The 55,786-nt window shown below is 71.8% G+C and carries 55 protein-coding genes and 1 riboswitch (1 of these 56 cut by a window edge); of the genes, 35 read left to right on the plus strand and 20 right to left on the minus strand.

The window, feature by feature from the left end; translation table 11 throughout:
• From ABD785_RS31135 to ABD785_RS31195, 13 genes are all read left to right on the plus strand, one after another.
• On the plus strand, positions 1-820 hold an 820-nt coding region (locus ABD785_RS31135), incomplete at its 5' end, for a glycosyltransferase (protein WP_344835478.1).
• A gap of 116 nt (positions 821-936) precedes the next feature.
• On the plus strand, positions 937-3,105 hold the full coding sequence (locus ABD785_RS31140) for an acyl-CoA dehydrogenase family protein (protein WP_344835480.1): 2,169 nt from the start codon (positions 937-939) through the stop codon (positions 3,103-3,105).
• A gap of 97 nt (positions 3,106-3,202) precedes the next feature.
• Positions 3,203-3,697, plus strand: coding sequence for a hypothetical protein (locus ABD785_RS31145; protein ID WP_344835481.1), 495 nt, complete (start codon positions 3,203-3,205; stop codon positions 3,695-3,697).
• A complete protein-coding gene (locus ABD785_RS31150; RefSeq protein WP_344835483.1) occupies positions 3,694-4,551 on the plus strand; it encodes an AAA family ATPase in 858 nt (285 codons plus the stop codon). Before ABD785_RS31145 ends, ABD785_RS31150 begins: the two co-directional genes overlap by 4 nt.
• Entirely contained in the window at positions 4,548-5,924 is a 1,377-nt protein-coding gene (locus tag ABD785_RS31155; protein WP_344835485.1) for a vWA domain-containing protein, read from the plus strand. The genes ABD785_RS31150 and ABD785_RS31155 overlap by 4 nt, the downstream gene beginning before the upstream one ends.
• 73 nt (positions 5,925-5,997) lie before the next feature.
• Positions 5,998-8,244, plus strand: coding sequence for a sensor histidine kinase (locus tag ABD785_RS31160; RefSeq protein ID WP_344835486.1), 2,247 nt, complete (start codon positions 5,998-6,000; stop codon positions 8,242-8,244).
• Positions 8,241-8,678 carry a roadblock/LC7 domain-containing protein gene (locus ABD785_RS31165; protein WP_344835487.1) on the plus strand — a complete coding sequence of 146 codons (438 nt, stop codon included), beginning with the start codon at positions 8,241-8,243 and terminating at the stop codon, positions 8,676-8,678. The genes ABD785_RS31160 and ABD785_RS31165 overlap by 4 nt, the downstream gene beginning before the upstream one ends.
• A complete protein-coding gene (locus tag ABD785_RS31170; RefSeq protein ID WP_344835488.1) occupies positions 8,675-9,148 on the plus strand; it encodes a DUF742 domain-containing protein in 474 nt (157 codons plus the stop codon). Before ABD785_RS31165 ends, ABD785_RS31170 begins: the two co-directional genes overlap by 4 nt.
• On the plus strand, positions 9,138-9,692 hold the full coding sequence (locus ABD785_RS31175; protein ID WP_344835490.1) for a GTP-binding protein: 555 nt from the start codon (positions 9,138-9,140) through the stop codon (positions 9,690-9,692). Before ABD785_RS31170 ends, ABD785_RS31175 begins: the two co-directional genes overlap by 11 nt.
• A 136-nt stretch (positions 9,693-9,828) precedes the next feature.
• Entirely contained in the window at positions 9,829-12,123 is a 2,295-nt protein-coding gene (locus ABD785_RS31180; protein WP_344835491.1) for a sensor histidine kinase, read from the plus strand.
• A gap of 6 nt (positions 12,124-12,129) precedes the next feature.
• A complete protein-coding gene (locus ABD785_RS31185) occupies positions 12,130-12,552 on the plus strand; it encodes a roadblock/LC7 domain-containing protein (RefSeq protein WP_344835492.1) in 423 nt (140 codons plus the stop codon).
• Positions 12,549-13,013: a DUF742 domain-containing protein gene (locus ABD785_RS31190; protein ID WP_344835494.1), complete on the plus strand. Its 465-nt coding sequence runs from the start codon at positions 12,549-12,551 to the stop codon at positions 13,011-13,013. Before ABD785_RS31185 ends, ABD785_RS31190 begins: the two co-directional genes overlap by 4 nt.
• Positions 12,937-13,566, plus strand: a complete 630-nt coding sequence (locus ABD785_RS31195; protein WP_425547840.1) for a GTP-binding protein — start codon at positions 12,937-12,939, stop codon at positions 13,564-13,566. The genes ABD785_RS31190 and ABD785_RS31195 overlap by 77 nt, the downstream gene beginning before the upstream one ends.
• Here ABD785_RS31195 and ABD785_RS31200 read toward each other — a convergent pair.
• Positions 13,563-14,099: a TetR/AcrR family transcriptional regulator gene (locus ABD785_RS31200; RefSeq protein WP_344835496.1), complete on the minus strand. Its 537-nt coding sequence runs from the start codon at positions 14,097-14,099 to the stop codon at positions 13,563-13,565. The genes ABD785_RS31195 and ABD785_RS31200 overlap by 4 nt on opposite strands.
• Before the next feature lie 69 nt (positions 14,100-14,168).
• Positions 14,169-14,498, minus strand: coding sequence for an SPW repeat protein (locus ABD785_RS31205; protein WP_344835497.1), 330 nt, complete (start codon positions 14,496-14,498; stop codon positions 14,169-14,171).
• A gap of 254 nt (positions 14,499-14,752) precedes the next feature.
• A riboswitch (guanidine-I (ykkC/yxkD leader) is annotated at positions 14,753-14,857 on the plus strand.
• Between the two features lie 51 nt (positions 14,858-14,908).
• On the opposite strand from ABD785_RS31205, the gene ABD785_RS31210 reads away from it, so the two are divergent.
• The 3 genes from ABD785_RS31210 to ABD785_RS31220 are packed head-to-tail and all read left to right on the plus strand — an operon-like array spanning position 14,909 to position 17,498.
• Positions 14,909-15,925, plus strand: coding sequence for an ABC transporter substrate-binding protein (locus ABD785_RS31210; RefSeq protein ID WP_344835498.1), 1,017 nt, complete (start codon positions 14,909-14,911; stop codon positions 15,923-15,925).
• On the plus strand, positions 15,922-16,764 hold the full coding sequence (locus ABD785_RS31215; RefSeq protein WP_344835499.1) for an ABC transporter permease: 843 nt from the start codon (positions 15,922-15,924) through the stop codon (positions 16,762-16,764). Before ABD785_RS31210 ends, ABD785_RS31215 begins: the two co-directional genes overlap by 4 nt.
• Positions 16,761-17,498, plus strand: a complete 738-nt coding sequence (locus tag ABD785_RS31220) for an ABC transporter ATP-binding protein (protein WP_344835500.1) — start codon at positions 16,761-16,763, stop codon at positions 17,496-17,498. The genes ABD785_RS31215 and ABD785_RS31220 overlap by 4 nt, the downstream gene beginning before the upstream one ends.
• Before the next feature lie 4 nt (positions 17,499-17,502).
• On the opposite strand, the gene ABD785_RS31225 is transcribed toward ABD785_RS31220, so the two are convergent.
• From ABD785_RS31225 to ABD785_RS31240, 4 genes are all read right to left on the minus strand, one after another.
• Positions 17,503-18,384 carry an alpha/beta hydrolase gene (locus tag ABD785_RS31225; protein ID WP_344835501.1) on the minus strand — a complete coding sequence of 294 codons (882 nt, stop codon included), beginning with the start codon at positions 18,382-18,384 and terminating at the stop codon, positions 17,503-17,505.
• A gap of 112 nt (positions 18,385-18,496) precedes the next feature.
• Positions 18,497-19,156 carry a response regulator gene (locus tag ABD785_RS31230; RefSeq protein WP_344835502.1) on the minus strand — a complete coding sequence of 220 codons (660 nt, stop codon included), beginning with the start codon at positions 19,154-19,156 and terminating at the stop codon, positions 18,497-18,499.
• A complete protein-coding gene (locus ABD785_RS31235) occupies positions 19,153-20,379 on the minus strand; it encodes a sensor histidine kinase (RefSeq protein WP_344835504.1) in 1,227 nt (408 codons plus the stop codon). Before ABD785_RS31235 ends, ABD785_RS31230 begins: the two co-directional genes overlap by 4 nt.
• A gap of 66 nt (positions 20,380-20,445) precedes the next feature.
• The gene (locus ABD785_RS31240; RefSeq protein WP_344835505.1) at positions 20,446-21,360 is read right to left on the minus strand and encodes a bifunctional helix-turn-helix transcriptional regulator/GNAT family N-acetyltransferase; all 915 of its coding nucleotides are present in this window, start codon (positions 21,358-21,360) and stop codon (positions 20,446-20,448) included.
• Between the two features lie 52 nt (positions 21,361-21,412).
• Between ABD785_RS31240 and ABD785_RS31245 the strand changes: the two genes are divergently transcribed.
• The 10 genes from ABD785_RS31245 to ABD785_RS31290 all read left to right on the plus strand — a co-directional run bounded on the left by ABD785_RS31245 (position 21,413) and on the right by ABD785_RS31290 (position 30,303).
• On the plus strand, positions 21,413-22,549 hold the full coding sequence (locus ABD785_RS31245) for a methyltransferase domain-containing protein (protein WP_344835506.1): 1,137 nt from the start codon (positions 21,413-21,415) through the stop codon (positions 22,547-22,549).
• 108 nt (positions 22,550-22,657) lie between these two features.
• A complete protein-coding gene (locus ABD785_RS31250) occupies positions 22,658-24,598 on the plus strand; it encodes an ATP-binding protein (protein ID WP_344835507.1) in 1,941 nt (646 codons plus the stop codon).
• On the plus strand, positions 24,595-25,254 hold the full coding sequence (locus ABD785_RS31255; protein ID WP_344835509.1) for a response regulator: 660 nt from the start codon (positions 24,595-24,597) through the stop codon (positions 25,252-25,254). The genes ABD785_RS31250 and ABD785_RS31255 overlap by 4 nt, the downstream gene beginning before the upstream one ends.
• Positions 25,255-25,392: 138 nt before the next feature.
• Positions 25,393-26,319: a TIGR03557 family F420-dependent LLM class oxidoreductase gene (locus tag ABD785_RS31260; protein ID WP_425547841.1), complete on the plus strand. Its 927-nt coding sequence runs from the start codon at positions 25,393-25,395 to the stop codon at positions 26,317-26,319.
• Between the two features lie 38 nt (positions 26,320-26,357).
• The gene (locus ABD785_RS31265; protein ID WP_344835510.1) at positions 26,358-26,519 is read left to right on the plus strand and encodes a hypothetical protein; all 162 of its coding nucleotides are present in this window, start codon (positions 26,358-26,360) and stop codon (positions 26,517-26,519) included.
• 44 nt (positions 26,520-26,563) lie between these two features.
• Positions 26,564-26,872 carry an HGxxPAAW family protein gene (locus ABD785_RS31270; protein ID WP_344835511.1) on the plus strand — a complete coding sequence of 103 codons (309 nt, stop codon included), beginning with the start codon at positions 26,564-26,566 and terminating at the stop codon, positions 26,870-26,872.
• Between the two features lie 3 nt (positions 26,873-26,875).
• Entirely contained in the window at positions 26,876-27,532 is a 657-nt protein-coding gene (locus tag ABD785_RS31275) for an HAD family hydrolase (protein ID WP_344835513.1), read from the plus strand.
• 81 nt (positions 27,533-27,613) lie between these two features.
• On the plus strand, positions 27,614-28,141 hold the full coding sequence (locus ABD785_RS31280) for a hypothetical protein (RefSeq protein WP_344835515.1): 528 nt from the start codon (positions 27,614-27,616) through the stop codon (positions 28,139-28,141).
• A 69-nt stretch (positions 28,142-28,210) separates the two neighbouring features.
• The gene (locus ABD785_RS31285) at positions 28,211-28,891 is read left to right on the plus strand and encodes a response regulator transcription factor (RefSeq protein ID WP_344835517.1); all 681 of its coding nucleotides are present in this window, start codon (positions 28,211-28,213) and stop codon (positions 28,889-28,891) included.
• Complete coding sequence (locus ABD785_RS31290; protein WP_344835519.1) at positions 28,888-30,303, plus strand: sensor histidine kinase; 1,416 nt, start codon at positions 28,888-28,890, stop codon at positions 30,301-30,303. The genes ABD785_RS31285 and ABD785_RS31290 overlap by 4 nt, the downstream gene beginning before the upstream one ends.
• Before the next feature lie 28 nt (positions 30,304-30,331).
• Here ABD785_RS31290 and ABD785_RS31295 read toward each other — a convergent pair whose 3' ends face one another.
• Together ABD785_RS31295 and ABD785_RS31300 are read right to left on the minus strand one after the other, a co-directional pair.
• Positions 30,332-30,928, minus strand: a complete 597-nt coding sequence (locus tag ABD785_RS31295) for a DedA family protein (protein ID WP_344835521.1) — start codon at positions 30,926-30,928, stop codon at positions 30,332-30,334.
• Between the two features lie 71 nt (positions 30,929-30,999).
• Positions 31,000-31,449, minus strand: a complete 450-nt coding sequence (locus ABD785_RS31300) for a hypothetical protein (RefSeq protein ID WP_344835523.1) — start codon at positions 31,447-31,449, stop codon at positions 31,000-31,002.
• A gap of 171 nt (positions 31,450-31,620) precedes the next feature.
• On the opposite strand from ABD785_RS31300, the gene ABD785_RS31305 reads away from it, so the two are divergent.
• Positions 31,621-32,634, plus strand: a complete 1,014-nt coding sequence (locus ABD785_RS31305; protein ID WP_344835525.1) for a S8 family serine peptidase — start codon at positions 31,621-31,623, stop codon at positions 32,632-32,634.
• 7 nt (positions 32,635-32,641) lie between these two features.
• Here ABD785_RS31305 and ABD785_RS31310 read toward each other — a convergent pair whose 3' ends face one another.
• The 6 genes from ABD785_RS31310 to ABD785_RS31335 form a co-directional block, all read right to left on the minus strand.
• On the minus strand, positions 32,642-33,739 hold the full coding sequence (locus ABD785_RS31310; RefSeq protein WP_344835526.1) for a glycoside hydrolase family 26 protein: 1,098 nt from the start codon (positions 33,737-33,739) through the stop codon (positions 32,642-32,644).
• A 109-nt stretch (positions 33,740-33,848) separates the two neighbouring features.
• Entirely contained in the window at positions 33,849-35,132 is a 1,284-nt protein-coding gene (locus tag ABD785_RS31315) for a flavin-dependent oxidoreductase (RefSeq protein ID WP_344835528.1), read from the minus strand.
• Between the two features lie 29 nt (positions 35,133-35,161).
• Entirely contained in the window at positions 35,162-35,932 is a 771-nt protein-coding gene (locus ABD785_RS31320) for an ABC transporter ATP-binding protein (RefSeq protein ID WP_344835530.1), read from the minus strand.
• A 9-nt stretch (positions 35,933-35,941) separates the two neighbouring features.
• Positions 35,942-36,736, minus strand: a complete 795-nt coding sequence (locus tag ABD785_RS31325; RefSeq protein WP_344835531.1) for an ABC transporter permease — start codon at positions 36,734-36,736, stop codon at positions 35,942-35,944.
• Positions 36,733-37,506: an ABC transporter permease gene (locus ABD785_RS31330; RefSeq protein WP_344835532.1), complete on the minus strand. Its 774-nt coding sequence runs from the start codon at positions 37,504-37,506 to the stop codon at positions 36,733-36,735. Before ABD785_RS31330 ends, ABD785_RS31325 begins: the two co-directional genes overlap by 4 nt.
• Positions 37,503-38,450, minus strand: a complete 948-nt coding sequence (locus ABD785_RS31335) for an ABC transporter substrate-binding protein (protein ID WP_344835533.1) — start codon at positions 38,448-38,450, stop codon at positions 37,503-37,505. The genes ABD785_RS31330 and ABD785_RS31335 overlap by 4 nt, the downstream gene beginning before the upstream one ends.
• 535 nt (positions 38,451-38,985) lie before the next feature.
• On the opposite strand from ABD785_RS31335, the gene ABD785_RS31340 reads away from it, so the two are divergent.
• From ABD785_RS31340 to ABD785_RS31355, 4 genes are read left to right on the plus strand one after another with little or no spacing between them, the layout of a single operon-like run.
• Positions 38,986-41,847 carry a nitrate- and nitrite sensing domain-containing protein gene (locus ABD785_RS31340; RefSeq protein ID WP_344835535.1) on the plus strand — a complete coding sequence of 954 codons (2,862 nt, stop codon included), beginning with the start codon at positions 38,986-38,988 and terminating at the stop codon, positions 41,845-41,847.
• Positions 41,844-42,275 carry a roadblock/LC7 domain-containing protein gene (locus tag ABD785_RS31345; protein ID WP_344835536.1) on the plus strand — a complete coding sequence of 144 codons (432 nt, stop codon included), beginning with the start codon at positions 41,844-41,846 and terminating at the stop codon, positions 42,273-42,275. The genes ABD785_RS31340 and ABD785_RS31345 overlap by 4 nt, the downstream gene beginning before the upstream one ends.
• 5 nt (positions 42,276-42,280) lie before the next feature.
• Entirely contained in the window at positions 42,281-42,649 is a 369-nt protein-coding gene (locus ABD785_RS31350) for a DUF742 domain-containing protein (RefSeq protein WP_344835537.1), read from the plus strand.
• Complete coding sequence (locus tag ABD785_RS31355; RefSeq protein WP_344835539.1) at positions 42,630-43,208, plus strand: GTP-binding protein; 579 nt, start codon at positions 42,630-42,632, stop codon at positions 43,206-43,208. The genes ABD785_RS31350 and ABD785_RS31355 overlap by 20 nt, the downstream gene beginning before the upstream one ends.
• Before the next feature lie 31 nt (positions 43,209-43,239).
• Here the strand turns inward: ABD785_RS31355 and ABD785_RS31360 are convergent, their stop codons facing one another.
• Together ABD785_RS31360 and ABD785_RS31365 are read right to left on the minus strand one after the other, a co-directional pair.
• The gene (locus ABD785_RS31360; protein ID WP_344835540.1) at positions 43,240-43,893 is read right to left on the minus strand and encodes an MBL fold metallo-hydrolase; all 654 of its coding nucleotides are present in this window, start codon (positions 43,891-43,893) and stop codon (positions 43,240-43,242) included.
• Entirely contained in the window at positions 43,890-44,618 is a 729-nt protein-coding gene (locus ABD785_RS31365; RefSeq protein WP_344835541.1) for a maleylpyruvate isomerase family mycothiol-dependent enzyme, read from the minus strand. Before ABD785_RS31365 ends, ABD785_RS31360 begins: the two co-directional genes overlap by 4 nt.
• A gap of 134 nt (positions 44,619-44,752) precedes the next feature.
• Here ABD785_RS31365 and ABD785_RS31370 point away from each other — a divergent pair, with 134 nt between their 5' ends.
• Positions 44,753-48,364: a tetratricopeptide repeat protein gene (locus tag ABD785_RS31370; RefSeq protein ID WP_344835542.1), complete on the plus strand. Its 3,612-nt coding sequence runs from the start codon at positions 44,753-44,755 to the stop codon at positions 48,362-48,364.
• Between the two features lie 69 nt (positions 48,365-48,433).
• The gene (locus ABD785_RS31375) at positions 48,434-48,949 is read left to right on the plus strand and encodes a methylated-DNA--[protein]-cysteine S-methyltransferase (RefSeq protein WP_344835543.1); all 516 of its coding nucleotides are present in this window, start codon (positions 48,434-48,436) and stop codon (positions 48,947-48,949) included.
• A gap of 13 nt (positions 48,950-48,962) precedes the next feature.
• Here ABD785_RS31375 and ABD785_RS31380 read toward each other — a convergent pair whose 3' ends face one another.
• Genes ABD785_RS31380 through ABD785_RS31390 form a run of 3 tightly spaced genes read right to left on the minus strand, consistent with a single transcriptional unit; the run spans position 48,963 to position 51,423 of the window.
• Entirely contained in the window at positions 48,963-49,787 is an 825-nt protein-coding gene (locus ABD785_RS31380; RefSeq protein WP_344835544.1) for an SMP-30/gluconolactonase/LRE family protein, read from the minus strand.
• Positions 49,788-49,819: 32 nt separating this feature from the next.
• Entirely contained in the window at positions 49,820-51,055 is a 1,236-nt protein-coding gene (locus tag ABD785_RS31385; protein WP_344835545.1) for an RNA polymerase sigma factor, read from the minus strand.
• Complete coding sequence (locus ABD785_RS31390; protein ID WP_344835547.1) at positions 51,052-51,423, minus strand: YciI family protein; 372 nt, start codon at positions 51,421-51,423, stop codon at positions 51,052-51,054. Before ABD785_RS31390 ends, ABD785_RS31385 begins: the two co-directional genes overlap by 4 nt.
• A gap of 60 nt (positions 51,424-51,483) precedes the next feature.
• Between ABD785_RS31390 and ABD785_RS31395 the strand changes: the two genes are divergently transcribed.
• Positions 51,484-52,428, plus strand: coding sequence for a ribose-phosphate diphosphokinase (locus ABD785_RS31395; RefSeq protein WP_344835548.1), 945 nt, complete (start codon positions 51,484-51,486; stop codon positions 52,426-52,428).
• Between the two features lie 62 nt (positions 52,429-52,490).
• Here the strand turns inward: ABD785_RS31395 and uvrA are convergent, their stop codons facing one another.
• Entirely contained in the window at positions 52,491-55,328 is a 2,838-nt protein-coding gene (uvrA, locus tag ABD785_RS31400) for an excinuclease ABC subunit UvrA (protein ID WP_344835550.1), read from the minus strand.
• Between the two features lie 202 nt (positions 55,329-55,530).
• Here uvrA and ABD785_RS31405 point away from each other — a divergent pair, with 202 nt between their 5' ends.
• Positions 55,531-55,786, plus strand: the start of a protein-coding gene (locus ABD785_RS31405) for a cation:proton antiporter (RefSeq protein ID WP_344835552.1). Its footprint extends 1,316 nt past the window's final position; 256 of the gene's 1,572 nt are visible here — the first part of the coding sequence; its start codon is at positions 55,531-55,533; the stop codon falls past the right edge of the window.

The following is a 55,786-nucleotide window of genomic DNA, read 5'->3' on the forward strand; positions in this document are numbered from 1 at the left end:
CCGCGGCCCGCCGCCGGGCCGCGGCGGGCTGAGGTTCGCTGCGGCGGGCCCTCCGGTCGTCGTGACGCTGCACAACGCGCTGATCACCGGCGGGGCGGTCGGGGCGGTCTACGGCGCCCTGGAGCGCGTCGTGGCCAGGGGGGCGACGGCGGTGCTGGGCGTCTCGCCCGATCTCGAGGAGCGGATGCGGGAGCTCGGAGCGGATGACGTCGGCCGGGCGCTGGTCCCGGCGCCGCCGCACCGGGGGGCGCCGGCCGCCAGGGACGGGGTGCGGGAGGAACTCGCGGCGGGGGACCGGATGGTCGTCCTCACCGTGGCCAGGCTCGCAGAGCAGAAGGGGCTGCCCGATCTGCTGAAGGCCGCGGCCCTGCTCAGGGAGCGGCCGATGCTCTTCGTCGTGGCGGGGGACGGTCCGCTGGACGGCCTCCTCCGCGAGACCATCAGCTCGGACGATCTTCCTGTGCGGCTGCTGGGCCGCCGCAGCGACGTCCCGGAGCTGCTGGCGGCGGCCGACATCGTGGCCGTTCCGAGCGTCTGGGAGGGGCAGCCGCTGTTCGTCCAGGAGGCCCTTGAGGCGGGGCGGCCGATCGTCGCCACCGCGGTGGGTGGTATCCCGGAGATGGTGGGGGACGCGGCGCTGCTCGTCCCGGCCGGGGACGGGGCGGCCCTCGCGGGGGCGCTGGGCCGCTTCGTCGACGAGCCGGGCCTGACGGTGCGGATGGGGGCCGCGGCGGCCCAGCGGGCGCTTTCGCTGCCCGACGAGGACGCCGCGACGGACCAGCTTTCCGAGCTTTATGCCCGGATTCGCCCAGGAAAGTAGTTGTGAGTAGAGTCACCTCTGCCAACAGACTGAATCCAGTTCTAGAATGAAGCTCGACAACCGGGACCGCACCTCTGGACGGTGCCCGGACCGAGCTTTCATGGAGAGGTGCGCGCATGGCCATCGGGCTGACCGAGGAGCACGAGGACCTGGCCGAGTCGGTCCGCGGGTTCGCCGAGCGGTACATCACTCAGGCGGTCGTGCGGGACCTGCTCGACGCCGAGGAGGAGAACCGCCCGGCGTTCTGGGCCGGGCTGGCCGAACAGGGCCTGCTGGGACTGCACATCGCGGAGGAGCACGGCGGCCAGGGCTTCGGCCTGCTGGAACTCGCGGTGGTCCTGGAGGAGCTGGGCCGGGCCGTCGCGCCGGGGCCCTTCCTGCCGACCGTGTTCGCCAGCGCCGTCATCCAGGCGAGCTCCAACCCCAAGGCGCACGCGCTGCTCGAGGCGCTCGCCACCGGCGAGAAGACCGCCGCCGTGGCGATCTCCGGCGGTTTCGGCGGCTCCCATGACGCCCTGAGCGGCACCGTCGAGCCCGTCCTCGGCGCGGCCCTCGCCGACCTGATCGTCGCCAGGGCCGGGAACGAGTGGGTCGTCCTGGACGCCTCCCAGGTGAGCGTCACCCCGCTGCCCAGCCTCGACAAGGTACGCCGGGTGGCCCGGGTCGAGGCCGACGGCGCGTCCGTCCCCGCCGACCGGGTCCTCGACGGCGTCACCGACGAGAAGGTCCGTGACCTCGCCTCGGTGCTGCTGGGGGCCGAGGCCGCCGGCGCGGCGTCCTGGTGCGTCACCACCGCGTCGGAGTACGCGAAGGTCCGTGAGCAGTTCGGCCGCCCGATCGGCCAGTTCCAGGGAGTCAAGCACAAGGCCGCCCGGATGCTGATCGGCCTCGAGCAGGCCCGCGCCGCCGTCTGGGACGCCGCCCGCGCCGTCCAGGAGGGTGAGGACAAGGCGCACTTCGCCGCGGCCGTCGCCGCGGTGATCGCCCCCGAGGCCGCCGCCCAGATCGCCCGCGACGCCATCCAGATCCTCGGCGGCATCGGCTTCACTTGGGAGCACGACGCCCACGTCTACCTGCGCCGCACCCTGGCGATCAAGGCACTGCTCGGCTCCGGCAAGGACTGGGCGGCCGACGTCGCCGACCTGGGCCTGGCTGGCGGGCGCCGCGAGGTCGAGCTGGAGCTCGACGACGACACCGCCCCGATCCGCGAGCGGATCCGCACCGAGATCGAGCCGCTCAAGGCCATCGAGGGCAAGAACGAGCTCAACGCCGCGATGGGCGACCAGGGCTGGACCGTCCCGCACTTCCCGACCCCCTGGGGCCGGGGCGCGAACCCGATCGAGCAGATCCTCATCCAGCAGGAGCTGCGCGCCGCCAAGATCAAGTCTCCGAACCTGGTGATCGGCGCCTGGCTGGTGCCCTCGCTGGTGGCCTACGGAACCGAGGAGCAGAAGGAGCGCTTCCTGCGCCCGACGCTCCGCGGCCAGATCGTCTGGTGCCAGCTGTTCTCCGAGCCCGGCGCGGGCTCCGACCTGGCGTCGCTGTCGATGAAGGCCGAGCGGGTCGAGGGCGGCTTCAAGCTGACCGGCCAGAAGATCTGGACGTCGGTCGCCCAGTTCGCCCAGTGGGGCTTCTGCATCGCCCGGACCAGCAGCGAGGGCTCCAAGCACGACGGCATCACCTACTTCCTGGTCGACATGAAGGCCCAGGGCGTCGAGGTCAGGCCGCTGCGCGAGCTGACCGGCGAGGCCCTGTTCAACGAGGTCTTCCTCGACGAGGTCTTCGTGCCCGACGACTGCGTGGTCGGCGAGGTCGACAAGGGCTGGCAGGTCGCCCGCAACACCCTGTCGAACGAGCGCGTCTCGCTGTCGACCGGCGGCGGCCTGGGCATGGGCGTGCCCGAGCTGCTCGAATGGTTCAAGGGCAAGGAGCTCGGCACGATCGCCAAGGCCGAGGTCGGCAAGCTGATCGCCCAGGGCCAGTCGATCGACCTGCTGGGCCTGCGCACCACCCTCAAGCAGCTCAACGGAGTCAGCCCCGGCGCCGAGGCCTCGGTCCGCAAGCTGCTCGGCGTCCAGTTCAACCAGGACGTCGCCGACTACTGCTACGCCTCCCAGGGGGAGCTGGCGGCGGTCGAGGAGGTCATGGCGCCGACCGGCATCGTCGCCCGCGCGATGCTGTTCAGCCGTGCGATGACGATCTACGGCGGCACCACCGAGGTCCAGCTCAACATCATCGGTGAACGTCTCCTCGGCCTGCCCCGCGACCCGGAGCCCGGCAAGTAACAAGGCGGAAAAGGACCCCCGGAGATCTTCCGGGGGTCCTACCACTGGGTAAACTGCGCCGAATCTCCCCACCCCACCCGTCGTCGGAGGCCCACCCGTGAAACCGCTCGCGCTCGCTCTGGCCGGACTGCTCGTGCTCACCACCGCCTGCGGCGGCGGCAAGAAGGACGACACCGTCACCAAGCCCGAGACCGGCACCTCGAGCCAGCCGCAGGCGGGTTCCACCGACCCGGCGGGGGAGGAGCCGACCCTCGACCCGAAGGTCGCCGCGACCCCGCCCAGCCCCACCGAGAAGCTGCCGCCCGCGCCCACGGCCAAGCCCAAGCAGGTCACCGAGCTGGTCGGCAAGTGGAACGGCTCCAGCCCCGCCAACGACTACTTCGTCTTCAACGCCAAGGGCCAGGGCAAGTTCGTCGCCGGCGGCAAGGAGCTGTGGACCGGGACCGCCTTCCCGGTCTCCAAGCACACCTACCGGCTCTCCTGGGAGGGCGGCGACCCCGGTGTCACCTACTGGCAGGTCGAGATCAAGGACGGCAAGCTGATCTTCGCCGCCAACCAGCAGACCTACGAGAAGGACGCCAAGAAGAAGTGAGCCTTTTCTCCTCGCCCGGGCAGGTCGCCGAGGCCCTCGCCGGCTCCGGCTACCTGACCGATCAGGCCATCGCCACCACGGTCTTCCTGGCCGACGCCCTCGGCAAGCCCCTGCTCGTCGAGGGCCCCGCGGGAGTCGGCAAGACCGAGCTGGCCAAGGCCGTCGCGGCCGCCACGGACGCCGAGCTGATCCGCCTGCAGTGTTACGAGGGCCTCGACGAGGCCCGCGCCCTGTACGAGTGGAACTACAAGAAGCAGCTCCTGCGCATCCAGGCCGCGGGCGACCAGTCCTGGGACGAGACCCACGACGACATCTTCAACGAGGACTTCCTGCTGGAGCGGCCGCTGCTGGCCGCGATCCGGCGCGACGACCCGACCGTCCTGCTCATCGACGAGACCGACAAGGCCGACGTCGAGGTCGAGGGCCTGCTCCTGGAGGTCCTGTCGGACTTCCAGGTGACGATCCCCGAGCTCGGCACCATCGCCGCGAGGCGCCGGCCGTTCGTGGTCCTCACCTCCAACGCCGCCCGCGAGCTGTCGGAGGCGCTCAAGCGCCGCTGCCTCTACCTGTACCTCGACTACCCTTCGGCCGAGCGGGAACGTGACATCGTCCTGTCGCGCGTCCCGGGGATCGAGGCGGCCCTCACCGAGCAGCTCGTCGCGACCATCGGCGCGCTGCGCGGGCTGGAGATCAAGAAGCAGCCCTCGATCGCCGAGACGATCGACTGGGCCCGCACGCTGCTCGCCCTCGGCCTGGACACCCTCGACGAGGAGACCGTCAAGGCCACCCTCGGAGTCGTCCTCAAGCACGTCTCCGACCAGCAGAGGGCCGTCAAGGAACTGAAGCTCGGATGAGCCTCGTCGACCGGCACACCGGATTCGTGCACGCCCTGCGCGAGGCCGGGCTGCCGGTCTCCCTGGCCGAGGGACTGGACGCCGCCCGCGCGCTCCAGCACATCGACCTGCTCGAACGCGAGACCCTGCGCGGCGCCTACGCGGCCACCCTCGTGAAGCGCCCCGCCCACCGCGAGACCTTCGACACCCTCTTCGAGCTGTGGTTCCCCTCGGCGCTCGGCGCGGGCGTCACCGGCCGCGACCGGCCCGCCGACGCACCGCGCTCCACCGTGCCGCCCGCCCTCGACCCCGAGGTCCAGGAGATGCGCGGGGAGCTGTTCGAGCTGCTGCTGGAGGGTGACGACACCGCGCTCCGGCAGTTCGCCCGGCTGGCCGTCGGGCAGTTCGGCCGCACCCCGCAGGGCACCTCCTGGTTCTCCTCCGGCGTCCTGCGCGCCATGTCGGCCGACACGCTCATGGCGTCGCTGCTCAACGCCGTCCTCGGCGCGGGGGAGCGCAGCAAGTGCGCCGAGCAGGCCGCCCGCCAGCGCTTCCGCGACCGCATCGGCCGGTTCGAGGCGCTGGTCGCCACCGAGGTCCGCCGCCGCATCGCCGAGGACACCGGGGTGCAGCGCACCGCCAGGATCGCGGTCCGCCCGCCGCTGGAGAAGCTCGACTTCAACCGCGCGGGCCGCGCCGAGCTCCGGTCGCTGCGCCGCGAGATCTATCCCCTCGCCCGGCGCCTCGCCGCCCGGCTGATCCAGAAGAACCGGCACGGCGACCGCGGCCGCCTGGACTTCCGCCGGACGGTCCGCGCCTCGCTCTCCACCGGCGGCGTCCCGCTGACCACGCACCACAAGCCGAAGCGCCCGCACAAGCCCGAGCTCGTCATCCTGTGCGACGCCTCCGACTCCTGCCAGGCCTTCGCGCACTTCACCCTGCTGCTCACCTTCGCGCTCCGCGAGCAGTTCACCAAGGTCAGGGCGTTCGCGTTCATCGACTCCACCGACGAGATCACCAAGTTCTTCGCCCCCGGAGTGGACGTGACCGACGCCATGCAGCGGCTCGCGAAGGAGGCCGATCTCGTCTGGCTGACCGGCCGTAGCAACTACGGCCACGCCTTCAAGGTCTTCGACGACAAGTACGCCGACGCGATCAACTCCAAGACGTCCCTGCTCGTCCTCGGCGACGCCCGCTCCAACTACGGCGACCTCGCGCTGCCGATCGTCCGGCGGATGGCGGCCACGGCCCGGCACGCCTACTGGCTCAATCCCGAGCCCGTCCGGGACTGGAACACCGGTGACTCCGCGGCCGAGGAGTACGGAGACGTCATCGAAATGCATGAATGCCGCAATCTCACCCAGTTGGCGGAGTTCGTCGAACTGCTTGCCTGAAAAGGCCCCGCGACTTAGAGCACATGCCGTACAACGGGGAGTGAGCATCCCGTAACCGTACGGAGATTCCAACGTGGCCCATCTGCACACGATCCGATCCCGGATCGCGCTCGTCCTGGCCGTTCCCACCGCGCTGCTGGTCGTCGTCGCCCTCCTCGGGGTGGCCGCCCAGTTCCGTGTGGCGAGGGACGCCGAAGAGACCGCCCAGAACGTCGAACTCGTGCTGACCGCTCAGGAACTCGTCCACTCCTTGCAGAAGGAGCGCGGGTACAGCGTCGGCCTGACGGGCGGCGAGTCCTCCTACCGCACCCCCCTCGACCGGCAGCGCAAGACCTCCGACGCCGCCAGGACCGCGCTCGGTGACCTGCTGGCGGGCGCGCCGTCGACGGCCGCCGGGCGCATCCGCAAGGCCGGGGACGGCCTCACGCCGCTGTCCTCCGTGCGCGAGGCCGTCGACGCCCGCAAGGCCTCGAAGGCCGAGATCTCCACCTTCTTCTCGACCTCCATCGGCGCCCTGAACGACGCGATGTTCGCCGCCGACGTCGGCCAGGGCGACGCCGAGCTGAGGCAGGGCCTCGCCGCGCTGCGCGCGCTGAGCGTCGCCAAGGAGTTCAGCGGGCGGGAGCGCGCCACCCTCAACGGCGTCTTCGCCTCCGGTCGCTTCACCCACGCCGAGTACGAGCAGTTCTCCGAGCTGCGCGCCGATCGCAGGTCAGCCCTCGCGGAGTTCCACCGGCTGGCGGCCGTCCCGGAGTGGACGCGGGCGCTCGACGCGACGCTGCGCACCCCGCAGGCCGTCACGATGCTCGGCCTGGAGGAGCACGCGCTCGACGGGCCCGGCAGCAGGCGGCTCGGGGTCGAGCCGGAGACCTGGTGGAACGCCAGCACCGCCTATATCGACGACCTGCACCGGGTGCAGCTCAGCGTCGGCTCCGGCATCAAGAACCGGGCGGAGGCCGTCATCGACGCCTCCCACATGACCCTCTTCCGCTACTTCGGCGCCCTCGCCGTCCTGCTGCTCGCCGCGGCGGGGCTGGGATACGTGACCTTCCGGGCGATCGTCCGGCCGCTGCGCAGGCTCACCCGCGAGGCCATGGAGGCCGCCGAGTACCGGCTGCCCGAGGCCGTCGCCCGGATCCAGGCCGCGGAGGACCCCGCGGGGATCACCCTCGACCTCGGCCCGCACCGGGCGCGCCGGCGAGCGGACGAGTTCACCGCCGTCGCCGACGCCCTCGACCACCTCCAGGAGTGCGCGGTGCGGCTCGCGATCGAGCAGGCGGTGATGCGCCGCAACGCCTCGGAGTCGCTGGCGAACCTGGGGCGCCGCAACCAGAACCTGGTGCGGCGGCAGCTCGGCTTCATTTCCGCGCTGGAGAAGGAGGAAGCCGACCCCAACGAGCTGGCGAACCTGTTCGAGCTCGACCATCTCGCGACCCGGATGCGCCGCAACGCCGAGTCGCTGCTGGTCCTGGTCGGCGAGCACAGCCCGCGCCGCTGGAGCGGGCCGATCCCGCTCGGCGACGTGCTGCGCTCGGCGCTCGCCGAGGTCGAGGACTACCGCAGGGTCGTCCTGCGCAGGATCGACGAGGGGATGGTGCGCGGAGCGGTCGCCGCCGAGCTGTCGCACCTGCTGGCGGAGCTGATCGAGAACGCCCTGACGTTCTCCCCGCCCGACCAGGAGGTCGAGCTGTCGGCCCGGACGGCCGGAGACGAGGTCCACATCGCCATCGTCGACGCCGGGATCGGGATGCGGCCCGAGGCCCTGGAGGCCGCCAACGCCAAGCTCCGCGGCGAGCGGTCGTTCCTGGTCCAGCCGACCCGCGACCTCGGCCACTTCGTCGTCGGCAGGCTCGCCGAACGTCTCGGTGTCCGGGTGCGGCTGCACGACTCGCCGCTCAACGGCATCACGGCCAGGGTCACCCTCGGCGGGGCGGTCATGGAGGAGCCGTCAGCGCCCCGCCACCGCGCCCCCCGGCCCGCGCCCGCGAGGCCCCGCCCGGTCGCCGAGCCCGCCGCGCGGACCACCGAGCCCCCGGCAGGGGACGAGGCCGGCATGCAGAGGACCAGGATCGAGCCCGCCTTCGGCGGCACGACCGCCAACGGGCTCGCCAGGCGCGGCACCCGCGACGGCGGCGAGCAGCGGGCCCGCAGGCCCGAGCAGCGCAGGTCCGCACCGGCACCGGTCGGCCGCACCCCGGGGGAGGTGTCGATGATGCTGACCGCGTTCCGTTCCGGCTACCAGAGCGCGGCACCGGAGCCCGCGACGCCGGACGGCCCGGATCCGCGCAAGCGGCACGGAGAAGGGAAGGAACGGCCATGACCCGGGACACTTCCGAGACACAGAGCTTCAACTGGCTGCTGGGCACCTTCGTGAACCGCACCGACGGCGTCACCGACGCGGTGGCCGTCTCCTCCGACGGGCTGCTCATGGCGATGTCGGACGGGCTCGACCGCAAGGGGGCCGAGCGGCTCGCCGCGATCGTGTCGGGGATGACGAGCCTCGCGCGCAGCGCGTCCCGCCAGTACGGGTTCGACGGCCTGCGCCTCGTCATGGTCGAGATGCAGCGCGGTTTCCTGCTGGTGTCGGCGATCTCCGACGGGTCCTGCCTGGGCGTCGTCGCCGACGCCCACTGCGATCTCGGGCTCGTCGGCCATGAGATCGCCGTCCTGTGCGACCGGTTCGGGCTGCTGCTGACCCCGCAGATGGTGGCCGAGCTGAAGAACGAGGTGCTGCGAGGAGAGGTGCTGCGATGAGGGGTTCCGCGATGGGCTGGGGAGAAGACGATCTCGGGCCGAGGCTGCCCGGTCCGCGTGCGGTCCAGAAGGAGCAGGAGCCGCGGCGGGCGCCGTTCACCCCGCCTCCCTCGGTGCCCGCGGCCGACGAGGAGGACCACGGGGCGATCGTCCGCCCGTTCGTGCTGACCGGCGGCCGGACCCGGCCCGTGGACGAGCGGCTCCGTGTCGAGACCATGATCAGCGCACTGCCCGCGGCGCTCTCGGCGCCGCTCACCTTCGAACGGCGGCGGATCGTGCGGCTGTGCCAGCGCCCGCTCTCGGTCGCCGAGCTGGCGGGCCGGCTCGGGGCGCCGATCGGGGTCACCCGGGTGCTGGTCGCCGACCTGCTGGCCGAGCGGTTCGTGACCGTCCATGACCACCTCGGCATGGACGACGGCCGGCTCCTGTCGGTGCTGGAACGGATCCGGGAGGGCGTCCGTGCCCTCTGACCAGGTGATCTCGGCGAAGATCATTGTCTCCGGCGGCTTCGGGGTCGGGAAGACGACCTTCGTCGGGGCGATCTCGGAGATCGAGCCCCTGACGACCGAGGCGGCGATGACCGACGCCGCCGCCGGCATCGACGACTCGGCCGGGGTGGAGCGCAAGACCACGACGACCGTCGCGTTCGACTTCGGCCGCATCACCTTCGACGCCTCCCTCGTGCTCTACCTGTTCGGCACCCCGGGCCAGGAGCGGTTCGCCTTCCTCTGGGACGACCTGATCGAGGGGGCGATCGGAGCGATCGTCCTGGTCGACACCCGCCGCATAGACCAGGCCTTCCCCTGCCTGGACTACTTCGAGGACACCGGCATCCCCTTCGCGATCGGCGTCAACGAGTTCCCCGGCGGCAGGCACTACGACCTGGCGGAGATCCGCGAGGCGATGGGCGTTCCCGACGGCGTCCCGCTGGTCCGCTGTGACGCCCGCGAGCGCTCGTCGGTCAAGGAGGTCGTGATCGCCCTGCTCGACAGCGCGATCCACGCCTACGCCTGACGTGGCCCGATCCGAACTCACACGCGGTCCGTTTCCGGGTGAGGTGACCTCAACGGGCGAAGTACCGGTCGGCAACGACCCGGAAATACGCCGCCCCTAGCTTCGCGGGCATGCCAGCCCAGCCTCAGGGACAGCGATGAGCGGCCGCCGCAGGGCCGCGCCGCGGTCACCCGCCAGCCTTCCCGCCTCCGCCCCCACCTCCCGGTGGCGCTGGCGGGGGCGCTCGATCCGCGCCCGGATCGCCCTGATCCTCACCGTGCCGACGGCCCTGCTCGTCGTCGCCGCCTCCTTCGGCGTCCTCACCCAGCTGAGCGCGTCGAGGGAGGCCTCGGCGACGGCGGAGAACGTCGAGCTGGTGCTGACCGCGCAGGAACTCGTGCACTCCCTGCAGAAGGAACGCGGGCTGAGCGTCGGGTTCGTCGGCGGCGCCGCGGACTACAAGCCGCTGATCGAGACGCAGCGCCGGTCCTCCAACGCCGCCCGCGGCACCCTCGACCGGGCCCTGGCGGCGAACCCGTCGGCGGTGGCCGGGCGGATCAGGACGGCCGAGGCCGAGCTCGGACGGCTCGGTGCCGTCCGCGGCGCCGTCGACTCCGGCCAGACCACCAAGGCCGACGTCTTCGCCTTCTACTCGGCGGGCATCGCCGCGCTGAGCGAGGCGATGTTCCCCGGAGACATCGGCGAGGGCGACCGTGCGCTGCGGACCGGGATGGCGGCCCTGCGCGCGCTGAGCGCGGGCAAGGAGCAGGCCGGACGGGAACGGGCCACCCTCAACGGCGTGTTCGCCTCCGGTTCGTTCAGCCGGGCCGAGTACCCGCTGTTCAACGACATCAGGGCCGCCAAGCAGGCCGGGTTCGACGAGTTCAGGCGGCTCGCCGCACCGGCCTGGGCGGACGCCTTCGACGCCGCGTCCAGCACCCCGCAGGCCTCCACGATGCTGGCCCTGGAGCAGAAGGCGCAGAACTCCCCGACGGCCGAGCGGCTCGGCGTCCAGCCGAGGACCTGGTGGGCGGCGATCACGGCGTTCATCGACGACCTGCACGACGTCCAGGTGAAGGTCGGCGCCGAGATCTCCGCCAGGGCCGGCACGATCAAGGCGGAGTCCCGCACGAGGCTGCTGGCCTACGCGGGCGGCGCGGTGGCCGTCTCGCTCGCGGCGCTGCTGCTGGGCCTGCTGACCTTCCGGTCGATCGTGCGTCCGCTGGCCGCCCTGACCGGCGAGGCCCACGACGCGGCCGAGAAGCGCCTCCCCGAGGCGGTCGCCCGGATTCAGGGCGCCGAGGACCCGGGCGCCGTGGTGCTGGAGCGGCCCGGGTCGGGGCTGGCCGGGCGCCGGGACGAGTTCGCCGAGGTCGCCCGCGCGCTGGACCACCTCCAGGAGACCGCGGTGCGGCTCGCCGTCGAGCAGGCGGTGATGCGCCGCAACACCGCGGAGTCGCTGGCGAACCTGGGGCGCCGCAACCAGAACCTGGTGCGGCGGCAGCTCGGCTTCATCTCCGCGCTGGAGAAGGAGGAGGCGGATCCGAACCAGCTGGCGAACCTGTTCGAGCTCGACCATCTCGCGACCCGGATGCGCCGCAACGCCGAGTCGCTGCTGGTCCTGGTCGGTGAGCACAGCCCGCGCAAGTGGTCGGGGACGATCTCCGTCGGCGACATCCTGCGCTCGGCGCTCGCCGAGGTCGAGGACTACCGCCGGGTCGTCCTGCGCCGGGTCGACGACGGGCTGATGCGCGGAGCGTCCGGCGCGGAGGTCTCCCATCTGCTGGCCGAGCTGATCGAGAACGCCCTGATGTATTCTCCGCCCGACCAGGAGGTCGAGGTGTCGGCGCGGGCGATCGGCGGCGAGTACCACATCGCGATCGTCGACGCCGGGATCGGGATGGGCCCGGAGGCGCTCGCCGAGGCCAACGGCAGGCTCCGAGGCGAGCGGTCGTTCCTGGTGAGGCCGACGCGCGACCTCGGCCACTTCGTGGTCGGCCGGCTGGCCGTCCGGCTCGGCGTCCGGGTGTGGCTGCACGACTCGCCGCTCAACGGGGTCACCGCCCGGGTGGTGCTGCCCGGCTCGGTCATGTCGGTGCCCGAGACGCGCCCGGCCGAGCCCGCCGGGCCGCCCGCGGCCGCACGGCCGCTGACGCGCACCGCCGGGCGCCCGGAACCCGATCCCGGCGGGGGCTCGGTGCGGACCCTCGCCCCGCCGCCTCCGTACGCCGGGGAGACCACCGCGAACGGGCTGATGAAACGGCCTCCGCGCACGCCCGGCGGGCACCGCAGGGCCGAGTCCGCCGCACCGCCCGTGCCGCCGGATCCGCCGGTCGACCGGACGCCCGGCGAGGTGTCCACCATGCTCACCAACTTCCGTTCCGGATACCAGCGGGCCGCCGACGGCTCGCAGCGGCAGGAACGCGACACCGACCCCGGAAGGGAGAACTGATCTGCGATGGCACAGGCGATTTCCGAGGTGCAGAGCTTCAACTGGTTCCTCGCCAACTTCGTGCGGGCGACCGACGGCGTCACCGACACCGTGGCGGTGTCCTCGGACGGGCTGCTCATGGCGATGTCGGACGGGCTCGACCGCAAGGGGGCCGAGCGGCTCGCCGCGATCGTGTCGGGGATGACGAGCCTGGCGCGCAGCGCGTCCCGGCAGTACGGGTTCGACGGGCTGAAGCTCGTCATGGTGGAGATGCGGCGCGGCTTCCTGCTGGTGTCGGCGATCTCCGACGGGTCGTGCCTCGGCGTGGTGGCGACCTCGCACTGCGATCTCGGGCTGGTCGGCCACGAGATCGCGCTGCTGTGCGAGCGGTTCGGCGGGCTGCTGACCCCGCAGATCGTGGCCCAGCTCAAGAACGAGGTCCTGCGATGACCTGGAGAGACGACGGCCTCGGGCCGCGGCTGCCCGATCCGCGGATGATCGAGGTGCGGGAGGAGGCGCGGTGGGTGGTGCCGCCGTCCGCGCCGACCGTCCCGGTGCCGGCCGACGACGAGGAGGACCACGGCGCGGTCGTGCGGCCGTTCGTCCTCACCGGCGGGCGGACCCGGCCGGTGGACGAGCGGCTGCGGGTCGAGACGCTGGTCAGCGCCGCTCCCGCCGCGCTGTCGGCACCGCTCACCTTCGAGCGGCGGCAGATCGTCCACCTGTGCCAGCGGCCGGTCTCGGTCGCCGAGATCGCGGGCGCGCTCGGCGCTCCGGTGGGTGTCGCGCGGGTCCTGATCGCTGACCTGGTCAGCGAGCGGCTGGTCACCGTCCATGACCATCTGGGCCTGGCCGACGCCAGGTCCCGTCCCATCCTCGAGAGGATCCGAGAAGGTGTCCGTGCCCTCTGACCAGGTGATCTCGGCGAAGATCATTGTCTCCGGCGGCTTCGGGGTCGGGAAGACGACCTTCGTCGGGGCGATCTCGGAGATCGAGCCCCTGACGACCGAGGCGGCGATGACCGACGCCGCCGCGGGGATCGACGACACCTCGGGGGTGGAGCGCAAGACCACGACGACCGTCGCGTTCGACTTCGGCCGCATCACCCTCGACCGGTCGCTGGTGCTGTACCTGTTCGGCACGCCGGGGCAGGAGCGGTTCGCCTTCATGTGGGACGACCTGATCGAGGGGGCGATCGGCGCGGTCGTCCTGGTCGACACCCGCCGCATCGACCAGTGCTACCCCTCGCTCGACTTCTTCGAGGAGATGGGCATCCCGTTCGCGGTGGGCGTCAACCGGTTCCCCGACGGCGCGCACTACGAGCTGCCCGAGATCAGGGAGGCGCTCGGCCTCCAGGACCGGATCCCGCTGGTCCACTGCGACGCCCGCGACCGCGCCTCGGTCAAACAGGTCGTCGTCGCCCTGCTCGACAGCGCGATCGTGGCGACGACCGCCGCGGGCTAGGAGAGGGCGCGGCTGATGAGGTCGGCGAGGGCGTCGGGGTCGACGCGGTCGCCGGTGAGCTGGAAGAGGCTCTCCTGGTAGAGCAGGACGGTCGCGAAGGTCGCGGCGGCGATCTCCAGGCGGGCGGCGTCGCCGCGGGCTCCGGGCAGGGCCAGTTCGAGGCCGCGGCGGGCGTGCCCGACCAGCTCGCGGTTGACGGCGCCGAGCCGTTCGCGGACCGACTTGTGGGTCTCGGCCTCGCGGAACAGGATCCGGCGCATGCTCGGCGACGCCCGCAGCGGGATCCGGGACGCCAGCCGCCGCAGGGCCCCGGCCGGGTCGCCGGGGTGCGGTTCGTCGGGCAGGACCTCGATCCGGGTGCGTTCGTCGACCAGGGTCAGCAGCACGTCCATCTTCTGCGGGAAGTAGTGGAAGACCAGGCCCTTGGGCACGCTCGCCAGTTCCGCGATCCGGGCCGTGGAGGTCGCCTCGTAGCCGGTCTCGGCGAACAGCTCCTCGGCCGCGTCGAGGATGCGGGTACGCGAGTCGTTCATGGAAACCCCCGACGGAATGGGTGATGGTCCCGGTGCCGTACCCGGCGCCGGGACCACCTCACGCGTCTGTCAGGTTTCGGCCGCGGCCCGGGTGGTGCCGTACAGCGCGACGATAGCCGCCACGCCGCCCGCGATCCATGCCGTCCAGGCGGCACCGTTGTCACCGGTGAACTGCCACGCCCAGGGCGCGACGAAGAGGAGGGCCGCGAACGCCGTCGCGGTCCAGGCGGTCGGCCCGGCCGCGCCGAGGAGCGCGTAGAGGCCGGCCAGCAGCAGGAGCACGCCGAGGACCATCAGCGGCTGACGGCCCGCGCCGTCGGTCCACAGGTCGGGCGCGAGCAGCGCGGCGAGCCCGGCCAGAAAGGCCACCGCCGCTTCGTAGTTGAACTTCAGGGACATCCGCCACCTCCGGGGGATTGGACCGGGACTCCCTCGTCCCATCCGATAGATCCCCGGATTGACCGGACGGTCAATCAAGCCTTGAGGCCACAGCTTGCTCTCCTTCCGGCCAGAGCCACCTCACTTCGGTGGACGGCCTCGATCGGTCTGCGGTAAAGGGAGTGCGCGGTGCGATGCCAAGAGTCACGCGAGTGGAACGGCCGATTAACGCGTGCGAAACCGGACGGCGGTGTGCTGGTCCCGACTCGCAGCATGCGAGGCGCGTCTAGGGTTCCGCACCCTCCGGGGTGGGCTGGTCCGAGAGACGCAGGCGGCCGCCGGCGGCGGGCGTTCCACGGCGGGAGAAAAGCCCGGGAGGTCAGCCGACGCCCGGTCACGCGCCGGGCCAGCCCTGCGGAAGAGGCCCACACATGCGACTCCCTTCATCTCTCAGAGCCGCGCGGATCATCGGCGCGCTGGTCCTGTCCGGTGCCCTGATCAGCGCGTGCGGCGGGTCAGGAGACGAGGAGACCCCGGCCGGCCCCGCGAAGATCACGCTCGGCTTCTCGGCGTGGCCGGGATGGTTCCCGTGGCAGATCGCCCAGGAGAAGGGGCTGTTCGCGAAGAACGGCGTGACGGTCGATCTCAAGTACTTCGACAGCTACACCGACTCGCTCCAGGCACTGTCCACCGGCGCGATCGACGCCAACAGCCAGACGCTCAACGACACCCTGGCGTCGGTGTCGGGCGGGGCGAAGCAGACGATCGTCCTGGTCAACGACAACTCGACCGGCAACGACCAGATCATCGCCAGGCCCGGGATCGCCTCCCTCGCCGACCTCAAGGGCAAGACCGTCGCGGCCGAACAGGGCACCGTCGACCACTACCTGCTGCTGCTCGCCCTCAAGAAGGCCGGGCTGACGGAGAAGGACATCACCTTCAAGCCCCTCCCGACCGACGCCGCGGCCGCAGCGTTCGCCTCCGGCCAGGTCGACGCCGTCGGTGTGTTCGCGCCCTTCACCACGACCGCGCTGAAGCTCAAGGGCAGCAAGGCCATCGCGACGTCGAAGGACTTCCCCGGCGCGATCCCCGACCACCTCGTCGTGAAGCGCGACCTGGTCGAGAAGCAGGGACCGCAGGTGCAGGCGCTCGTCCAGACCTGGTTCGACACCCTGAAGTGGATCAAGGAGAATCCCGCCGAGGCCATCGGCATCATGGCGAAGCGGGCGGACGTCTCCCAGGACGACTACAAGTCCTACGACGCCGGGACCACGATCTTCTCCCTCGCCGACAACATCAAGGCGTTCGGGACGGGCGGCGAGCCCGTCAACCTGAACTTCCAGGCCGAACAGATCGCGACCTTCCTCGTCGACGCCGATCTGGCCGACGAGAAGCCCGCCCTGGACGGCCTGTTCGAGCCCAGGTTCCTGCAGGGCCTCAAGCCGTGACCGTCGCCTTGGACAAGGTCAGGACGCCGCTTCCCCGGCGGCGTCCGGCCCGGCGGATCCCCGCGCTGCTCAGCCTGGGCGTGCCGGTGCCGAAGACGTCCCGGTGGATCCTGCGGGCGGTCTCGGTGGCGGTTCCTCTCGGTCTGTGGTTCTTCGTCTGTGCGCTGGGCGTGGTGGAGAAGGAGTTCCTGCCGAGCCCGGCCGACACCTGGACGGCGGGGTGGGAGATGGCGCGGTCGGGTCAGCTCGCCGATGACGTCTGGGCGAGTTCGGCGCGGATCCTGTACGGCTTCGGCATCGCGGTGGTGATCTCTGTTCCGCTCGGCGTCCTGATGGGCGCGTTCCCCTCGGTGCAGGCGCTGCTGGAGCCGATCATCGGAATCCTGCGGTACCTGCCTGCGGCGGCGTTCATCCCGTTGCTGGTGATCTGGCTGGGGATCGGTGAGTCCTCGAAGGTCGCCCTGCTGGTGATCGGGGTGGTGTTCTTCAACACTCTGATGGTCGCCGATGCGGTGAAGGTGGTGCCGGCGGAGCTGCGGCAGGTGTCGGCGACGCTCGGCGCGCGGCAGGGCGAGATCCTCCGCAAGGTCGTGGTGCCTTACGCGTTCCCGGGGATTCTGGACGCGGTCCGGGTGAACTTCGCGGTCGCCTGGAACCTCGTCGTCGTCGCCGAGCTGATCGCCGCCGAGTCCGGCCTCGGCTACCGCATCTCGCGGGCGCAGCGTTTCCTGCAGAGCGACAAGATCTTCGCGATATTGATCGTGATCGGGCTGATCGGGCTGGCCATCGACGTGGTCCTCCGGCTGGTCCGCGACCGGATCGGAAGGTGGCAGCCGTGAGACTCGACAAGGTAGGCCGCGATTTCGGCACGACCCGTGCGCTGGAGGACATCACCCTCGAGATCCAGGACGGCGAGTTCGTGTGCATCGTCGGGGCCAGCGGCTCCGGCAAGTCGACCCTGCTGTCGCTGATCGCCGGGCTCGACGCCCCCACCACCGGGACCATCACCGTGGACGGCCGGCCGGTCACGGGCCCCGGTCCGGAACGCGGCCTCGTCTTCCAGACCGGGGCCCTCCACCCCTGGCGGACCGTCGAGGAGAACGTCGGCTTCGGGCTCGAACTGCTCAGGATGAAGAAGACCGAACGCCGCGAACGCGTCGCCTGGTATCTGGCGGAGGTGGGTCTGAGGGGTCTGGAGGGGCGGTTGCCGAGGGAGTTGTCGGGCGGGCAGCGTCAGCGGGTGGCGATCGCGCGGGCTCTGGTGTGTGAGCCGTCGGTGCTGCTGCTGGATGAGCCGTTCGGTGCTCTGGACTGTCAGACCAAGGACGACATGCAGGTGTTCCTGCGTCAGGTGTGGAAGGACACCGGTACCACCATCCTGATGGTCACCCATGATGTCGAGGAGGCCGTCTTCCTCGCCCAGCGGGTCGTCGTGTTCGCCAGCAGTCCCGGCCGCGTCGCCGCGGACCTGGCCGTCGCGCTGCCCCCCGACCGCGGTCTGCCGATCAAGCGCGAACCGGACTTCATCAAGCTCAGGGCCGAGGTCGACGACCTCGTGCGGGCGCACCGGTGAGCGTTCAGACCGGCCGGACCTCGCCGCCGCGGCCCAGGGAGATCAGGGAGAGGCTCCGCAGCGCCTCGCCCCCGGCGAAGAAGTAGCCGCTGTGACCGTTGCTCCCCGCGGGGAAGACGGTCGCGCCGAAGGACGCCGCCGTGGGGTCCTGGCCGAACCCCAGGCCGAGCCAGCGGACGTTCGGGATCCAGTCCATCCAGTCGCCGCTGGAGCGTCCCGCCCAGACCCGGGCGGAGGTGCGCAGGCCGGAGACCGTCGAGGCGGTCGTGCCCGGGCTTCCCGCGAGGGCGATGTCGGTGGCCTGGACCGCGTGGGCGGCCTTCGCGCAGACGACCGTCCCGTAGCTGTGGCAGACCAGGCTGAACCGGGCCGCGGGACGCGCGGCGCGCAGGCCGGAGACGAAGTCCTCCAGCAGCCCTGCCGCCTCGCGTGCCCGGCCGTCGTCGAGGACCGCGGGGCTGAGCGTGCGCGGCGCGTCGTAACCCATCCAGGCCACGACGGCGATCCGCTCACCGGGGGCGTCCGCCCTGGCCTGGTCGTAGAGGTTCCGCGCCGCGCCGCCGGCGAACTTGGGGGAGTCGAAGACGTCGAGGGTGTTGTCGGCGCCCGGCACCACGACGATGATCCGCCCGGCGGTGTCCAGGTCGCCCAGCGCCTCCACCGCCCGGCCCCTGCCACGGGCGTCGAACGCCAGCAGACGGCGTCCCCGCAGCGCGGTCAGCGCCCGGGCCCGGCCGTCGTCATGGACCCGCTCGGCGGTCGTGATCGCCGCGTCCAGATCGGCCCGGACGTCTCCGGTCGGCGCGGCGTAGGGGCCGGCCGACGCCGTTCCCGCGGTGAAGGTGGCGATCAGGCCGAGGGCAGAAACGGCGAGCATGCTCCGCATGGGGATTCCTCCGGGTCGTCAGGGGCGGCTGACGACCAAGCTAGGAATCGGTGCCCCTCGTCGTGATCACACCGCGGAGCCGTCATCAGAGGTCGTACCGGAGTGCCAGACGTCAGTCCCCGGGGCGGACGAGCCCCGTCTCGTAGGCGAAGACGATCGCCTGGGCGCGGTCGCGCAGGCCGAGCTTCATCAGCACCCGCCCGAAGTGGGTCTTGATGGTCTGCTCGGCGACGACCAGCTCGCCGGCGATCTCGGTGTTCGACAGGCCCCGCGCCACCAGGGACAGGACCTCGGTCTCCCGCTCGGTGAGGTCCTCGATCCGCTTCGCGGACGGCGCCGGACGGCCGCCCAGCCGGGAGAACTCGGCGATCAGGCGCTTGGTCACCGAGGGCGACAGCAGGGCGTCCCCCGCGGCGACGACCCGGACGGCGTTCGCCAGCTCCGCCGCCGAGGCGTCCTTCAGCAGGAAGCCGCTCGCCCCCGCCCGCAGCGCCTGGTAGACGTAGTCGTCGAGGTCGAAGGTGGTCAGGATGAGGATCTTGGGCGGGTCCTCGGCGGTGAGCAGGATCCTCGTCGCCTCCAGGCCGTCCATGACGGGCATCCGGACGTCCATGAGGACCACGTCGGGGCGGAGCTCCGCGACGACCTCGATCCCGGCCGCGCCGTCGGGGGCCTCGCCGACGACCTCGATGCCGGGCTGAACGTCGAGCAGGACCTTGAAGCCGCTGCGGACCATGCCCTGGTCGTCGACGATCACGACACGGATGGTCATGCGGCCCTCCCCAGCGGCAGCCTCGCCCGCACGGCGAACCCGCCCTCGTCCGTCGGCCCGGCGGACAGCTCGCCGCCGAGCATCGAGGCGCGCTCCCGCATCCCCACCATGCCGTGCCCGCCTCCGGGCGGGAACGGGACCCGGTCGCCGGGCGGACGGCCGTTCAGCACCGCCAGCTCCAGCAGGTCGGGCCGGTAGTCCAGGCTGACCAGCACGGCGGCGCCGGGGGCGTGCCGCATGGCGTTGCTGAGCGCCTCCTGGATGATCCTATAAGCGTTGAGGCCGAGGCCAGGGGGGAGCGGACGGGCCAGGCCCAGCACGGAGACCTCGACGGACAGGCCGGCGCTGCGGGCCGAGGCGACCAGGTCGTCCAGGCGGGCCAGGTCGGGCTGCGGCGCGGTCTCGCCGCCGTCCTCCTCCTGACGGAGCACGCCCAGCATCCGCCGGGTCTCGGCCAGGGCGTCCAGGGCGGTCGAGCGGATCTCCGCGAACGCGCCGGTGATCGGCTCGGGCAGGTCCGGTGCCAGGTAGGGGGCCGCCTCGGCCTGGATCGCGATCACCGACATGTGGTGGGCGACGACGTCGTGGAGTTCCCGGGCGATCCTCGTCCGTTCCTCCAGCACCGAGCGTTTCGCCTTCTCCTCGGCGCTCCTGGCCTCCTCGACGGCCAGCAGGGACTGGACCGAGCGCCGTGCCCGCACGTTGTAGCCGAACAGCGACGTCACGCCGAAGGCGACGACCAGGAGGATCACCACGAGACCACCGGCCAGCACCGGGGTCGCCACGACCGTGACCAGCCACACGCCCAGGACCGTCTCGGGCTCGCACCGCACCGCGACCGTGTAGAGGATCAGCATCATCGCCAGGCCGGGACCCCAGGCGGCCTCGGGCCGGTGGTCGGGTTCGCTGAGCACGAGCAGCAGCCAGCCCGCGAGCGCCGCGCGCCAGGCCACCAGCGGCCAGAGCCTGCGCAGCGCCAGCGGGCCGGTGGCCGCGATGGCCAGCACGACCAGCCCGGTGCCGATCGGCCGCGCCTCCTGGGAGTGCGGCGCGGTGTTGTTGGCGGCCATCAGCATCAGCAGGAACGCCAGGAGGAGGTCGGCGGCCTGCTGGACGGGGACGCCGAACAGGGCGCGTCCGGGCCGGGGCGCTTCGGGGGCGCCGGAGAACAGGGCGCCCCGCAGGGCGGTCCTGACCCGGACGAAAAGGGAGGGATCACTCACGGTGGCCAGGCTAGCCAGCGGGACACCGCGACCACGTGCCACCAGGGTCTGACGCCCGGCGTAGGACTACAGGGTGAGATGCCACCACTGCGCCAGCACGTCCTTGCCCCACTTGTGCTCCGGCCGCTCGGACTCGAGCGTGAACCCGGCCTTGACGTACAGGTGCCGCGAGGCGGGCAGGCCGTCCACCGTCCACAGGACCATCTCCTTGTAGCCCGCGTTCCGGGCGAAGTCCAGGCAGGTGCCGACGAGCGCCCGGCCGATGCCGAGGCCGCGGGCCTCCGGTTCGACCAGCAGCAGGCGGAGCTGGGCGACGAACCCCTCGCGGGCCGCGCGCATGCAGAAGATCGCGCCGACCGGGCGGCCGTCGAGCTCGGCGATCCAGCCGTTCTCGCACTCGGGATCGTGGTCGCGGCCGTATCCGGCGGCGATCTCCGCGCAGAGGGCCTCGTAGGAGGAGTCGTAGCCGCGGTTGGCGGCGTACCAGACGCCGTTGCGGGAGGCGACCCAGCCGAGGTCGCCGGGGCGCAGCGGCCGCAGCGACCAGGCGGCGGGGGAGGGGTCGTCGAGGGTCCGCTCGATCGTCTCCATCGCCTCGACCAGGCGATCGCGCCGCCCCTCGGGCAGGGGTTCGAGCAGGCGGCGGATCTGGTCGTCGGAGCGGGCGTCGAGGTCGGCGAAGACCGCGGAGCCCTCGGCGGTGAGCCGGACGAGCTGACGGCGGGCGTCGGCGTCCGAGCGGTGCCGGTCGACCAGGCCGTCGGACTCGAACCTGGCGAGGATGCGGCTGAGATAGCCGGCGTCCAGGCGCAGGCGCTCGCGGAGCCCCGCGGCCTCGGCCTCGCCCGCGTGGGCGATCTCGAACAGCACCCGCACCTCGGTGAGGGTGTAGGGGGAGGACAGCAGGCCCTCGTTCAGCACCCCGATGAGCTCGGTGTAGCGGCGGTTGAAGCGCCTGACGGCGTCGATCCGGTCATTCATTGACTCAGTCAAACATATGAGGGAGGGGAAAATCCAGGGTAGGAACGTCAGCGTGGGACGGGCCGAGGAACTGAACGCCGCGCTGGCCGGCGAGCTGGAGGCGGAGGGGATCCTGACCTCGCCGCGCTGGCGGGCCGCGCTCCTGGCCGTCCCGCGGCACCGCTTCGTGCCCGCGGCCGCCTGGGCGAGCCTGGACACGGGCGACCGGCAGGGGTTCCGGATCGACCGCGACGCCGATCCCGTCCGCTGGCTGGAGACCGCCTACGCCGACGCGGTGATCGTCACCCAGACCGAGGACGGGGCCGGCGACCCCACCCGGGGGCAGGGCGACGCGACCTCCTCCCTGTCGGCGCCCGGGATCGCCACCCTCTTCGGGGAGCTGCTCGACCCGCGCGGCCGGGTGCTGGAGATCGGGACGGGCTCGGGCTGGACCGCGGGGCTGCTGGCCCACCTCGCCGACGAGGTCGTCTCGGTGGAGATCGATCCCGTGCTCGCGGAGCGGGCCGAGGCGAACCTGGCCTTCCTCCGCAGGCGTCCCGAGGTGCTGACGGCCGACGCCGCCGCCCTCGCGTTCGCACCCTCCTCCTTCGACGGGCTGCACGTGACATGCGGGGTCGGCGAGCTGCCCTGGTCCTGGATCGCGGCGCTGCGCCCCGGCGGAAGGGGCGTGGTCCCGTGGAGCCCGCCGTTCGGGATGGGCCACCGGACACTCCTGGTCAGGACCGGCGAACAGGAGGCCGTCGGGACCTTCCACGGCCAGTGCGGGTACATGATGCTCCGCTCCCAGCGGGGCGAGCGCGGCAAGGTCTTCGAGTTCCTGCACCACTGGGAGGCGCGGGACAGCGAGCGGTCGCGGCTGCGGCCGTCCGACCTGACCGGTGGCGCCGGACCCGGCCGCCAGGCGGCGGAACTGCTGGTCAACGCGCTCGCCCCGGGGGTCGCCTACCGGTTGTTCGGCCGGTCGGGACGGCCGGGGCTGCTGCTGCACGAGACCGGGCCCGGCTCCCGGGAGAACGGGTCGTGGGCGCTGCTGGAGAACGGGGAACTGCACCGGTACGGGCCCCGCGACCTGGTCGGGGAGGTGCTGGAGGCCCTCGCCCACGGGCGTCCGGACGGGGAGGAGCTCGCCCTGAGGATCACCCCGGAAGGCCAGGTCCTGACGCTCGGCGGAGCACCGCTGACGCTCTGAGACCCGGACGGGAGGGTCGATCGGAGGGTGGAGACGGGCTCGTCCCGGCGGCGGAACCGTTCTGTCGGTGGTCCGGGGGAGACTGGTACGGGGACCGGAAGGGGGGCCGTGCGAACGCTGCTGAGGGCTCGGTCCGACGGCTGGCCGGCACCGTGGGACGTGGGGCTGCCCACCGTCATGGTGATCTGCCAGGTCTTCGTCGCGCCCTGGCTCGCCGAGGTGTCGAACCGGCCCATGAGCGCCACCGAGCGGCTGCTCGGCATGTTCGTCTACGGATCGTGCGTCTTCGTCCTGGTGTGGCGGCGGCGCTATCCCGAACTGGTCCTCGGCTACGTGTGCCTTGTGATCTTCGTGTCGGGATTCTGGCTCTCGGAGTTCGCCACCGAGGGCGCCATCCCGCCCGAGATCGTCGCCCTGTTCTCCCTGGCCGCCCACCGCGACTCCCGCAGGGCCCTCGCCGGGGTCGCCGCGGCGGCCGTCGCCGCGGTGCCCAGCCAGCTGGCGAAGACGCCGACAGAGCAGGGCGCGACCTTCCTGTTCGGGCTCGGCCTCGGCGTGCTGTTCGCCGCGCTCGGCCAGACCCGCTACCACCGGCGCCTGCACCGCGAGGAGGTCGCCCGGCGGGTCGCCGACGCCGAGACCGAACGCCGGCGGGCGGCGGCCGAGGAGCGCGAACGGCTCGCCAGGGACCTGCACGACGTGGCAGGCCACCACCTCAGCGCCGTCGTCGTCCACGCCTCCGCCGCGGCGCGGATCGCCGATCCCGCCCTGACGGCCGAGTCCCTGCGCCACGCCGCCTCCACCGGCCGCGAGGTGCTGGGAGCGCTCGGGCGCCTCGTCGACGTGGTCGGCGAGCCCACCGGCGCCTCGGCCTCCCTCGAATCGCTGCTCCCCGCGCTGGCCGAGGGCCTCACCAAGCTGGGCGTGCCGGTGACCCTGACGGTCGAGGGGCGTCCCGCCGAGCTGCCGCCCGCCCAGGTGGAGGCGTTCTACCGGATCGTCCAGGAGTCGCTGACCAACGCGATGCGCTACGGCCGCGCCCCGGTCGAGGTGGCCCTGGCCTACCTGCCGGACTCGGTCACGGTGACGGTCACCAACCCGTGCGGCCAGGGGGTGGCGGGCCTCGGCTCGGGGCGCGGCATCGCGGGGATGCGCGAACGCGCCGCGGCGCTCGGCGGCACCCTGGAGGCCGGTCCGCTGCCCGGCGACGGCGGCGGGCCCTCCGAGGTCTGGCGGGTCCTGGCCTCGGTGCCCCTGGCCGTCTCCGAGGGGGGCGGGCTGAGCTGGGCGAGGACCGTCGACGTGATGACGGCCGTCCTGACCTGGGCGCTGCCCATGGTGATCGTGTTCTCGCCCGATCCGGACGAGCCGCTGGCCACGGGGGCGGCGACCATAGCCGTGATGGCGGTGCTGCTGGCGCTGTCCTCGGTCCTGCTGCTGTGGCGCAGGACCGCGCCGTGGCGGGTGCTGGCCGGGCTGGTCGGGGTGTCCTGGCTGTGGCCGGCCGTGGTGATGACGGGCTGGCTGACACCGATCTCGCTGTGGATCTGGCTGTTCGCCTGGCCCGGTGAGGCCGTCGCGGTCGCCTCGGTGGCGATCTACGGCGCCCGCAGGCCGCCCCGGTGGCTGGCCGCGCCCACCGCGGGGCTCATCGGGCTCGTGCTCGGGTACGCGTCGGTCCACGAGGCCGCGCCGGACGACGATCCCCTCGTGGTCGCGATCGTGGCGTCGCTGGCCTGGACCCTGGCCGCCGCGGTGTTCTTCCTGCCGTTCTGGCTGTGGGGCAGGACCATCCTGCGCCGCAGGGAACGGGCCGCCCGATGGGAGCGCGACGTTCTGGACGCCATCGCCCGGCGCACCGCCGAGGTGGTGCGGGGCGAACGCCAGCAGATCGCCATCGGGCTGCGCGCCGAGGTGCTCTCGCACACCGCGCAGCTGGTGAAGGAGGCCGAACGCCCCGACGGCAGCCTCACCGAGATCGCCGCCGAGGGAAGGGCCGCCCTGGCGGGCATGCGTAAGCTTCTCGACGTGCTGGATGAGGCGACATGACGATCCGGGTGCTGATCGTGGACGACCAGATCGTGGTGCGGGCCGGTTTCGCGGCCGTCCTGGGCGGCGAGGACGACCTGACCGTCGTCGGCCAGGCGGGCGACGGGGCCGAGGCTCTCGAGCGGGCCACCGCGCTCCGCCCGGACGTCGTCCTGATGGACATCCGGATGCCCGGGACGGACGGCCTGACCGCCACCCCCGGGCTGGTCGCCCAGGGGATCAAGGTGCTGGTCCTGACGACCTTCCGGCGCGACGAGTACGTCTTCTCCGCGCTCAGGGCGGGGGCGTCGGGCTTCCTGCTGAAGGACTGCGAGCCGCAGGACCTCGTCGACGCCATCCGCACGGTCGCCTCGGGCGAGAGCCTGCTCGACCCGTCCGTCACCCGGAGCCTGATCGACGCCTTCGTCTCGGGCACCGTCGAGGTCTCGCCGCGCGTCAAGGAGCAGCTGGCCCAGCTCACCGAGCGGGAGCTGGCGGTGCTGCGCGAGGTGGCCAGGGGCCTGAGCAACGTCGAGGTCGCCGCGGTCCTCGGCATCCGGCCCACCACCGTGAAGACCCATGTCAACGCGCTCCTCGGCAAGCTGGGCCTCCGCGACAGGGTCCAGGCCACGATCTTCGCCTACGACGCCGGTCTCGTCCGTCCCGGCGCCTCCTGATCTACCCGCCCTTTGACCGGGCCGCCGCATGACCGCTGAGGAGTTGGGTAGCGGCTGAGGTAGGGGTTCATCGGGGAGGAGAGATCATGCAGATCGGCTACAAGCTGATGGCGGAGGCTTTCGGCCCCCGCCGAGCTGGTGCGGCAGGCGATCCGGGCCGAGGAGGCCGGGTTCGACTTCGTCGAGATCAGCGATCATTTTCATCCGTGGCTGGAGAGCCAGGGGCACTCGCCCTTCGCCTGGCCGGTCCTCGGCGCCATCGCCGCGAAGACCGAGCGGATCGGCCTCGCCACCGGAGTGACCTGCCCGACGGTCCGCTACCACCCGGCGGTCATCGCGCAGGCGGCGGCGACGGTCGCGGTGATGTCGGAGGGGCGTTTCACCCTCGGCGTCGGCTCGGGGGAGCGGCTCAACGAGCACGTCGTGGGGCCCGGTTTCGGGGAGTCGGTCAAGACACGGCAGTCGATGCTGCGCGAGGCGATGGAGATCATCAAGCTGCTGTGGCAGGGCGGCTACCGCTCCTACGTGGGCGCGCACTACGAAGTCGCCTCCGCGAGGATCTTCGACCTGCCCGAGGAACCGCCGAAGATCGCGGTCGCGGCGGGCGGCCCCGGCGCGGCCCGGCTGGCCGCCGAGCTCGGAGACGGGCTGTTCACCACAGAACCCGACGCCGATCTCGTCCGCGCCTACCGGGAGGCGGGCGGCGACGGGCCCCGGTACGCCGAGATGACGCTGGCCTACGCCCCTGACCAGCAGACGGCCGTGAAGGCGGCGATGGAGACCACCCGCTGGTCGGTCCTCGGCTGGGGCGTGCTGCCCGAGCTGCCGCTGCCGAAGAGCTTCGAGGCGGCGAGCGCGACGGTCCGCGAGGAGGATCTCCTGGAGTCCTTCCCCTGCGGCCCCGAGGCCGGCCCGATCATCGAGGCCGCCCGCCCGTACCTGGAGGCGGGCATGGACCGCCTGGCGCTGATGAACTGCGGTCCCGACCCGGACGCCTTCTTCGACTTCTACAAGGACCGGCTCGACGGCCGCCTGCGCGGCCTCGCCAAGGAGATCACCTCGTAGGAGATCACCTCGAACGAGATCACACCGAAGGAGATCACATGAGGAAGCCGGAACCCCGGCCGGAGACCGCCGACGCCGCGGAACGCGTCTCCGAGGACCTGGAGCAGGGCGTCCCGGAGGAGGAGATCGACCCCGCCGACGCCGAACGCGTCGCGGACGCCACCTCCTCCCCGCAGCCCGAACCGGACGAGCGGCACTGAACCGCGCCCGCCCGGCACCGAAGACCGAACAGAAAGGGACGAAGATGTCCGAATCGCAGTCACACGGCGGCAGGCCCAAGTCCTGGTTGGGAGTGGGCGTCGTCTTCCTGGGCTTCCTGCTCGGCGGGATCGGCCTCGTGGCCGGGCCGGCCTGGATCCTGTTCTGGGTCGGGGTCGCCATCGCCGTGGTGGGCGGCGTGTTCATGCTCGCCACGGGGATCTTCGAGGACGTGGTCCTGGCCGAGCCCGTCCAGCAGGCCTCCGGCGAGGACGATCCCGACGCCCCGAAGCTGCTCGAGGAGGCCAGCGGCCGTCCGACCCGCCGCGACGCCGGCGAACTTCCGCACGGCTGACCGATGGCCGACCTTCCCGAAGCCGTCCTGTTCGACGTCGACGGCACCCTCGTCGACTCGAACTACGTCCATGTCCTGGCCTGGTGGGAGGCGTTCCAGCAGGCCGGGCACGACGTCCCGGCCGTGCGGATCCACCGTTCGATCGGCATGGGCTCCGACAAGCTCCTCGACGCGCTCCTCCCCGCCGGACGGGACCGGAACGCCGATGAGACGATCACCGCGGCTCACAAGGCGCTCTTCACCGCCCACCGGTCGCGGCTGCGCCCCCTGCCCGGCGCGGCCGCGCTGCTGAGGGCCCTGAAGTCCCGGGGGATCACCGTCGTGCTCGCCAGCTCGGCCGACGCGGAGGATCTCGCGCTGCTGCGCCGGGCCCTCGACGCGGACGACGCCATCGACGCCGCGACCTCCTCCTCCGACGCCGAGGAGTCCAAACCCGCCCCCGACCTGGTCGAGACGGCCCTGGCCAAGGCCGGGACCGCACCGGAGAACACCCTGTTCGTCGGCGACGCCGTCTGGGACGTCAAGGCCGCCGGACGGGCCGGGGTCCCCTGCGTCGCCCTGCTCAGCGGGGGTACCGGCGAGGCGGAACTCCGCGAGGCCGGTGCCGTCGAGGTCTACGCGGACACCGAGGCCTTGAGGGCCGCGCTGCCCTTTCTGTGAGAAGCCGCCCGGATCTCAGGGATTTGCCAGGATCGCTGCCTAGTTTCCTTCCGTCAGAAGTACCGAACGAGGGGAAACTCGATGGAACGCCGTCTGCTCCTTCCGGCCGTCACGGGTATCGCGGCCGCAGCGTCGTCGCTCGTGGTCATGGGTGCGGGGGCCGCGTCCGCCACCACCACGACGTGCGACACCCACCCGTGGATCGGCCAGGTCCAGGGCCGCCCCTACAACCTGAGCGCGCACTCCCGCACCGGCGACTACCTGTGGCACGACCGCAAGGGCTTCCACCTGCGCGTCACCCACAAGCGCAAGGACAAGCGGATCTACTCCGGGGCCATCACCGCCTCGACCAAGATCGTTTCGCTGCGCCGGGTCAAGTTGGAGAAGAAGGACAAGGTCTGGCTGTCGCCCGACCACAAGACCGTCTACTTCGCGCTGAACAACCACGGCCGCATCGACGGCTTCGACTTCCGCACCGCCTGCGCGACCAGCCTGACCGTGTCAGACCTCAAGATCGGCACCACCCCGCAGGCCACCGGCAAGGTCTACCTGGGCCACCGCCGCTCCCACCCGGCTACGATCCCCTTCACCGTCACCCGCCGGGCCTAGCCGGACAGATCGGGGGGCGGTGGCACGGCCGCCCCCTGATCTTCGGTGGGCCTTACGGGGAGGACGCCCATGAGCGGGCACCGGATACTCGCGGTCGATGACGACCCCGCGATCCTGCGGATGCTGCGCCGCGGCCTCACCCTGGAGGGCTTCGCCGTCGACACCGCCGACTGCGGCCGTGCGGCGCTGGCGGGCGCCGCGGGCCAGGACGCCGTCGTGCTGGACGTGTCCATGGCCGACGTCTCGGGCATCGAGGTGTGCAGGGAGCTGCGGCGGCGCGGCTCCGACGTGCCCATCCTCATGCTGTCGGCCCTCGACGAGGTCGCCGACCGGGTCGCCGGCCTGGCGGCGGGCGCGGACGACTACCTCTGCAAGCCCTTCGACCTGACCGAGCTGGTGCTCCGGCTGCGCGCGCTCCTGCGGCGGGCGGGCGTCGCGCCCGGCGGCGCGGTCCGGGTCGGCGGCCTCGTCCTCGACCCCGGCGGACGCTCCGCCTCCCTCGCGGGCCGGGAACTGAACCTGACCAGGCGCGAGTTCGACCTGCTGGAGGTCCTGGCGCGCAACGCCGGGATCGTCCTGTCCCGGAACGTGCTGCTGGACCGGGTGTGGGGCTACGACTTCGCGGTGACCGACAACGCGGTGGAGACCTTCGTCGGCTACCTGCGCCGCAAGCTGGAGTCCGCGGGGGACCCGCGGATCCTGCACACGGTCCGCGGGGTCGGCTACGTGCTCAGGGAATCGGCCCGATGAGGCTCTCGACCCGGTTCGCCGTCTGCGTGGCCGTCCTGGTGCCGGTGCTGGTGGCGCTGTCCGGGCTGCTGGTGCTGCGGCTGGCCGTCGACGATCTCGCGTCCGAGCGGGACCGGCACCTCGCCGACCGGCTGCGGGCGCTGGTGCCGATCGCCACCACCTACGGGCAGCAGAGCAGGCGGCCGCGCGGCGCGGGAGAGGTCCTCCAGGAGCGGATCAGCGCCGCCGCCACGGGCGACGGCGGGGTCTGGATCGAGCCGGCGCGGTCGAAGCCGATGATCGTCGGAACGGTCCCCGCCGATCTCCCGGCCCCCTCGGCGACCCCGGCGACCAGCCCGGACGGTGTCTGGCGGTACGCCACGACCCCCCTGGGCGCCGACGGGAGGCTCGGGCGGCTGTGGGTGTTCGTCCCGGAGTCCCCGCTCGCGGCCCAGGTGTCGCATCTACGCGGCCAGCTCCTGCTCGCGACCCTGCTCGCGGCGGCCGTCGGGGCGGTGGCGGGGTTCGGGCTCGGCAGGATCGCCGTCCGGCCGCTGTCCGGGCTGCGGAGGCAGGCCGCCGAGGTCGATCTGCGGCCCGGCGGGAGCAGGCTCTCGACCGCTTCGGGCGTGACCGAGATCGACGATCTGGCGCGGCTCGTCAACGATCTGCTGGACCGCCGCGACCGGGCCGTGCTGCGCACGGGCGAGGCGCTGGAGACCGCCCGGGCCTTCGCCGCGACCGCTGCCCATGAGCTCAGAACCCCGCTGACCAGCATGAGCGCCAACATCGGGCTGCTGTCGCATCCGAACCTGTCGCCCGAGGACCACAAGGAGATCGTCATCGATCTCGACGGCGAGCAGGCACGGATGCAGCGGCTGATCACGATGCTGCGCCAGCTCGCCAGGGGAGAGCTGCTGGCCCCCGAGTCCTTCGTCGAGGTCGATCTCGCCGCGGTCGCCGGCCTGGCCGCCGAGGACGCGCAGCGGCGCCACCCGGACGCCGTGATCGTCGCCGACCTTCCCGAACAGCGGATCGTCCTGGGCTGGTCGGAGGGGCTGCGCCTGGTCGTCGACAACCTCCTCGACAACGCGGCGATCCACGGCGCCGGACCCGGCGGCGGCGCCCGGGTCGACCTCACCGTCGACCACGACGGGACGTCCGTGCTGCTCAGGGTCCGCGACCACGGTCCCGGGATCCCGGCCGACCGCCACCACCAGGTCTTCGACCGGTTCAGCCGCCGCGGCGGCAGCCCCGGCTCCGGCCTCGGGATGACCCTGGTCCGTCAGCAGGCCGTCCTGCACGGCGGGACGGCCGAGATCGAACCGGCCCCGCCCGGCGGCGGCGCCTCGATCCTCGTCCGCCTCCCGACCTCCGGCCGCCCCTCGGACCCGGCCGGCACCCTGTCCTGGCTGGCCTCCCACGAACGCTGAGCCACGCTCTGGGGTCGTCAGAGACGGCCTAGGCGTGCTGGGTCTTCTTCGTGTGGTTGCGGATGCGCCGGACGAGTTCGGCGATGACGGTGACGGCCGCCGCGATGCCGAAGCCGAGCAGGAGGGCCTTGACGGGGTCGTCCTCGAAGGCGTGGCCGCCGAAGTAGCCGACCAGGGCCCACTGGACGGCCCAGACGGCGCTCGCCAGGCAGTCGAAGGCGGTGAACTTGGGCTGCGGGTAGCGCAGGGCGCCCATGGTCAGGGTGGTGACGGTCCGCCCGCCGGGGATGTAGCGGGCGACGAACAGCACAAGACCGCCGCGTTCCTCGATCAGGTGGCGGATCCGGTCGGTCTTCCCGCCCTTGCGCCGGGCGAAGCGCCCCCCGCCCGCCCGGCCGATCCAGTACGACACATGGTCGCCCGCGATGGCGCCGAGTAGCGCGGCCACCATCACGAGCAGGATGTTCGGCTTCCCGGAGGCGGCGAAGACCCCCGCCGTGACCACGACGGCGTCGCTCGGGACCATCGGGATGATCGCGTCCCCCATCGCGACCGCGAAGATCACCAGATAGACGATCGGCGAGTCCATGACATCACGCGCGTATTCCATCACCACATCGAGCATGGACCCGCCATGCCCGCCCGGAGCGCTTTCAGTCGATCACCGGCGGGTCCGCCCGGCACGGCGCCCCCGGCTCAGGCCTCGAAGAGCTGGTAGGCGAGGGTGACGCGGCCCCCGGCACCGGTCTTGATCGCCACCGAGCTGCCGCCCCCGTTACCGAGGGCCTTGCGGAAGCCCGCGAGGGTCGTGCGCCTCATGACGATCTGTCCGCCCTTGGTGGCGACGACGCAGAGCACGCGCTTCTTCGCCAGCGGGTAGGACCTGGCCTTGCCGTAGGGCTTGAACCAGAAGTTGCCCTCCTCGGTGGTCTCGACCTTGGTGCGCTTGGCCGACAACCAGCCGTGCGGCCGCTTGCGATCGGCCTTCCGGACCCCGTTCTCGGTGACCCGCACGACCTTCTTGAGGCTCGGCGGCCGCTCGAAGCTGCACACCGCCGCGGACTGCGCGGCCTGTGCGGGCACGGCGGCGAGGGCCGTCCCGCCCAGAACACCGATGATCATGAACGCCGTCAGACTGCCGCGCACGAGCGCCTCCTCCATCAGGGGATACCACGTGGTGGGACGCGCAAGATCGTCCGAAGGTTCACGCGCTCCGGCGGGGGCGGGGCCCAGCGGGCGCCTGGAGATCATCGTGCTATCTTCCGGCCGAACAGACGAGTGTGTCTTTTCGAGTTCACCCCCGAGAAGGAGGCACCCATGAGGAGATCGAGGTTCCTGACGCCGGTCGTCGCCGCGATCGTCGTGATGGCCGCGGCGGGGCCGGTGGCCGCGCAGACCCAGACCGCCCCCGGCTGGGCGCTCGACCGCATCGACCAGGCGGCGCTGCCGCTGGACGGCACCTACACGACCGGCTCCGAGGGGGCCGGGGTCAACGCCTACGTGATCGACACCGGGATCAACACGGGCCTGGCCGACTTCGGCGGACGGGCGTCGGTGGCCTACGACGTCTTCGGCGGCAACGGCCAGGACTGCGCGAGCTCCGGCTCCTACCACGGCACAGGCATGGCGAGCATGGTCGGCGGCGCCACCTACGGGGTCGCCAAGCAGGTGAACCTGCTGTCGGTCAAGGCGGAGCAGTGCGGCGTGGGGCCGGTCGAGGCCAACTACATCACCGCGATCAACTGGGTGGCGGCCCACCACCAGAAGCCCGCGGTGGCGGTGATCTCCAGCAACTGGCCGGGCGCGACCTACTGGAACGGCAACGCCCTGAGCGGGCTGACCAAGGCCGTCGACGACCTCGCGGCGGCCGGGGTCTTCGTCGCGGTCTCCGCAGGCAACATCACGGCGGGCGACCCCCTCGCCTGGACCAAGACCTACGCCGTCAACAACCCGCCCGCCAACGCCTCCCAGGCGCTGGTGGTGATGGCGAGCGACCCCGCGGACCGGGCCGTGCTGAACCTGACGGTCCCCGGCACGACCACCGCCTGGTCGACGGCGATCGGCGGCGACATCTACGCCCCCGGCTTCGGCGTCATGATGCTCAACGGCGACGGCACGTTCGGCGCCCACCACGGCACCTCGTTCGCCGCCCCGATGGCCGCCGGGGTCGGCGCCCTCTACAAGGCGGCCCACGGTGACGCGCCCTCCGCGACCGTCAGGTCGTGGATCCTCAGCCACGCCACCGCCGGCGCCGTCGTCAACAACCCGGGCGGCACCCCCGGCACCCTCACCTACACACCCAACCTGCTGCTCAGCACCGGCGGCCTGTGAGAACCGGCTACTTCACCGGGAAGGTGAAGTAGCCCTTCTTGAGAGCTTTCCTGAACACCGGGACGGAGTTCTTCTGGGACTCCAGCCGGAAGTCCCCGTCGGTCTCGGCGGGCCGCTTGTCGGTGTTGAACCAGATGAAGCCGATGATGTCGGGGTACCGGTTCACCGCGGCGAGGAAGTCGGTGATGAAGGCGTTGCGGTACTTGCGGTTCGGGGTGGCCGACACCTCGGGAATGATGATCGGCTTCTTGGTGAACGTGCGGATCTTCGTGATCGTGGGGACGAAGAGCTTCGCGAACGTACGCCGCTTGTAGCTGTTGCGGGCGTAGGCGACGACCCCCGCCCAGTCGACGTAGGAGGCGCCGGGCCAGAACTCCCTGATGTCGATCTCCGGACGCCCGCCGATCTCGTTCGGCTGCCACAGCCAGATGGCGTTGGTCGCCCCGGCGGCCTGGAAGACGTCGTGCATGTGGTGCCACGCGGCCACCCAGTCGGCGGGGGTGTTGGCGTGGTCGCAGGCGTTCTCCTTGTCGGGGGAGTCGTTCTCGGGACGGGTGCACTGGCCCCACGGGTACCAGTCGCCGTTGAACTCGTGGCCGAAGCTGAACACGACGGGCATCTTCGCCGCGCGGATCGACCGCGCCAGGCTCACGATGTAGTCGTCCTCGAGGCCGGCGGCGACGGTGGCCAGGGACAGGTCCCGTCCGCCGGGCCACAGCTCGAGCTCCAGCTGGGGGATGGCGCCGTACTTCCAGACCGACCCGGCCCAGGCGGTGTCGAAGGGATCGCCCCAGTTGTAGAAGCCCTTGATCATGTTCGGCTTGCGGGCGGTGGTCTTGGCGAAGCGCTTGGCCCCGGCCACCTTGTCCAGGCCTCCGGTGAAGACGCCGTAGTACTCCTTCCTGGGGTAGATGTACTTCTTCACCTTGAAGGCGCCGGGGGCGTCCGGGCGCTTGAACCTCGCCGGGGCTTTGTTGTTGTAGCGGGGTTTCGCCGCCGCGCTCGCCTTCTTCCCCGGGACCGTCGCCTGGACCGGGGCGCTGACGCTCACCCCCGTCGCCACCGAGATCAGCATCGAGACCGCGAACAGCGCACGCCGCTTCATAAGTCTTCACTTCCTCCGGGAGCCGGGCGAAAGATCCCACTTTGCTGTAAGTCAACGGCCGATGTCAGCCCTTTGGCGATGAGATTCCGCTCCGGAACGCGCGGGAAGCTCAGCGGGCGGGGGTCCAGGAGCGGCGCTCGTTGAGGGTCAGGGTGTCGGCGCCGGTGGTGCGGGTGTAGGCGGAGGTGATCTCCGCGAGCTCCTCGGCGGACAGGACGGTCTCGATGGCGGTGAAGCCGTCGGGGGCCCGCGTCGCGACGGTCTGGAGGAGCCGGTCGGCGGGCATCTCCCGGCAGGCCAGCACGATGGAGGACGTCGCCTCGCGGCGCAGCGACTCATACGACAGCAGGGCCTTGCCCGGGTCGCCGGTGGTCGCGAGCTCGTGGGCCAGCACCCGGGCGTCGATGATCGCCTGGGAGCCGCCGTTGGAGCCGACCGGGTACATCGGGTGGGCGGCGTCGCCCAGGAGGGTCACCCGGCCCGACGTCCAGGAGGGGAGCGGGTCGCGGTCGACCATCGGATACTCCAGGACGGTCTCCGTGGACGCCATCAGCGCGGGGACGTCGAGCCAGGGGAAGACCCAGCCCTCGAAGTGGGGGAGGGCGTCGTCGAGGCTGCCGCCGCGCGTCCAGTCGGGCACCGTGCCGAGGCCCTCGCCCGCGGCCCCGACATCGCTGACCTTGGCCTCGGCGACCCAGTTCACCGGCACCCGGCCGTCCGCGCCCGCGACGGGCGAGACCGGGTAGGCGACGAATTTCGCGGCGGCGTTGCTGCCCGCGACGGCGACCGTCGCGCCCGTCAGGAAGGGGTCGGCGAGGGTCAGGCCGCGCCACATGCGCACCCCGTTCCACCGCAGCGGGGGACCGTCCGGATGCAGGAGCGCCCGGACGGTGGAGTGCAGGCCGTCGGCGCCCACGAGCACGTCGGCCCGCAGGACGCCCGCGTCCCCGCCGAGGGAGACCTCGACGCCGTCCTCGTGCTGCTCGAAGCCCGTGACCCGGGTGCCGAGCCGGAGCGCCCCGGAGCCGAGCCGCTCCCGGACGGCCTCGGCCAGCAGCATCTGCAGCTCGCCCCGGTGGACCGAGTACTGCGGCCACAGGTAACCGGCGGCGGTCCCGCGCGGTTCCGCCCAGATGAGGTTCCCGTGCCGGTCGAAATGGGCCATCTCCGCGGCGGGCACCGCGATGCGGGCCAGGGCGTCGCCGAGGCCCAGCTCGGTCAGCTCCCGGACGGCGTGCGGCTGGAGGTTGATCCCGACCCCCAGCGGCAGGAGCCGTCCCGCGCCCTCGATGACCTCGACCTCGACGCCCGCCGCGTGCAGGCTCAACGCCGTGGTCAGGCCGCCGATCCCGCCGCCCGCCACCATCACCTTCAGGCCGTCGCCCCGGATCATCGCCCCGTCCTCGCTTCCGTACCGATGGGTCAGACCGTCTTCTTCTGGAGACTGCCGCCGCGCACGAGCCTGCCGACCTCGGCGCGCAGCGCCACGAACCGCGGATCGGCCCGGGTGGAGATCTGGTCGCGCTGCCCCGGCAGGTCGACGGGCAGGTCGGCGATCACCCTCGCCGGGCTGCGGCTGAGGACCACGACGCGGTCACCGACGTAGACGCTCTCGTCGATGTCGTGGGTGACCAGCAGGATCGTCATGCGCTCCCGGGCCCGCACCTGGAGGAGCAGGTCCTCGAGGTCCTCGCGGGTCTGGGCGTCGACGGAGCCGAACGGCTCGTCCATGAGCAGAAGCGACGGCTTGTAGGCCAGTGCCCGCGCGATCGCGACCCGCTGCTGCATGCCGCCCGACAGCTGCCACGGATACTTCGCGCCGGCGCCGTCCAGGCCGACCTCGTTCAGGGCCTGCTCGGCCAGGCGCCGGCGTTCCGCCCGCGCGACGCCCCGCCGGCGCAGCGGCAGCGCCACGTTGTCGCGGATGGTCAGCCAGGGGAACAGGGAGCGGCTGTAGTCCTGGAAGACGACGGCCAGGTTCCCCGGGACGCCCTCGACGACCGCGCCGTCCAGCCGCACCTCGCCGCCGGTCGGCCGCTGGAGCCCGGCCACGCAGCGCAGCACGGTCGACTTCCCGCAGCCGGACGGGCCGACGATGCTGACGAGCTGCTGCGCGTCGACGCGCAGGTCGAGGCCGCCGACGGCCCGGTGCCCGTCGGGATAGGAGTGGGCGAGACCTGAGATCTCGAGCATGGACACCTCTCAGGAAGCGGTCTGGCGCGCACCCGCGTGCCAGCCGAGGAAGCGGCGCTCGATGAGCAGCAGCACCCCGTTGAACAGGAAACCGAGCACGCCGAGGAAGACGATGACGGCCCACATGGTCGGCAGCTCGAAGGAGTGCTCGGCGTTGATCAGTTGTGCGCCGATCCCGGACGTGCTGCCCACGAGCTCCGCGATGACCATGAGGATGAGCGCGAAGGACAGGCTGACCCGCAGGCCCGCGAAGATCTTCGGCAGCGCGGCGGGCAGGACGATCTCCACCAGCCGCCGGACGGGGCCCAGGCCGAACACCTGGGCGGTCTCGAGCTGGAGCCGGTCGACGCCCCGCACGCCGTCGGCGGTGTTGAGGATCACCGGCCAGATGACGCCGAACGCGATCGTCATGATCTGCATGGTGGCGCCCAGCTGGAACAGCACGATGAAGAACGGCACGAGGGTCGGCGTCGGGATCGCCCGCAGGAACTCCAGGACCGGGTCGAACACCTCGCGGGCGGTCGTGGACCGGCCGATCAGCACGCCGACCAGCACCCCGGCGGCCCCGGCCAGCAACCAGCCGCCGAACAGGTGGCCGAGGCTGGCGGCGAAGTCGTCGCGGGCGGTCTCGTTGAGGAACAGCAGGCTCGGCGGCCCGTCGAACCACAGGTCGCGCAGCGCGGGAAGGATGGTGGAGGGAGGCGGGAAGTAGGCCTCCTCGGCGTAACGCGTCCAGAGTTCCCAGGCGGCGACGACGAGGACGACCAGCCAGGCGCGCCGCAGCACGCGGACGAGGGCGCTCATGCCGCCGCCCGCCAGCGGAACGCGCGGCGTTCCATCCGCACCAGCGCGCTGTTGGCGGCCACGCCGATGACCCCGGTCCACAGCGCCGCCGCGAGCATCAGGTCGGTGTGCCCGCCGCTGGACTGCGTCTCGGTGATGTAGCCGCCGATCCCGGTGCCGTCGCCGGCCAGCAGCTCACCACTGACGATGACGATCAGCCCGACCGAGGCGGCGATCCTGACGCCGGTCATGACGAACGGAGCGGCCGAGGGCAGCGACACCCGCCACAGCACCGACAGGGGGCCGAAGCCGAAGCTCTTGAGCGTGTCCTTGGCCACCGGATCGACGTCGCGCAGGGCGTAGAGCGTGTTGACCAGGATGGGCCAGAGCGCGGCGAAGAAGGTGAGGAACACTTTCATCTGGAACGTCTCCGGGAACATCACGATGGCGAGCGGGATGAGGCTGACGGGGGAGAGCGTCCGCAGGAACTCCACCAGCGGGCTCGCTGCCGCGCTGAGCGCGCGGAACTGCCCCAGCACCAGCCCGGCGGGCACGCCCACCGCGACCGCGAGCAGCAGGCCCGCGATCCATCCCTCGAGCGTCACGGCGACGTCGTCGCCGAAGCCCGCATCGGCGAGGAGCCCCGCCGCGCGCCGCAGGACCACCGAGACCGGCGGGATGACCTCCGAGTCGACGAGACCGGCCCGTGCGGCCAGCTCGGCGAGCCCGGCGGCTCCCGCGATCCCGATGATCGCGTGCAGCACGCGGCGGGGCGGTGACAGACGGATCACGAAGTTCCCGAGATCAGCAGCGACTTCACGTCGATCTTGGTGGTGAGGTAGCCGTACTGCTGCATGACGTCGGCGACCCGCTGGAGGCGGGTGGCGCTGAGGGTCGTCGGGAAGGCCCCGTAGCTGAGCGTCGCGGCGACCTCGGTCGTGATCTTCGTGTACGACGGCAGGACCGCCTGGACGACCTGCTTGTCCGCGGCCATCGCCTGGCCCTTGGCGAGCGCGCGCTGGAACGCGGCGACCGTCTTGGGGTTCTTCTCGGCGAACGCCGCGCTGGTGGCGTAACCGGCGATCGGGAAGTCGGCGGTCGGGCCCTGCGACAGGTCGGTCAGCACGCGCGCGCCGACCGACTGCTGGAGCTGGGTGACGAACGGCTCGACGGCCTGGACGGCGTCGACGCTCTTGGCCTTGATGGCCGCCTCCATCGCCGGGAACGGCATCTCGACGAAGTTCTTGTCGTCGTCGAGGGAGATGCCGGAGGGCTCCAGGGTGGCCCGGATGAGCAGCGTCGAGATGTTCCGCTTGGTGTTGACGGCGATCTTCTTGCCGACGAGGTCCTTGACGCTCGTGATGGGCGAGTCCTTGGGCACGAGGACCGCGTGCGTGCCGGGGGCGCTCTGGAAGCCCTCGGCGACGAAGCGGACGTCGAGGACGCCCTTCGAGCTCGCGCCGAGGAACGACACGAAGTTGCCGAAGGAGATGTCGAGGGCGCCGCCCTTGAGCTTGGGGATCGCGTCGGCGCCGCCGGCGATGGTCTCGAGCTTGACGTCGAGGCCCTCGGCCTTGAACAGGCCCTTCTGGACGGCGATCTGCAGCGGGGCGTCGTCGGTGACGGGCATCGCGCCGACGGTCAGCGTGGTCTTCTCCAGACCGTTCGCCGACTTGCCCTTCTTGTCGTCGTCACCACCGCAGGCGGCGGAGGTGAAGGCGAGGGCGGTGACCATAGCGCTAGCGAGTATCACTCTGCGTGATGGTGTTGTCATGTGAAAGAACTCCTGCTCGAGCGCTCGGGTGGGAATGCAGATTCGAGATGGTCCGGGAGCATAGCGAATGTCGCGGGTGCGAACACCCCTCCCGTCCGGAAGTAGAGCGCATATCCGGGACCGAATGTCACATCCGATCGAAAGAAGTTCCAAGTCCGCCAAACGACTTTTCCTGGACCGTTCCGAGGTGCTCCAATAGGCGGCGCCCACGTGGTTCGGCGGGCTTGAGCGACCCTGAAACTCCTACGCGGACGGGCCCGTACCAGACCTGATGGCTTGCGGCGAGAGGTTTCGAAGGACGATGGATAAAGCAGAGCAAGGCGCTGGAGGACGACCAGAAAGTGCTGATGACCTGCGGAAAGATCATGGTGGGCGTCGTGCTATTCGCCTCGGCAACTGGCGGGTGGCCTCACGTCTGGTGGCGCTTATTGCCATTCCGACAATAGTGACGCTGGCCCTGGCCGGGACGCGGATTTCTGGTTCGGTGGCCGATGTCATGGCCTACAGGCAGGCCGAACAGCGCATCACTCTGAGTGAGCGGATGGACGCCGTCGTGGACGCGCTCGAGGCAGAGCGCACGCAGACGGTCCTGTTCATCGCCGCGCCGAAGAGCTCCAAGGCGGAGGACGACCTCAACACGGCGCAGAACGCGACCGACCAGGCGGTGCGAGCCGTCCAGGGGTTCGACGTCGAGATCGACGACGACTCGCTGCTCAGGTCGGCCTACGCGGGTGCGATGAACCGGCTGTCGTCGATCAAGGCGCTCCGCGCGGTGGCGACCAAGCTGCCCGCGAGCACGGCGATCACCAAGTACTCCGAGTTCACCGCCGACCTGATCGCCCTGGACGACGTGATCGTCACGGACGGCGCGGAGCTGACCGCGGGCACCAGGGCCTGGGCCGGTCTGGCCCGGGCCAAGGACGCCGCGGGCCAGGAGAACGACCGGATCACCGCCGCACTGCTGGCCGGCCGCTTCGAGTCGGGCGGCCTGACCAAGGTGGCCACGGCCCGCTCGCAGCGCGACAGCCAGCTCGGGGCCTTCCGGGCGGCCTCACCGCTCACCTGGAAGCAGGACTTCGACGACACCGTCGCCGGTTCCGGTCTCGACCGCGCGGAGGCGATCCGCCAGCGGGTCATCACCGTGGCAGGAGAGTCCCCGAAGGGACTCGTCGCCCCGCTCGGCGCGAGCGACGTGCCGGACTGGCTGACCGACTCGAACTCCCGGGTCGACGGGATGGAACTGGTCGAGACGCGGCTCATCGCGGCGCTCGGAGACCGCAGCCGCGAGCTGCAGTCGGACGCGAGGGCCGCGGCCGTCCGCGACGTCATGGTCCTGCTGCTGGTGCTCCTCGCGGTGCTCGTCGCCACCCTGACGGTGGCCAACTCCCTGGTCCGGCCGCTGCGGCGGCTGCGCGCGGGAGCCCTGGACGTCGCGGGGAAGGCCCTGCCCGCCCTGGTCAGCAAGCTGCGCGACCCCGGAGCCGCGACGGGCACCTTCGTCGTGGAGCCGATCGACATCGACACCACGGACGAGATCGGGCAGGTCGCCCGTGCCTTCGACGAGGTCCACCGCGAAGCGGTCCGGCTGGCGGCCAACGAGGCCGTGCTGCGCGGCGACATCAGCTCGATGTTCGTCAACCTGTCGCGCCGCAGCCAGTCGCTGATCGAGCGGCAGCTCAAGCTGATCGACGACCTCGAGCAGGGTGAGCGGGACGAGGAGCGGCTCGCCGCGCTGTTCCGCCTCGACCACCTCGCCACCCGCATGCGCCGCAACTGCGAGAACCTCCTGGTCCTCGGCGGCCAGGACCAGGTGCGCCGGTGGAACCGGCCGGTCCCGCTCGTCAACGTCGTGCGCGGCGCGCTGTCGGAGGTCGAGCAGTTCGAGCGGGTCGAGCTCCAGGTGCAGAACGACGTCATGATCGCGGGTTCGGTCGTCAACGACCTCATCCACCTCGTGGCCGAGCTCATCGAGAACGCGATCGTGTTCTCGCCCGACCACACCCCGATCATCGTGTCGGGGTCGGTCATCGGCGGCGGGCTGATGGTCCAGATCACCGACCAGGGCATCGGCATGACCGCCGAGGAGCTCACCCACGCCAACCAGCGGCTGGGCACCACCACCTCGACGGACGTCTCCGCCGCCCGCCGCATGGGCCTGTTCGTCGTCGGGCGCCTCGCCGCCCGTCACGGCATCAGGGTCGAGCTCCGCTCCACGGTGACGGGCGGCGTCACGGCCTTCGCCCTGCTGCCCGTCACCGCGATCGCCTCGCCCGGCCAGCCGCAGCAGCCGCAGCAGCCGCAGCCCGTCGGGGTCGGTGCCGGGACGCAGGGAATGCCCGTCTACCAGCAGAACGGCATGGCCCCGCAGTACCAGAACGGTGCCGCTCCGCACCAGCAGAACGGCCGGCCTCCGACGGCGGACCCGCTGCCGAGCGTCTGGCCGTCCCAGGGCCAGCAGCCCCAGCGGCCCCCGGCCGTCCACGCCCAGGGGGACACCGGCGGCTGGCCCGCCGTGGGCTTCCCGGCGCAGAACGGAGGCTGGCCCACCGCGGCGGGCCAGGGCGGGGAGTGGGCGGGCGCGAACCCGCCGCCCGCGCAGGGCCCGTCCGACGTCCGTCCGGCCCAGGCGGCACCGCAGCCGCCGTTCCCCGCCCAGGACCGGCAGCCCCCCGCCCCGCCGGCGGCGCCGCCCGCCGCTGAGACGGAGCGTCCGGGCGGCGGAGTGTGGCCCAAGCCCCCCGAGGGCAGGCCCGCCGCCGAACGGCAGGAGCCCGGCAGGCTCGGCCGCCCGACCTGGCGGAACACCCAGGACTCGCCCGACACCACGACCACCAGCGAGTTCGTCCCGGTGTCGCGGCGCGACCGTGAGCCCTGGCGGAAGGACGAAGTGGTGTCCGAGGCGAAGCCCCAGATGGTCACGGAGGGATCGCCGATCTTCGAGGCGATGACCTCCGAATGGTTCATGAGCCGAGATGCGACCGGGAGGGCCGTCGTGCCGGACCCCGAAGCCTGGCGTACCCCGGCCGACGACGGCTGGCAGCAGGCGGAGACGATCAGTGTCAACCCGGCGGCCGACGGGCGGACGTCCGCGGGCCTGCCGCAGCGGGTGCCGGGGCAGAACCGCCTGCTCGGCGCGGTGCCCCCCGCAGGAAACAACGAGCCCGCGCCCGTCGCGGGGGCTCCGGGACCGGAAGTCCCCGCAGGGCCCGGCCTGCCCGGTTCGGGCGCGCCCGATCCCGAGCAGCTCCAGGCGGCGGCCGACGCCCGCAGGGCCCGCTACGGCGGCTTCCAGCGAGGCGTGCGCCGCGGCAGGGCGGAGAACCAGACAGGCACCGAGACCACAGGAGAGTCCACGTGAGCGAGCGAACCAACGCCTTCGGCAACGACCCGGGACGAAGGGAACTGAACTGGCTGGTGTCGGACTTCGCCGACCGGGTCCCGTCCGTCGCCCACGCCGTGGTCGTCTCCGCCGACGGCCTGCCGCTGGCCTACTCGCGCGGGTTCCCGCCGGAGCGCGCCGACCAGCTCTCCGCCATCGCCTCGGGTCTCATCAGCCTCACCTACGGCGCCGCCCGGATCTTCGACGGCGGCCATGTGGCGCAGACCGTCGTGGAGATGGAGCGGGGCCTGCTGATCGTCATGGCGATCTCGGGCGGCTCGGTGTTCGGCGTGCTGGCCACGCCGGACTGCGACCTGGGTCTCGTGGCCTACGAGATGACCCTGCACGTCGAGCGGGTGGGCCGGCTGCTCACGCCGGCCCTGCGTCCCGTCGGCCCGCCCCGTTAACGCCCATGGACCACGGTGGACCTTCGGACACCGGGGACGATTCCTTCCTGGTGCGCCCGTACACGATCACGGGCGGGCGCACCCGTCCCCGCAGCCAGGTGGAGATCGAGACGGTCGTGAGCTCGGTGCCTTATCCACCGCGCTCCCCGTCGCTTCTTCCACCGGAAATGCTGTCGATCTACACGCTCTGCCAGAACTGGCGCTCGGTGGCCGAGGTCTCCGCCCTGCTGAGGCTTCCGCTGGGCGTCGCCCGGGTCCTCGTCGCGGACATGGCCCATGAGGGGCTCCTCCGCCTGCACCAGTCCAACCCGGGGGACGGCCCCACCGATCCCCGGCTGCTCGAAAGGGTTCTCAATGGACTTCGGAAGCTCTGACCCGGCTCCGCTGCTCACCTCCGTGAAGATGGTGGTCGGTGGCGGCTTCGGGGTCGGCAAGACCACCTTCGTCAGCTCCGTATCGGAGATCATGCCGTTGACCACGGAAGCGGTCATGACGTCGGCGAGCGTCGGGATCGACGACCTGACGGCCGTCCCGGACAAGACCACCACGACGGTCGCGATGGACTTCGGCCGTGTGACGCTCGAGACCGACCTGGTGCTCTACCTGTTCGGCACGCCGGGACAGCACCGTTTCTGGTTCATGTGGGACGACCTGATCCGCGGTGCGATCGGCGCCGTCGTCCTGGTCGACACCCGCAGGCTGGAGGACTCGTTCGCCGCCCTCGACTACTTCGAGGAGGCCAAGGTCCCGTTCCTCGTGGCGATCAACGGCTTCCACGGCGAGTTCCCCTACACGCCCGAACAGATCAGGGAGGCGCTGGCGATCCGCCGTCACATCCCGATCGTCCAGTGCGACGCCAGGGACCGCGCGTCCACGAAGTCCGTCCTCATCGCCCTCGTGGAGCACGCCGCACTGGTCTCCACCCATCGTTGAGAAGCCGGCCCCTGCGGCCGCCGGCCCGCGGTCACCAGCCGCGGGCCCACCAGTCGGGGATGGAGGGGCGTTCGCGGCCGAGCGTGGAGTCGCCGCCGTGGCCCGGATAGAACCAGGTGTCGTCGGGCAGCGGCTCGAAGACCCGCTCCACGAGGTCGGTCATCAGCGACTTGAAGTTCGTGGGGTCGCCGAAGGTGCCGCCCGCGCCGCCCGGGAAGAGGCTGTCTCCGGTGAACAGGTGGGGGCGGCCCGAGGTGCGCAGGAGCAGGGCGATGCTTCCCGGGGTGTGGCCGCGCAGGTGCACGACCTCCAGGACGTGGTCGCCCAGCGCGATGGTGTCGCCGTGCACGACCGGGTCGGTGACGGGGACAGGGAGCGGCTCGGCGTCGTGCGGATGGGCGATGACGGCGGCGCTCGTCACCGAGGCGACCTCGGCGAGGGCCTGCCAGTGGTCCTGGTGGCGGTGGGTGGTGATGATCCGTGACAGCGGGCGGTCGCCGATCAGGGCCAGCAGGCGGTCGGGCTCGGCGGCGGCGTCGATGAGGATCTGGTCGCCCGTGCCGTGGTCGCGCAGCAGATAGGCGTTGTTGTCGAAGCGGCCCACGGCCAGCTTCTGGATGGTCAGCCCCGGGAGCTCCCGGGAGTCGGCGGGGCCGCCGACCGTCACGTCACCTGTGTAGCTCATGCCTTGTTCCAATCTACGGCGGGTGCCAGCGGCCAGGACGGTGCGGCGGGGACCGCGCCGGGAGGTTCGGTGCGGCCGGTCAGGTAGGCCAGCAGCGGGCGGGAGGGGAGGGAGAGATCGGGGCCGTCGCCGCCGAGCCGGACCGTCAGGCCGAGATCGGTGGCGGTGACCGAGCGGATCGCGAGGGCGTTCGCGGCCCTGAGCGAGGCGAGGGTGTCCTCGAGTTCCCAGCGGACGTAGGAGAGCGGCCAGTCCGCCGCGGTGTAGCCCGCGTCGAGGTCGACATGGTGGATCTCGACCTCGCGCCAGCGCCGGTACAGCACGTACCAGGCCGGATGCGGCCATCCGCCGACGGCGCGGACGGTGGCGTCCCGGCTTCCGGCGGGGAGCGTGCGCGCCTGCTCCTCGAACCGTGCCGACGCGGCGGCGTTGTCGGCCGACAGCAGCCCGGCGGGGAGGTGCGCGCCCTCGTCGATCTCGGCGGCCCGCGCCTCGGCGCTCGCGTACTGCGGGTGCTCGACGCCCGTGCGCGCCCATTCGAGCAGGCGCCAGTAGCTGTCGGCGTTCCTCGCGACATGGTGGGCGAGGTGCCCGCGCGTCCAGCCCGTCAGCGCGGACGGCCCGCGCATTTCGGCCTCCGTCAGCGTGGCGAGCGTGCCGGTCAGCCGGAGGTGCGAGGCCTTCACCTCACCGAGGACCGTCCGCCAGTCGTGCATGCCTGACATCTTCTCTCATCCCCGAACCCCACCCGTCATCCGAGGTGTGTCCGGAGACTCAGTGAATCTGCCGCACCGGCTACTGACTCTGATCGGGATCCGGGGTTCCCTGAAGGGACGGACAGGACGGAACGGGGAGCAACATGATGATCCGTAACCCGGGGGAGGGATCGTTCTGGCGCGCGCTCGGCGACGCCGAACGCCGCAACCTGCTCGCGATCGGGCATGTCACGGCCGTCCCGGCCCGCGGCACCCTCTGCCACCAGGGCACGCCCGCCCGCGACGTGCTCATCCTCGTCGACGGCTTCGCCAAGGAGATGATGGACGCCCACGACGGCACCGAGGCGATCATCGGGCTCCTCGGCCCCGGCGACCTCGAGGGCGACCAGGCGATCTGGGGCCATCCCCAGCGCGCGACCCTCACCGCGCTGACCGAGCTGACGGTCCTGCGCGTGGACAGCCGCAAGCTCGCGACGATGGTCGCGGCCGACCCGAGGATCACCGACGCCCTGATGCGGGTCACCGCCACCCGCTGGACGCACGCGGGGCGCCGGCACGCCGTCCGGGCGGGGACCCCGTCGCAGCGGCTGGCGTTCCATCTCCAGGAGCTGGCCGCGAGGTTCGGGCAGGGCGGCAGGCACGGCATCCGGGTGCCGATGCCGTTCACCCACGCCGAGCTGGCGAACTGGATCGGGATCTCCAGGGAGTCGCTGGGCAGGTCCTTCGCCCGGTGGCGCGGCGGGCTGATCGACACCTCCCCGGCCCGGGCGATCCTCGTCCTGGACGCCGCGGGGCTGCGGGAGGAGGCCGGTCCCTGGGGCGAGGAGTGGTCGGTGCCGGAAGCACCGCCGCCCGGGGTCGCGGTGCGGCTCGCGGTGCGTCCGCCGGTCACGCTGGTGCGCTCGGCGGCGCGGCTGCCCGCCAGGCCGGAGTACTTCACCGGGCGCCGCGCCGAGCTGACCCGGCTGTCACTGCTCCAGGCCGACCGGCGGCGGGTGATCGTCGTCCAGGGGATGGCGGGGGTGGGCAAGACGGCGCTGGCCGTCCACTGGGCGCATCTGGTCGCCGACAGCTTCCCCGACGGCCGGATCTTCGTGGATCTGCGCGGCCCGGGGAAGGCCGCGACCCCGGTCGAGGCGCTCGGGCAGATCCTGCGCGGGCTGGGCGTCCCCGGCGACCAGGTGCCGACGGACGAGAACGAGCTGGTCGCGCTGTACCGATCGCTGATGTCGGGCGGGCGGATCCTGCTCGTCCTGGACAACGCCTCGGGGGAGTACGAGCAGATCAGGCCGCTGATCCCCCTCGAGACGGCCGGGCTGGTGCTGGTCACGACCAAGCAGCGGCTGCGCGGCCTCGACAGCAGGGAGGGCGACCTGACGACGTTCGAGCTCGGCGAGATGCAGCCGGACGAGGCCGTGGACCTGGTCGCGGCCGTCGTGGGGGACGGCCGGGTGGAGACCGAGCGGGCGGCCGCGGAGGAGCTGGCCAGGGAGTGCGCCTATCTGCCGCTGGCGCTGCGGATCGCGGCGGCCAAGCTCGCCGGGGCGCGGGAGGACAGCATCGCCGGGACCGTCCGGCAGCTGTCGGGGCGCGACCGGCTGTCGGCCTTCGCCCTCCCCGACGATCCGCACGGCGCGCTGCGGGCGGCGTTCGAGGTGTCCTACACCGGGCTGTCACCGGATCTGCGGGCCGCCTTCCGGCGCCTCGGCCTGACGGTCGGCCCTGACTTCGCGCCGCCGTCCGTCGCGGCGCTGTTCGGCTGCGACGAGGAGGCCGCGCTGGCCGCCCTGGAGGAGCTGAAGCGGGCGTTCCTCGTGGTCGAGCCGGTGCCGGGCCGCTACCGCCTGCACGATCTGCTGAAGGACTTCTCCCGCGACCTCGGCTCGCTGGAGGACGCCGAGAGCGACCGGCAGAACGTCCAGCGGAGGCTGCTGTCGCACTACCTGAATCAGGCGCGGGCGGCCCGCGACGCCCTCGGAGGGCAGGGCCGTCAGGAGGCGATCGCCTGGTTCGAGGCCGAACGCCGCTGCCTGGTCTCGGCGGTCCGGCGGTCTGCCGGGCTCGGCCTGCACCGCACCGCCTACGCCCTGGCCGACGCGCTGTACGACTTCATGGAGTTCCGCCGCTACAGCGAGGACAACATCGCCGTGCACCGGCTGGGGCTGTCGTCGGCGCAGGCGGCTTCGGACTGGGGCGCGGCGGCCGTCATGCTGCACCATCTGGCGGTCGCCCATCTGGAGCTCGGACGCTGCGTGCGCGCCATCGGGTACGGCGAGGACGCCCGGCGCGGCTACCGGGCCCTCGGCGACCGTTCGGGGGAGGCCGCCGTCCTGGACGCCCTCGCCGCGGTCTACGCGATGCTCGGCCGCCAGCCCGTCGCGATCGAGCACGCCGAGATGGCCCTGGTCATCCACCGCGATCTCGGCGAGGCGGGCGGCGAGGCCCGCGCCCTGGACATCCTCGCCCAGAGCCATCTGCGCCTCGGCCGCTACGACGAGGCGTTCGCCTACGCCATGCACGCCCTGGAGCTGCGGCAGGTGCTCGGCGACCGGCGCGGGGAGGCCGAGACCCTGCTGAACCTGGCGCGGGTGCACCGCCACCGCGGCAACTTCCAGCGGGCGATGGTCTTCGCGCTGGAGGCGCTGGAGGTGCGCCAGCAGCTGGAGCACCGGCACGGCGAGGCCGACGCCCGCAGCGAGCTCGCCCGCATCCACCAGCAGCTCGGCAACGCCGAACTGGCCCGCAGGGACGCCAACCTCGCCCTGGCCATCTACCGGTCGGTCGGCGCCCGCGACGGGGAAGGCGAGACCCTCGTGATCCTCGCCCGCGTCCGGATCAGCGAGGCCCGGTACACCGAGGCCGTCACCCACTGCGCCGACGCGCTGCGGGTCCTGCGCGCCATCCAGCACCGCTCGGCGGAGGCCGAGGCGGCGGCCCTGTTCGGCGCCAGCTACTACTGGCTGGGCCGCTACCCCGAGGCCCGCGAGAACCTGCGCCGCTCGATCGAGATCCGCCGCCAGGTCGGCGACCTCGCCGGGGAGGCCCACGACCTCGACTACCTGGGCAAGCTCGAACGCCGCCTCGGCCGGACGTCCGAGGCGGTCCTGCTCGGGCTGGAGGCCCTGGCGCTGTTCCAGGAGCTGGGCGCCCGTGAGGGGGAGGCCGGGACGCTCGGCAGCCTGGCCCGCACCTACCTGCGGCTCGGCCTCGGCGAGGAGGCCGAGCAGGCGATCGAGACCAGCCTGGAGATCCGCCGCGCCATCGACGACCGGCTCGGCCTCGGCACCGGCCTCGACACCCTGGCCCTGATCCTGCGCCGCACCGGCCGCCCCGACGAGGCCGCCGAGATCTCCCGCGAGGCGCTGAAGATCATGGATGAGGTCGGCGACCTCCAGGGCATCGCCACGGCCAACGTCAACCTCGGCGACACCTGCCTCCTGCTGGACCGCCTGTCCGACGCCCGGCGCTGTGCCGAGACGGCCCTGACGATCGCCACCGACCTCGGCGACCGCCGCAACCTCTCCTCGGCCAACCACACCCTCGGCCTGGTCTGCCAGCGTCAGGACCGCCACGACCAGGCCATCGCCCACTTCGAGACCGAGATCGAGCTCCGCGCCGAGATGGGTGATCACCGCGGCCAGATCCACGCCCTCGAGGCGGTGATCGACTCCCGTCTCCTCCAGGGCGACCGCTCCCGCGCCGAGGAGACCCGCCGCCGCGTGGCGGGCATCCAGCGCTGGCTGGGCCACCACTGAGAGGGGCTCCGCACCGTCCCGTCCGATATCCGCCGGAAGACTGTCGGACCCCCCTCCTACGCTGGACTCATGGACACCTTCGGCTGGACGGTCCTCCAGACCCCGATAGGCCCGCTGTTGCTGGCGGAGACGGAGAACGGCCTGGTCAACGTGCACTTCCATGCCCACGACCCGTCCCGGCAGGTCGCCCGGCTGGCCGAGTCACTGGCCCTGAGGCCCGTGCGCGGCGGCCTCTGCGAGCCCATCGCCCAGCTCTCCGACTACTTCGCCGGGGACCTCAAGGAGTTCTCGCTCCCGCTCGACTGGCGGCTGAGCGCGGGCTTCAACCGCAGGATCCTCGAACTCCTGTACGCCCGGGTCCCCTACGGCCAGACCGCCTCCTACGGAGACCTCGCCCGGTGGTCGGGGGAGCCGGGCGCCTCCCGCGCGGTCGGCGCCGCCATGGGCTCCAACCCGCTCCCGGTCGTCGTGGCCTGCCACCGCGTCCTCAACAGCACCGGCGACCTGGGCGGCTTCGGAGGAGGCCGCGAGACCAAACGCCTCCTCCTCGCCCTGGAGGGAATGCTCCCCGAACCTCTCTTCTAGAGGCCCGGATTCTCTAGAGGCCCGGAACCGCCACCTGCTCGGTGTGGACGCGGCCCGTGGGCTCGCTCATCATGCGGGCCGGGTCGGACCAGTCGGCGGCGACCATGTAGAGGGTGTGGCCGCCGAGGGCGCAGGCGAAGCAGCCCAGGTCCAGGTCGACGGTCTGGAGGACCTCGCCGCCCTCGCGGACGCGGACACAGCGGCGGTTGGGGACGTCGCCGTACCAGACGGCGCCTTCGGCGTCGAGGCAGATGCCGTCGGGTGCGGCGCCCTCGCCCAGATCGGCCCAGACCCGGCGGCCGGTCAGGGAGCCGTCCGGCTCGACGTCCCAGGCCGTCAGGCGGGCGGCGTGGGACTCGGCCAGGATCAGGGTCGATCCGTCCGGGGTCACGACCAGGCCGTTGGGGAAGCTCACGTCGCGGGCGGCCTCGGTGACCTCGCCGTCCGGGGTCGCGAGCGCGAGGAAGCCGGTTCTCGGCTCGCCGCCGGGGAAGGTGTAGCCGATGCCGCTCACGTAGGCGTTGCCGCGGGCGTCCACGGCGATGTCGTTCCACGGGGGAGCCGCCACCCCGGACAGATCGGCGTGGGGGACCAGCGTGCCGTCCGGCTCCAGGCGCATCAGCCTGGCCCCGGGGCCGTCGACGGCGAGCATCCGGCCGTCGGGGAGCCAGTCGATGCAGAACGGCAGCCCGAACGGCACCCGCAGGACCACCTCGCTCGTGCCCGCGGCGTCGACCGCGATGACCTCTCCGGCGACCCAGTCGCAGAACCAGAGCCGCCCGTCGTGCCAGCGCGGCGACTCGCCGAAGGTGATTCCGGTCAGCAGGACCTCGGACATGGTGCTCTCCTTCGCTCGGGGGCGGAATGCCCTTACACGAGGGGTGTCGCGGCCGGATCGGAGATTCCGACGTCCGCGCGGGAGATCAGGTACCGCTGTTCGGGGACGTTGAGTGTACGCCGCGCCGCCCGCGCGTAGCAGGAGGCCGCGCCCGGCCTGTCGCCGGTGAGATCCAGCAGGTGGGCGTGCACGGAGAGCAGCCTGTGGTGGCCGGACAGCGCGGGATCGGCCTCGGCGTCCGCGAGCCGGGCGAGCCCCTCGTGCGGGCCGTGGACCATCGCGACCGCCACGATCCGGCCGAGCGTCACCATCGGGCCCGGGGCGAGGGCATGCAGCAGGTCGTACAGGCCGAGGATCTGGGGCCAGTCGGTGTCCTCGGCGCGGGCGGCCTCGTCGTGCACGGCGGCGATCGCCGCCTGCACCTGGTAGGGGCCGATCGGCGCGGAGACCAGCGCCCCGGCGAGGAGACCGAGCCCCTCGGCGACGGCCGCGGCGTCCCAGCGGGTCCTGTCCTGCTCGGCGAGCGGGATCAGGTCGCCGCCGGGTCCGGTCCTGGCCGGACGGCGGGCGTCGGTGAGCAGCATCAGCGCGAGCAGGCCGGTGACCTCGCCGTCGTCCGGCAGGAGGACGTGCAGCTGCCGGGTCAGCCGCAGCGCCTCCGCGGTGAGGGCGGCGCGGTGCAGCCCGGGCCCGGAGCCGGCCGTGTACCCCTCGTTGAAGACCAGGTAGAGGACGTTCAGGACGGCGGCGACCCGGCCGGCCCGCTCGCTGTCGGGCGGCAGGCCGAACACGGCGCCCGCGGCCTTGATCCGCTGCTTGGCCCGGCTGATCCGCCGGCCGATCGTCGCCTCGGGCACGAGGAAGGCCCGGGCGATCTCCGCGGTGGTCAGCCCGCCGACGGCCCGCAGCGTCAGCGCCACCTGCGAGTCACGGGTGAGTGAGGGATGACAGCAGAGCATCAGCAGCGTGAGGCTGTCGTCGGCCGAGGGGACGGCCCCCGGACCGTCCGGGGCCAGGGCGGCGACGGCCAGTTCCCTGCGGCGGCGGGCGGTGTCGCTGCGCAGCAGTTCGACGCGGCGCCGGGTGGCGACCGTGACCAGCCATCCCATCGGACGGTCCGGCACACCCCGCTCCGGCCACTGCTCCGAGGCGTCCAGCAGAGCCTCCTGGACGGCGTCCTCGCAGACGGCGAAGTCGCCGAACCTCCGGGCGAGGACGGCGGTCACCCGCGGAGCCAGCTCCTTCAGCAGGGGCTCGAGCCCGGTCACCGCCGTGTGCCCTCCGGCGTCAGGACCGGCCTGACCTCGATCCGCCCGGCGGCGGCGTCCGGGATCAGGGCCGCGCAGGCGAGCGCCCGGTCCATCGAGGCGCATTCGACCAGGTAGAAGCCGGCCAGGAACTCCTTGACCTCGGCGAACGGCCCGTCGGTGACCGTCACGGCGCCGTCCAGGACGCGGACCTCCCTGGCCTCGTCCGGCGGGGCCAGCGCCTCGGACAGCACCAGCTCGCCCGACGCGGTGAGCGCCGCGACGAGGGCCTCGTGCGCCCGCATCCCCTCGGCCCGCCGTTCCGCCGGAAGGGAGGCCCACGTGTCGAGCGCCGACTGCGTGTGGTAGATCATGATCAGGTACTTCACCCGCCTACCTCCTGAAGAATTCTCCTACCACGGGCATGGGGTCGGAATGAAAGACATCGCATGAAGGACATCGCCGTTTTCAGTGGAAGTGCCCATCGCGAGCTCGCCACCGAGGTCTGCGCCCATCTCGGCGTCCCGCTGAGCCCGGTGCGCACCAGCCGCTTCGCCAACGACTGCCTCGAGGTGCAGCTCCAGGCCAACTGCCGGGAGCGGGACGTCTTCCTGGTCCAGCCCCTGGTCCATCCGGTGCAGGAGAACCTGGTCGAGCTGCTGCTGATGCTCGACGCGGCGCGCGGCGCCTCGGCCGCCCGGACGACCGTCGTCATGCCGCACTACGCCTACGCGCGCTCCGACAAGAAGGACGCCCCGCGCATCTCGATCGGCGGCCGCCTCATCGCCGACCTCCTGGTCTCCGCGGGCGCCGACCGGATCCTCGCGATGACCCTGCACTCCCCGCAGGTCCACGGCTTCTTCTCGGTGCCGGTCGACCATCTGCACGCGCTCCGCGAGCTCGCCGCCCACTTCCGCGGCTCCGACCTGAGCAACACCACCGTGGTCTCACCCGACCTCGGCAACGCCAAGGAGGCCGCGGCCTTCGCCCGCCTCCTCGGCACCTCGGTCGCCGCGGGTGCCAAGCAGCGCTTCGCCGACGACCGCGTCGAGATCAGCACCGTCATCGGCGACGTCGCGGGCCGCGACATCATCGTCCTCGACGACGAGATCGCCAAGGGCAGCACCGTCATCGAGCTCATGGCCCGCCTCCGCGAACTCGGCGCCGCCTCCGTCCGCATCGCCTGCACCCACGGCCTCTTCTCCGCCGACGCCCTCAAACGCCTCTCCGACCAGCCCGACGTCCTCGAGATCGTCTGCACCAACACGGTCCCCATCCCCCCGGAGAAGCACACCGGCAAACTGAAGGTCCTCTCCATCGCCCCGGCCCTCGCCGAAGCCGTCCGCCGCATCCACAACGGCGAATCCGTGAGCGCCCTCTTCGACACCCCCTGACCCCCTCCCGGGAGGGGCGGCGTCTCGATGCCGACTTCGACCCTCCGCCGTTGTGAGGGCGGTCAGCCGAGGATCTTGGCGAGGTACTGGCCGGTGTGGCTCTCGGGGACGCGGGAGACCTGTTCGGGGGTGCCGGTGGCGACGAGGGTGCCGCCGCGGGAGCCGCCTTCTGGGCCCATGTCGATGATCCAGTCTGCGGTCTTGATGACGTCGAGGTTGTGCTCGATGACCAGGACGGTGTTGCCCTTGTCGACGAGGCCGTTGAGGACGCCCAGGAGCTTGCGGATGTCCTCGAAGTGCAGGCCCGTGGTCGGCTCGTCCAGGACGTAGATGGTGCGGCCCGTGGAGCGGCGCTGGAGCTCGGAGGCCAGCTTCACGCGCTGGGCCTCGCCGCCCGACAGGGTCGGGGCGGACTGGCCCAGCCGGACGTAGCCGAGACCGACGTCGTTGAGGGTCTTCAGGTGGCGGTGGATCGCGGTGATCGGCTCGAAGAAGGTGGTGGCCTCCTCGATCGGCATGTCCAGGACGTCCGCGATCGTCTTGCCCTTGTAGTGGACCTCCAGGGTCTCCCGGTTGTAGCGGGCGCCGTGGCAGACCTCGCAGGGGACGTAGACGTCCGGCAGGAAGTTCATCTCGATCTTGATGGTGCCGTCGCCCGCGCAGTTCTCGCAGCGGCCGCCCTTGATGTTGAAGGAGAAGCGGCCCGGCTGGTAGCCGCGGACCTTCGCCTCCGTCGTCGCGGCGAACAGCTTGCGGATGTGGTCGAAGACGCCGGTGTAGGTCGCCGGGTTCGAGCGCGGGGTGCGGCCGATCGGCGACTGGTCGACATGGACGACCTTGTCGAGCTGGTCGAGGCCCGTGATGCGCTTGTGCTTGCCCGGCACGTTCTTCGACCCGTGCAGGGTCTTGGCCAGGGCGTTGTAGAGGATGTCGTTGACCAGCGTGGACTTGCCCGAGCCCGAGACGCCGGTGACCGCGGTGAAGATCCCCAAGGGGAAGGTCACGTCGACGTTCTGCAGGTTGTGCTCGGCGGCGCCCTTGACCGTGATCTCGCGGCCCTTCTCGCGCGGCCGGCGGATCGCGGGGACCTCGATCGAGCGGCGGCCCGACACGTACTGGCCGGTCATCGAGGTCTCACTGGTCAGCAGGTCCTCGACGGTGCCGGACACGACGACCTGGCCGCCGTGCTCGCCCGCGCCGGGGCCGATGTCGACCACCCAGTCGGCGGCGCGGATGGTGTCCTCGTCGTGCTCGACGACGATCAGGGTGTTGCCGATGTCGCGCAGCCGCAGCAGGGTCTCCAGCAGCCGGGAGTTGTCGCGCTGGTGCAGGCCGATCGACGGTTCGTCCAGCACGTACAGGACGCCGACCAGGCCGGAGCCGATCTGGGTGGCCAGCCGGATCCGCTGTGCCTCACCACCGGCGAGGGTCGCCGAGGCGCGGTCGAGCGTCAGGTAGTCGAGCCCGACGTCCAGCAGGAAGCCGAGACGGGCGTTGACCTCTTTCAGCACCTGCTCGGCGATGTGCATGTCGCGGTCGTTCAGGGTCATGCCCTTGAGGAACTCCGCGCAGTCGCCGATCGGCATCGAGGAGATCTCGGCGATCGACCGTCCGTCGATCTTCACCGCGAGGATGAGGGGCTTGAGCCGCGCCCCCCGGCAGGTCGGGCACGGGATCTCCCGCATGTAGCCCTCGAACCGGTCGCGGGTGGCGTCGGACTCGGCCTCGCCGTGCCGCCGCTGCACCCACGGGATGACGCCCTCGTACTCGGTGTAGTAGGAGCGCTTGCGCCCGTACCGGTTGGAGTAGGCGACGTGGACCTGCGTGTCGTGCCCGTAGATGATCGCCTTGCGGGCCTTGGCGGGGATCTGCCGCCACGGCTCGTCGAGCGCGAAGCCCATGGCGTCGCCCAGGGCCTGGAGCAGCCGCAGGAAGTACTCGCTGACGTGCCCGCCGGACCAGGGCCCGATCGCGCCCTCCTCCAGCGACAGCTCCTCGTCCGGGACGACCAGCTCGGGGTCGACCTCCATCCGGGTGCCGAGGCCGGTGCAGTCGGGGCACGCGCCGTAGGGGGAGTTGAAGGAGAACGACCGCGGCTCCAGCTCCTCGAACGACAGGTCGTCGTAGGGGCAGTACAGGTGCTCGGAGTACATGCGCTCGCGGTTGGGGTCGTCCTCGGGGAGGTCGACGAAGTCGAGCACGAGCGTGCCCGCCGCCAGCGAAAGGGCCGTCTCGACCGAGTCGGCGAGCCGCCGCCGGGCCGTGTCCTTGACGGCCAGCCGGTCGACGATCACGGCGATGTCGTGCTTCTCCTGCTTCTTCAGCTTCGGCGGCTCGTCGAGGCGGATCACGACGCCGTCGACGAGGGCGCGGGAGAAGCCCTTGGTCTGGAGCTCCTTGAACAGCTCGAGGTACTCGCCCTTGCGCCCGCGGATCACCGGGGCGAGCACCTGGAAGCGGGTGCCCTCCTCCAGCTCCAGCACGCGGTCGACGATCTGCTGCGGGGTCTGCTTGGAGATGGTCCGCCCGCACTCGGGGCAGTGCGGCTTGCCGATCCGCGCGTAGAGCAGGCGGAGGTAGTCGTAGACCTCGGTGATCGTGCCCACGGTCGAGCGCGGGTTCTTCGAGGTGGACTTCTGGTCGATGGAGACCGCGGGGGACAGGCCCTCGATGAAGTCGACGTTCGGCTTGTCCATCTGGCCGAGGAACTGCCGGGCGTAGGCCGACAGGGACTCGACGTAGCGCCGCTGCCCCTCGGCGAAGATCGTGTCGAAGGCCAGGCTGGACTTCCCTGAGCCGGACAGCCCGGTGAACACGATCAGGGAGTCGCGCGGCAGGTCGAGCGAGACGTCCTTGAGATTGTGCTCGCGCGCCCCGCGAACGACGAGTCGATCATGCACGGTGTGTATCCCCACGAATTGGATCGGTGACGGCCTCGGACCGAACGGGAGGCCAGGACCAGGCTAACCACCGGGTCCGACAAAAAAGTCCCGAACGCTCCGGCCCCGGCGGTAACCGTACACGCGTTCGAATGAAGTTGTCACAGGAACCACACAGGTCGCCTGCGGCACGGGACCGTCCCGGACGGGCAGAATCCTCCCTGTGGAACACACTCTCGTCTCTTTCGGCCTGATCGTCATCCTGATGCTGGCGACCGTCCTCCTCGTGGGAGTGGGGGAGAAGATCCGCCGCCCGTACCCGGTGCTGGTGACGCTGTTCGGGATCCTGCTGGCCGTGCTCCCCTGGGTGCCGGAGATCGAGATCGACCCCGAGCTGATCCTCCCCCTGTTCCTGCCACCGCTGATCTACGCGGCGGCGCAGCGCACGTCGTGGCGGATGATCCAGGCGCGGAAGCGGA

This window comes from Actinocorallia longicatena, from assembly GCF_039534125.1.
Lineage (GTDB): Bacteria > Actinomycetota > Actinomycetes > Streptosporangiales > Streptosporangiaceae > Actinocorallia > Actinocorallia longicatena.

What these genes read in the sequence shown, in the direction of transcription:
- ABD785_RS31140 (WP_344835480.1), top strand. Translation starts at nt 937, where the DNA reads ATGGCCATCGGGCTGACCGAGGAGCACGAGGACCTGGCCGAGTCGGTC.
- ABD785_RS31155 (WP_344835485.1), top strand. Translation starts at nt 4,548, where the DNA reads ATGAGCCTCGTCGACCGGCACACCGGATTCGTGCACGCCCTGCGCGAG.
- ABD785_RS31165 (WP_344835487.1), top strand. Translation starts at nt 8,241, where the DNA reads ATGACCCGGGACACTTCCGAGACACAGAGCTTCAACTGGCTGCTGGGC.
- ABD785_RS31170 (WP_344835488.1), top strand. Translation starts at nt 8,675, where the DNA reads ATGAGGGGTTCCGCGATGGGCTGGGGAGAAGACGATCTCGGGCCGAGG.
- ABD785_RS31180 (WP_344835491.1), top strand. Translation starts at nt 9,829, where the DNA reads ATGAGCGGCCGCCGCAGGGCCGCGCCGCGGTCACCCGCCAGCCTTCCC.
- ABD785_RS31185 (WP_344835492.1), top strand. Translation starts at nt 12,130, where the DNA reads ATGGCACAGGCGATTTCCGAGGTGCAGAGCTTCAACTGGTTCCTCGCC.
- ABD785_RS31190 (WP_344835494.1), top strand. Translation starts at nt 12,549, where the DNA reads ATGACCTGGAGAGACGACGGCCTCGGGCCGCGGCTGCCCGATCCGCGG.
- ABD785_RS31195 (WP_425547840.1), top strand. Translation starts at nt 12,937, where the DNA reads ATGACCATCTGGGCCTGGCCGACGCCAGGTCCCGTCCCATCCTCGAGA.
- ABD785_RS31200 (WP_344835496.1), bottom strand. Translation starts at nt 14,099, where the DNA reads ATGAACGACTCGCGTACCCGCATCCTCGACGCGGCCGAGGAGCTGTTC.
- ABD785_RS31205 (WP_344835497.1), bottom strand. Translation starts at nt 14,498, where the DNA reads ATGTCCCTGAAGTTCAACTACGAAGCGGCGGTGGCCTTTCTGGCCGGG.
- ABD785_RS31210 (WP_344835498.1), top strand. Translation starts at nt 14,909, where the DNA reads ATGCGACTCCCTTCATCTCTCAGAGCCGCGCGGATCATCGGCGCGCTG.
- ABD785_RS31225 (WP_344835501.1), bottom strand. Translation starts at nt 18,384, where the DNA reads ATGCGGAGCATGCTCGCCGTTTCTGCCCTCGGCCTGATCGCCACCTTC.
- ABD785_RS31230 (WP_344835502.1), bottom strand. Translation starts at nt 19,156, where the DNA reads ATGACCATCCGTGTCGTGATCGTCGACGACCAGGGCATGGTCCGCAGC.
- ABD785_RS31240 (WP_344835505.1), bottom strand. Translation starts at nt 21,360, where the DNA reads ATGAATGACCGGATCGACGCCGTCAGGCGCTTCAACCGCCGCTACACC.
- ABD785_RS31255 (WP_344835509.1), top strand. Translation starts at nt 24,595, where the DNA reads ATGACGATCCGGGTGCTGATCGTGGACGACCAGATCGTGGTGCGGGCC.
- ABD785_RS31265 (WP_344835510.1), top strand. Translation starts at nt 26,358, where the DNA reads ATGAGGAAGCCGGAACCCCGGCCGGAGACCGCCGACGCCGCGGAACGC.
- ABD785_RS31270 (WP_344835511.1), top strand. Translation starts at nt 26,564, where the DNA reads ATGTCCGAATCGCAGTCACACGGCGGCAGGCCCAAGTCCTGGTTGGGA.
- ABD785_RS31275 (WP_344835513.1), top strand. Translation starts at nt 26,876, where the DNA reads ATGGCCGACCTTCCCGAAGCCGTCCTGTTCGACGTCGACGGCACCCTC.
- ABD785_RS31280 (WP_344835515.1), top strand. Translation starts at nt 27,614, where the DNA reads ATGGAACGCCGTCTGCTCCTTCCGGCCGTCACGGGTATCGCGGCCGCA.
- ABD785_RS31285 (WP_344835517.1), top strand. Translation starts at nt 28,211, where the DNA reads ATGAGCGGGCACCGGATACTCGCGGTCGATGACGACCCCGCGATCCTG.
- ABD785_RS31290 (WP_344835519.1), top strand. Translation starts at nt 28,888, where the DNA reads ATGAGGCTCTCGACCCGGTTCGCCGTCTGCGTGGCCGTCCTGGTGCCG.
- ABD785_RS31295 (WP_344835521.1), bottom strand. Translation starts at nt 30,928, where the DNA reads ATGCTCGATGTGGTGATGGAATACGCGCGTGATGTCATGGACTCGCCG.
- ABD785_RS31305 (WP_344835525.1), top strand. Translation starts at nt 31,621, where the DNA reads ATGAGGAGATCGAGGTTCCTGACGCCGGTCGTCGCCGCGATCGTCGTG.
- ABD785_RS31310 (WP_344835526.1), bottom strand. Translation starts at nt 33,739, where the DNA reads ATGAAGCGGCGTGCGCTGTTCGCGGTCTCGATGCTGATCTCGGTGGCG.
- ABD785_RS31315 (WP_344835528.1), bottom strand. Translation starts at nt 35,132, where the DNA reads ATGATCCGGGGCGACGGCCTGAAGGTGATGGTGGCGGGCGGCGGGATC.
- ABD785_RS31320 (WP_344835530.1), bottom strand. Translation starts at nt 35,932, where the DNA reads ATGCTCGAGATCTCAGGTCTCGCCCACTCCTATCCCGACGGGCACCGG.
- ABD785_RS31325 (WP_344835531.1), bottom strand. Translation starts at nt 36,736, where the DNA reads ATGAGCGCCCTCGTCCGCGTGCTGCGGCGCGCCTGGCTGGTCGTCCTC.
- ABD785_RS31335 (WP_344835533.1), bottom strand. Translation starts at nt 38,450, where the DNA reads ATGGTCACCGCCCTCGCCTTCACCTCCGCCGCCTGCGGTGGTGACGAC.
- ABD785_RS31340 (WP_344835535.1), top strand. Translation starts at nt 38,986, where the DNA reads ATGGCCTACAGGCAGGCCGAACAGCGCATCACTCTGAGTGAGCGGATG.
- ABD785_RS31350 (WP_344835537.1), top strand. Translation starts at nt 42,281, where the DNA reads ATGGACCACGGTGGACCTTCGGACACCGGGGACGATTCCTTCCTGGTG.
- ABD785_RS31355 (WP_344835539.1), top strand. Translation starts at nt 42,630, where the DNA reads ATGGACTTCGGAAGCTCTGACCCGGCTCCGCTGCTCACCTCCGTGAAG.
- ABD785_RS31360 (WP_344835540.1), bottom strand. Translation starts at nt 43,893, where the DNA reads ATGAGCTACACAGGTGACGTGACGGTCGGCGGCCCCGCCGACTCCCGG.
- ABD785_RS31365 (WP_344835541.1), bottom strand. Translation starts at nt 44,618, where the DNA reads ATGTCAGGCATGCACGACTGGCGGACGGTCCTCGGTGAGGTGAAGGCC.
- ABD785_RS31370 (WP_344835542.1), top strand. Translation starts at nt 44,753, where the DNA reads ATGATGATCCGTAACCCGGGGGAGGGATCGTTCTGGCGCGCGCTCGGC.
- ABD785_RS31375 (WP_344835543.1), top strand. Translation starts at nt 48,434, where the DNA reads ATGGACACCTTCGGCTGGACGGTCCTCCAGACCCCGATAGGCCCGCTG.
- ABD785_RS31380 (WP_344835544.1), bottom strand. Translation starts at nt 49,787, where the DNA reads ATGTCCGAGGTCCTGCTGACCGGAATCACCTTCGGCGAGTCGCCGCGC.
- ABD785_RS31395 (WP_344835548.1), top strand. Translation starts at nt 51,484, where the DNA reads ATGAAGGACATCGCCGTTTTCAGTGGAAGTGCCCATCGCGAGCTCGCC.